This window comes from Petrotoga sp. SL27 (genome assembly GCF_002924605.1).
In the GTDB taxonomy this organism is placed as follows: Bacteria; Thermotogota; Thermotogae; order Petrotogales; family Petrotogaceae; genus Petrotoga; species Petrotoga sibirica.
Genome location: NZ_JAIP01000012.1, coordinates 115,343 through 173,013, shown reverse-complemented (window position 1 = coordinate 173,013; position 57,671 = coordinate 115,343). Strand labels below are relative to the sequence as shown.

Annotated in this window: 53 protein-coding genes and 1 tRNA gene (2 of these 54 running past the window's edge); 23 read left to right on the top strand and 31 right to left on the bottom strand. The window is 34.5% G+C overall.

All coding sequences use genetic code 11. The annotated features are described in order from the left end of the window. Positions 1–546, bottom strand: the 5' end (the start) of a protein-coding gene (locus AD60_RS05250) for a sodium-translocating pyrophosphatase (RefSeq protein ID WP_103876607.1). Its footprint begins 1,437 nt before the window's first position; the window shows 546 of its 1,983 coding nt (coding positions 1–546); the start codon lies at positions 544–546; its stop codon lies beyond the left edge, outside the window. A gap of 291 nt (positions 547–837) precedes the next feature. Between AD60_RS05250 and AD60_RS05245 the strand changes: the two genes are divergently transcribed. From AD60_RS05245 to AD60_RS05230, 4 genes are read left to right on the top strand one after another with little or no spacing between them, the layout of a single operon-like run. Next, positions 838–1,239, top strand: coding sequence for a Fur family transcriptional regulator (locus AD60_RS05245; protein WP_103876606.1), 402 nt, complete (start codon positions 838–840; stop codon positions 1,237–1,239). Positions 1,240–1,287: 48 nt separating this feature from the next. Further along, a complete protein-coding gene (locus AD60_RS05240) occupies positions 1,288–2,175 on the top strand; it encodes a metal ABC transporter substrate-binding protein (RefSeq protein WP_103876605.1) in 888 nt (295 codons plus the stop codon). Further along, positions 2,165–2,914, top strand: a complete 750-nt coding sequence (locus AD60_RS05235) for a metal ABC transporter ATP-binding protein (protein WP_103876604.1) — start codon at positions 2,165–2,167, stop codon at positions 2,912–2,914. The genes AD60_RS05240 and AD60_RS05235 overlap by 11 nt, the downstream gene beginning before the upstream one ends. Next, positions 2,907–3,725 carry a metal ABC transporter permease gene (locus AD60_RS05230; RefSeq protein WP_103876603.1) on the top strand — a complete coding sequence of 273 codons (819 nt, stop codon included), beginning with the start codon at positions 2,907–2,909 and terminating at the stop codon, positions 3,723–3,725. The genes AD60_RS05235 and AD60_RS05230 overlap by 8 nt, the downstream gene beginning before the upstream one ends. A gap of 106 nt (positions 3,726–3,831) precedes the next feature. On the opposite strand, the gene AD60_RS05225 is transcribed toward AD60_RS05230, so the two are convergent. The 3 genes from AD60_RS05225 to AD60_RS05215 form a co-directional block, all read right to left on the bottom strand. After that, the gene (locus tag AD60_RS05225) at positions 3,832–4,935 is read right to left on the bottom strand and encodes a DUF5655 domain-containing protein (RefSeq protein WP_103876602.1); all 1,104 of its coding nucleotides are present in this window, start codon (positions 4,933–4,935) and stop codon (positions 3,832–3,834) included. Between the two features lie 93 nt (positions 4,936–5,028). Further along, positions 5,029–6,651 (bottom strand): cobalamin-dependent protein, encoded by a 1,623-nt coding sequence (locus tag AD60_RS05220; RefSeq protein WP_103876601.1) that lies wholly within the window; start codon positions 6,649–6,651, stop codon positions 5,029–5,031. Then, positions 6,648–7,733 carry an NAD/NADP-dependent octopine/nopaline dehydrogenase family protein gene (locus AD60_RS05215; RefSeq protein WP_103876600.1) on the bottom strand — a complete coding sequence of 362 codons (1,086 nt, stop codon included), beginning with the start codon at positions 7,731–7,733 and terminating at the stop codon, positions 6,648–6,650. Before AD60_RS05215 ends, AD60_RS05220 begins: the two co-directional genes overlap by 4 nt. Positions 7,734–8,037: 304 nt before the next feature. Here AD60_RS05215 and AD60_RS05210 point away from each other — a divergent pair, with 304 nt between their 5' ends. Further along, the gene (locus AD60_RS05210; protein ID WP_103876599.1) at positions 8,038–8,778 is read left to right on the top strand and encodes a sulfite exporter TauE/SafE family protein; all 741 of its coding nucleotides are present in this window, start codon (positions 8,038–8,040) and stop codon (positions 8,776–8,778) included. Positions 8,779–8,780: 2 nt separating this feature from the next. Here the strand turns inward: AD60_RS05210 and AD60_RS05205 are convergent, their stop codons facing one another. Continuing rightward, a complete protein-coding gene (locus AD60_RS05205; protein ID WP_103876598.1) occupies positions 8,781–10,118 on the bottom strand; it encodes an alkaline phosphatase family protein in 1,338 nt (445 codons plus the stop codon). A gap of 130 nt (positions 10,119–10,248) precedes the next feature. Here AD60_RS05205 and AD60_RS05200 point away from each other — a divergent pair, with 130 nt between their 5' ends. Next, positions 10,249–10,497, top strand: coding sequence for a DUF5320 domain-containing protein (locus AD60_RS05200; RefSeq protein ID WP_041534070.1), 249 nt, complete (start codon positions 10,249–10,251; stop codon positions 10,495–10,497). Positions 10,498–10,522: 25 nt separating this feature from the next. On the opposite strand, the gene AD60_RS05195 is transcribed toward AD60_RS05200, so the two are convergent. Genes AD60_RS05195 through AD60_RS05185 form a run of 3 tightly spaced genes read right to left on the bottom strand, consistent with a single transcriptional unit; the run spans position 10,523 to position 13,868 of the window. Next, a complete protein-coding gene (locus AD60_RS05195; protein ID WP_103927446.1) occupies positions 10,523–11,293 on the bottom strand; it encodes a fumarylacetoacetate hydrolase family protein in 771 nt (256 codons plus the stop codon). 44 nt (positions 11,294–11,337) lie between these two features. Further along, complete coding sequence (locus AD60_RS05190) at positions 11,338–11,979, bottom strand: anaerobic ribonucleoside-triphosphate reductase activating protein (RefSeq protein ID WP_012208804.1); 642 nt, start codon at positions 11,977–11,979, stop codon at positions 11,338–11,340. Next, on the bottom strand, positions 11,976–13,868 hold the full coding sequence (locus AD60_RS05185) for a ribonucleoside triphosphate reductase (protein WP_012208803.1): 1,893 nt from the start codon (positions 13,866–13,868) through the stop codon (positions 11,976–11,978). Before AD60_RS05185 ends, AD60_RS05190 begins: the two co-directional genes overlap by 4 nt. Before the next feature lie 253 nt (positions 13,869–14,121). Here AD60_RS05185 and AD60_RS05180 point away from each other — a divergent pair, with 253 nt between their 5' ends. The 4 genes from AD60_RS05180 (at position 14,122) to murB (ending at position 18,297) form a co-directional block, all read left to right on the top strand. Continuing rightward, positions 14,122–15,699 (top strand): bifunctional aspartate carbamoyltransferase catalytic subunit/aspartate carbamoyltransferase regulatory subunit, encoded by a 1,578-nt coding sequence (locus AD60_RS05180; protein ID WP_012208802.1) that lies wholly within the window; start codon positions 14,122–14,124, stop codon positions 15,697–15,699. 96 nt (positions 15,700–15,795) lie between these two features. Beyond that, on the top strand, positions 15,796–16,392 hold the full coding sequence (locus tag AD60_RS05175; RefSeq protein WP_012208801.1) for an HAD family phosphatase: 597 nt from the start codon (positions 15,796–15,798) through the stop codon (positions 16,390–16,392). Positions 16,393–16,412: 20 nt separating this feature from the next. Next, on the top strand, positions 16,413–17,360 hold the full coding sequence (locus AD60_RS05170) for a sulfotransferase (protein WP_158248381.1): 948 nt from the start codon (positions 16,413–16,415) through the stop codon (positions 17,358–17,360). Between the two features lie 16 nt (positions 17,361–17,376). Then, complete coding sequence (murB, locus tag AD60_RS05165) at positions 17,377–18,297, top strand: UDP-N-acetylmuramate dehydrogenase (RefSeq protein WP_103927444.1); 921 nt, start codon at positions 17,377–17,379, stop codon at positions 18,295–18,297. A 1-nt stretch (position 18,298) separates the two neighbouring features. Here murB and rnr read toward each other — a convergent pair whose 3' ends face one another. The 11 genes from rnr to AD60_RS05110 form a co-directional block, all read right to left on the bottom strand. Further along, the gene (gene rnr, locus AD60_RS05160) at positions 18,299–20,512 is read right to left on the bottom strand and encodes a ribonuclease R (RefSeq protein WP_103927443.1); all 2,214 of its coding nucleotides are present in this window, start codon (positions 20,510–20,512) and stop codon (positions 18,299–18,301) included. Between the two features lie 97 nt (positions 20,513–20,609). After that, positions 20,610–21,980 (bottom strand): replicative DNA helicase, encoded by a 1,371-nt coding sequence (gene dnaB, locus AD60_RS05155; protein ID WP_103927442.1) that lies wholly within the window; start codon positions 21,978–21,980, stop codon positions 20,610–20,612. A gap of 13 nt (positions 21,981–21,993) precedes the next feature. Further along, a complete protein-coding gene (locus tag AD60_RS05150) occupies positions 21,994–22,203 on the bottom strand; it encodes a hypothetical protein (protein WP_103927441.1) in 210 nt (69 codons plus the stop codon). Continuing rightward, the gene (locus tag AD60_RS05145; RefSeq protein ID WP_103927440.1) at positions 22,203–23,267 is read right to left on the bottom strand and encodes an alanine/ornithine racemase family PLP-dependent enzyme; all 1,065 of its coding nucleotides are present in this window, start codon (positions 23,265–23,267) and stop codon (positions 22,203–22,205) included. Before AD60_RS05145 ends, AD60_RS05150 begins: the two co-directional genes overlap by 1 nt. Before the next feature lie 61 nt (positions 23,268–23,328). Continuing rightward, complete coding sequence (locus tag AD60_RS05140; RefSeq protein WP_103927439.1) at positions 23,329–23,568, bottom strand: hypothetical protein; 240 nt, start codon at positions 23,566–23,568, stop codon at positions 23,329–23,331. 15 nt (positions 23,569–23,583) lie between these two features. Continuing rightward, positions 23,584–23,940, bottom strand: coding sequence for an RnfABCDGE type electron transport complex subunit B (locus AD60_RS05135; protein WP_103927438.1), 357 nt, complete (start codon positions 23,938–23,940; stop codon positions 23,584–23,586). A gap of 58 nt (positions 23,941–23,998) precedes the next feature. Further along, positions 23,999–24,439 carry a GatB/YqeY domain-containing protein gene (locus tag AD60_RS05130; RefSeq protein WP_103927437.1) on the bottom strand — a complete coding sequence of 147 codons (441 nt, stop codon included), beginning with the start codon at positions 24,437–24,439 and terminating at the stop codon, positions 23,999–24,001. Further along, a complete protein-coding gene (locus AD60_RS05125; protein WP_103927436.1) occupies positions 24,440–24,817 on the bottom strand; it encodes a hypothetical protein in 378 nt (125 codons plus the stop codon). It abuts the gene before it with no gap. Beyond that, positions 24,814–26,823 (bottom strand): ferrous iron transport protein B, encoded by a 2,010-nt coding sequence (gene feoB, locus AD60_RS05120; RefSeq protein WP_103927435.1) that lies wholly within the window; start codon positions 26,821–26,823, stop codon positions 24,814–24,816. Before feoB ends, AD60_RS05125 begins: the two co-directional genes overlap by 4 nt. Positions 26,824–26,859: 36 nt before the next feature. Further along, entirely contained in the window at positions 26,860–27,093 is a 234-nt protein-coding gene (locus AD60_RS05115) for a hypothetical protein (protein ID WP_103927434.1), read from the bottom strand. 3 nt (positions 27,094–27,096) lie between these two features. Further along, on the bottom strand, positions 27,097–27,555 hold the full coding sequence (locus tag AD60_RS05110; protein ID WP_103927433.1) for a FeoA family protein: 459 nt from the start codon (positions 27,553–27,555) through the stop codon (positions 27,097–27,099). Positions 27,556–27,794: 239 nt separating this feature from the next. On the opposite strand from AD60_RS05110, the gene AD60_RS05105 reads away from it, so the two are divergent. The 3 genes from AD60_RS05105 to AD60_RS05095 all read left to right on the top strand — a co-directional run bounded on the left by AD60_RS05105 (position 27,795) and on the right by AD60_RS05095 (position 30,257). After that, positions 27,795–27,870, top strand: a tRNA-Pro gene (locus AD60_RS05105). Between the two features lie 166 nt (positions 27,871–28,036). Beyond that, positions 28,037–29,167 (top strand): beta-aspartyl-peptidase, encoded by a 1,131-nt coding sequence (iadA, locus tag AD60_RS05100; RefSeq protein WP_103927432.1) that lies wholly within the window; start codon positions 28,037–28,039, stop codon positions 29,165–29,167. A gap of 22 nt (positions 29,168–29,189) precedes the next feature. Next, on the top strand, positions 29,190–30,257 hold the full coding sequence (locus AD60_RS05095; protein WP_103927431.1) for a mandelate racemase/muconate lactonizing enzyme family protein: 1,068 nt from the start codon (positions 29,190–29,192) through the stop codon (positions 30,255–30,257). Positions 30,258–30,292: 35 nt separating this feature from the next. Here AD60_RS05095 and AD60_RS05090 read toward each other — a convergent pair whose 3' ends face one another. From AD60_RS05090 to AD60_RS05040, 11 genes are all read right to left on the bottom strand, one after another. Beyond that, positions 30,293–31,375 carry a Gfo/Idh/MocA family protein gene (locus tag AD60_RS05090; protein WP_103876580.1) on the bottom strand — a complete coding sequence of 361 codons (1,083 nt, stop codon included), beginning with the start codon at positions 31,373–31,375 and terminating at the stop codon, positions 30,293–30,295. Between the two features lie 26 nt (positions 31,376–31,401). Continuing rightward, positions 31,402–32,709 carry a nucleotide sugar dehydrogenase gene (locus AD60_RS05085; RefSeq protein WP_103876579.1) on the bottom strand — a complete coding sequence of 436 codons (1,308 nt, stop codon included), beginning with the start codon at positions 32,707–32,709 and terminating at the stop codon, positions 31,402–31,404. A 50-nt stretch (positions 32,710–32,759) separates the two neighbouring features. Continuing rightward, a complete protein-coding gene (locus AD60_RS05080) occupies positions 32,760–33,926 on the bottom strand; it encodes a DegT/DnrJ/EryC1/StrS aminotransferase family protein (RefSeq protein WP_103876578.1) in 1,167 nt (388 codons plus the stop codon). A 2-nt stretch (positions 33,927–33,928) separates the two neighbouring features. Then, positions 33,929–34,576 (bottom strand): winged helix-turn-helix transcriptional regulator, encoded by a 648-nt coding sequence (locus AD60_RS05075; RefSeq protein ID WP_103876577.1) that lies wholly within the window; start codon positions 34,574–34,576, stop codon positions 33,929–33,931. Positions 34,577–34,770: 194 nt separating this feature from the next. Then, positions 34,771–35,385 carry an NAD(P)H:quinone oxidoreductase gene (wrbA, locus tag AD60_RS05070; RefSeq protein ID WP_103876576.1) on the bottom strand — a complete coding sequence of 205 codons (615 nt, stop codon included), beginning with the start codon at positions 35,383–35,385 and terminating at the stop codon, positions 34,771–34,773. 100 nt (positions 35,386–35,485) lie between these two features. Beyond that, the gene (locus AD60_RS05065) at positions 35,486–36,319 is read right to left on the bottom strand and encodes a carbohydrate ABC transporter permease (RefSeq protein ID WP_103876575.1); all 834 of its coding nucleotides are present in this window, start codon (positions 36,317–36,319) and stop codon (positions 35,486–35,488) included. A gap of 26 nt (positions 36,320–36,345) precedes the next feature. Further along, complete coding sequence (locus AD60_RS05060) at positions 36,346–37,221, bottom strand: carbohydrate ABC transporter permease (RefSeq protein ID WP_103876574.1); 876 nt, start codon at positions 37,219–37,221, stop codon at positions 36,346–36,348. Between the two features lie 76 nt (positions 37,222–37,297). Continuing rightward, the gene (locus AD60_RS05055; RefSeq protein WP_103876573.1) at positions 37,298–38,500 is read right to left on the bottom strand and encodes a sugar ABC transporter substrate-binding protein; all 1,203 of its coding nucleotides are present in this window, start codon (positions 38,498–38,500) and stop codon (positions 37,298–37,300) included. Positions 38,501–38,647: 147 nt separating this feature from the next. After that, on the bottom strand, positions 38,648–41,677 hold the full coding sequence (locus AD60_RS05050; protein WP_103876572.1) for a glucoamylase family protein: 3,030 nt from the start codon (positions 41,675–41,677) through the stop codon (positions 38,648–38,650). Between the two features lie 250 nt (positions 41,678–41,927). After that, positions 41,928–44,288 carry a GH36-type glycosyl hydrolase domain-containing protein gene (locus AD60_RS05045; protein WP_103927430.1) on the bottom strand — a complete coding sequence of 787 codons (2,361 nt, stop codon included), beginning with the start codon at positions 44,286–44,288 and terminating at the stop codon, positions 41,928–41,930. Between the two features lie 147 nt (positions 44,289–44,435). Next, entirely contained in the window at positions 44,436–45,461 is a 1,026-nt protein-coding gene (locus AD60_RS05040; RefSeq protein WP_103927429.1) for a LacI family DNA-binding transcriptional regulator, read from the bottom strand. Between the two features lie 331 nt (positions 45,462–45,792). Here AD60_RS05040 and AD60_RS05035 point away from each other — a divergent pair, with 331 nt between their 5' ends. The 3 genes from AD60_RS05035 to AD60_RS05025 are packed head-to-tail and all read left to right on the top strand — an operon-like array spanning position 45,793 to position 48,257. After that, a complete protein-coding gene (locus AD60_RS05035) occupies positions 45,793–46,614 on the top strand; it encodes a fumarate hydratase (protein ID WP_103927428.1) in 822 nt (273 codons plus the stop codon). Next, on the top strand, positions 46,601–47,098 hold the full coding sequence (locus AD60_RS05030) for a FumA C-terminus/TtdB family hydratase beta subunit (protein WP_103927427.1): 498 nt from the start codon (positions 46,601–46,603) through the stop codon (positions 47,096–47,098). Before AD60_RS05035 ends, AD60_RS05030 begins: the two co-directional genes overlap by 14 nt. 19 nt (positions 47,099–47,117) lie before the next feature. Then, the gene (locus tag AD60_RS05025; protein WP_103927426.1) at positions 47,118–48,257 is read left to right on the top strand and encodes an NADP-dependent malic enzyme; all 1,140 of its coding nucleotides are present in this window, start codon (positions 47,118–47,120) and stop codon (positions 48,255–48,257) included. Positions 48,258–48,289: 32 nt separating this feature from the next. Here AD60_RS05025 and AD60_RS05020 read toward each other — a convergent pair whose 3' ends face one another. Further along, the gene (locus AD60_RS05020; protein WP_103927425.1) at positions 48,290–49,882 is read right to left on the bottom strand and encodes a DEAD/DEAH box helicase; all 1,593 of its coding nucleotides are present in this window, start codon (positions 49,880–49,882) and stop codon (positions 48,290–48,292) included. 370 nt (positions 49,883–50,252) lie between these two features. Between AD60_RS05020 and AD60_RS05015 the strand changes: the two genes are divergently transcribed. From AD60_RS05015 to AD60_RS04985, 7 genes are all read left to right on the top strand, one after another. Then, positions 50,253–51,512 (top strand): sugar ABC transporter substrate-binding protein, encoded by a 1,260-nt coding sequence (locus AD60_RS05015; protein WP_103927424.1) that lies wholly within the window; start codon positions 50,253–50,255, stop codon positions 51,510–51,512. Between the two features lie 98 nt (positions 51,513–51,610). Next, positions 51,611–52,525: a carbohydrate ABC transporter permease gene (locus AD60_RS05010; RefSeq protein ID WP_199177852.1), complete on the top strand. Its 915-nt coding sequence runs from the start codon at positions 51,611–51,613 to the stop codon at positions 52,523–52,525. Then, positions 52,525–53,376, top strand: coding sequence for a carbohydrate ABC transporter permease (locus AD60_RS05005; RefSeq protein WP_103927423.1), 852 nt, complete (start codon positions 52,525–52,527; stop codon positions 53,374–53,376). The genes AD60_RS05010 and AD60_RS05005 overlap by 1 nt, the downstream gene beginning before the upstream one ends. Before the next feature lie 12 nt (positions 53,377–53,388). Next, the gene (locus tag AD60_RS05000; RefSeq protein WP_103927422.1) at positions 53,389–54,369 is read left to right on the top strand and encodes a glycoside hydrolase family 68 protein; all 981 of its coding nucleotides are present in this window, start codon (positions 53,389–53,391) and stop codon (positions 54,367–54,369) included. Further along, positions 54,366–55,091, top strand: a complete 726-nt coding sequence (locus tag AD60_RS04995; RefSeq protein WP_103927421.1) for a DeoR/GlpR family DNA-binding transcription regulator — start codon at positions 54,366–54,368, stop codon at positions 55,089–55,091. Before AD60_RS05000 ends, AD60_RS04995 begins: the two co-directional genes overlap by 4 nt. A gap of 130 nt (positions 55,092–55,221) precedes the next feature. Further along, positions 55,222–55,674 carry a hypothetical protein gene (locus AD60_RS04990; RefSeq protein ID WP_103927420.1) on the top strand — a complete coding sequence of 151 codons (453 nt, stop codon included), beginning with the start codon at positions 55,222–55,224 and terminating at the stop codon, positions 55,672–55,674. Between the two features lie 5 nt (positions 55,675–55,679). Next, positions 55,680–57,671: the 5' portion of a PD-(D/E)XK nuclease family protein gene (locus AD60_RS04985; RefSeq protein ID WP_103927419.1), read on the top strand. The gene runs 1,254 nt beyond the window's last position; the window shows 1,992 of its 3,246 coding nt (coding positions 1–1,992); the start codon lies at positions 55,680–55,682; the stop codon falls past the right edge of the window.

Here is a 57,671-nt window from a genome sequence, read left to right as displayed (position 1 = left end):
CACGTCAGCGGCTTTGGTGAAAATTCCTCCTCCCACTCTTGCAAAAAGCGCTACAAAAGATGCACCCATAGCATAGCCACTCATTAATTCAGTATTTCCTTTGCCAAGGAAGAATATACCTCCCAATCCCATTAATCCTAAAGAGGTAACAATCATTCCCATAACCGCGCCACCATTAAAAGATACAGTCAAAGCATCTTTTAAGGTGCTAATCGCTGCATTGGTTGTCCTGGCATTGGCTCTGGTGGCTATTGACATCCCTAGAAAACCTGATAAAACCGAAAATGCCGATCCTAAAAGAAAAGACAAAGCCATTTTATAAGAGCTTACAAGCCACAAAAAAGCAGCGAATAAAAATATAACAACAAAAAGGATTCTATATTCAGAAAATAAAAAAGATCGAGCACCAACTTGAATTATTTTTGAAAGTTTTTGCATTTTTTCATTTCCAGGAGATTTTTCTAAAATATTGAACACCAAAAAAACGGTAAAGATCAATCCGATAAACCCAGATATAACCGATATGATTTGAGAAATAGCACCCATACTTTTCCTCCTTCTGAGATCTGGCCTATTGCATAGAGAAGCTCTAAAACTATAGATAATGCTACTTCACTCTCCTCCACGATAAGAAACAGAGGGGGTTCACCGTAGGTAGTCATAGAACTTAAGTGAAAGACCATGTTTAGTTTTTTAGATTATACCATAAAAAAACTTGACATTTTAAAGTTTTTACTATATAATATTTGTGCAAATTAATTGCAAAAACAAATCGTTTGCATTTATGCTTTTAACAGTTTAACATCATTCATGTTTATCCCAAGAGGTGAACTTTATATGAGAAACACAAAAGCTCGCAGAGACATTTTAGGTATTTTAGAAGAGTATGATTATCCACTCAACGCCGAACAAATTTATGAAAAGCTCAACGAAGATTACGATAAATCCACGATTTACAGAAACTTGAAAAATTATGAATCAAATGGAGACATTAAATCCATCGTTTTTTCAGACAAAATCAAATATTTTTTTAAGGGAAAAGGGCATTTTCATTTCATATACTGTACAGAATGTAAGAAGTTTGAAAGGTTTGATCTATGTTATTCTGAGCAGATGAGTAAGTATATAAAAGAAAGATTAGGCTTCAAAGTTTTGACTCATACGCTTTATTTTGAAGGAATATGTAAAGAATGTCAGAAGATTACCGAAGACGGTCAATATGGTCATCTCAATCAGTAAAAATCGTTCAAAGTATTACTAAATATAAAAAAGTAGGTGAGAGAAGGCATGAAGAAAACAATCTTAACAACCATTGTCTTATTAGTTTCATTTTTAGTATTCGCTATAAACGTTTCAACGTCGATACTACCCTATTACTATGTAAGTAAAGAAATAATTCAAGAAAAAGGTCAAGTGAACCTTGTCGTTCCTCCAGGAAAGAGCCCACACACATACTCGCCAACACCAAAAGAACTAGTGCCTTTGTACGAATCTGATGTTTTAATTACAAATGGTTTAGCTTTAGAAATTTTTATCTCTAATCTAACCAAGAATCTGGAAAAGCAGGGCGTGAAAATAATTCAAGTGTCGGATTACATCCCAGTTGAAGAACTTATAAGTATGAACGGGACTGACGAAGATCATGACCATGGAGAGTTTGCATACAACCCGCACATTTGGTTAGATCCATATATTATGTATACCTACATCATTCCAGGCTTGGCAGAGGTTTTTGGAGAATTAGATCCTGCGAATAAAGATTACTACGCCCAAAACGCTGAAAGATATATAAACAGATTGATTTTGCTTGATAACTACCTTGTTGAAAAAGCGAAGGTCATCGATGGTTCAATATTTACGCGTCATAACGCCTACGATTATTTCGCAAGAAGGTACGATATAAACATTGCTGGTGTAATTCAACTCTCTCCTGGGGTCGAACCAACTCCAAAGCAGTTAGTTGAATTAACTAATGTTGCTAAAGAGAAAAACGTAAAAGCTATTTTCAATGAACCTCAGCTCAGCGACAAGGCTGTGAGTGTCGTAGCTGAAAACTTGAATTTAAGTATAGGGGTTTTGGACCCTTTAGGAAGTGTAGAAGGTGTTTTCGATTTAGAATCTCTATACGTATACAACTTATTTGAAATCATCCGGGTGGTGAATTATGGCTACTGACCCATTAATATCCGTTAAAGATTTGAATTATTCAGCTGAAAATAACAATATACTGATCAATATATCTTTTGATATATACAGAGGAGACTTTGTAGGGATAATAGGACCTAACGGAGCTGGTAAATCAACCTTAATAAAAACTCTAATCAGAGAAATCGAAGATTATACAGGAGAAATAAAGATAAACGGGAAAATTGGGTATGTTCCACAATCGGAAGAAAAAGAAAGAGATTTCCCTATCAAGGTATATGAAGTTGCTTTAATGGGTTTATACAGTGAAGTTGGTCCGTTTAAGAGGTTTAAAGAAGAACATTATGAAAAAGTTAGAGAAACTCTCAAACTTCTACAAATTGACCATTTATACAACAGGCTAGTAGGGAAATTATCTGGAGGAGAGTATAGAAGGTTGATGATGGCAAGGGCTTTAGTTTCCGATCCTGATATATTAATACTGGACGAACCTGAAGCCAATATCGATAAAGAAGGACAAAATATATTGTATAGAACTCTTAGAGATCTCAAGCATGATAGAAACATGAGTATAATTTTAATAAGTCACGATTTGAACATGATTTTCAAAGAAACAAACAAAATTATGTGTATGAACAAAACATTGCACTGTCATAAAAACACTGCTGATCTTGATATCAATGATTTGCGAACTTTGTACTCTAAAGACTTTGAATTGTTTATCCACGTCAATGAAAAGATGAAGGTGGTTAGCAATAAAGATGATTGACATTCTAAGTTATCCTTTTATGAGATACGCCTTAATTGGTGCTATTCTTTCAGGTTTTGGTAGTGCGTTGCTATCAAATTTCATAGTCCTAAAAAAGATGGAGTTTATTGGAAATGGAGCCGCCCATGTGGCGTTTGGTGCCATAGCTTTCGCACTTTTCTTTGGATTGAATATGAATTTATTGTCTATAATAGTCGCCATCATATTTGCAATAGCTATAAACCAACTGGGTAAAAAAGAAGGGGTACAAGAAAATAGTGTGATAGGAATGCTCTTATCGCTTTCTATGGCTATAGGGGTAATTTTACTTTCATTCAAAAAAGGATACGTCCCTGAAATAGACAGTTTTCTATTTGGGGACGTATTAATGATAACTCAACAAGATTTGATTTTATTGGGAATTTTTGACTTATTTATTCTTTCTATGGTTATTTTCTTAAACAAGGAACTTAAATATTACTCATTCAATCAAAGATTAAGTAAAATATTTGGAGTACCTACAAACATAATAAATTTAGTATTTTTAATGATCACGTCCGTTACAATAGTTGTTTCCGTTAAAATAATAGGGATCATACTGATAACTTCTCTACTTATAACCCCTGGTGTTATAGCAAAGCTTTATGCAAAAAGTATAAACCAAATGCTGATAATATCTGTAATAGTCGGTGTTTTTTCATCTGTTCTGGGTATTTTTTTATCTTATTACTTAAACGTTCCATCAGGCCCAATGATAGTCCTGACACTGTTTCTAATATTTCTGATTGCATATCTTTTAAGAAAAACAGTTCTAAAGTCTTTTGCTCAGTAAACAGTTTTTAATTTTTTACTTTAAGTCACATCTTGCACTATAAAGAAAATATTCTGCCCTTTATCATAATATTTTTTCATTGGACAGACTAAATACCTTTTACAAGTCATTTTGATTTGTTCCTTTCAAATGATTTTTGTATTAGGCTTTTGGCATTTTGAAATCTTTGAAGACTATCGATTGTTAACTCAAAATCTCCAACTCCCAAGTGCCCAATATTTGATACATCACGAACATATTCAGCTGGACTCTCTAAATCCGAATAATTCAACTTTAACAAAACACGAAGTCCACTTTTATGAATACGAACACAACAAAAAATGTTATTACCATGTTTGTATTTTATATAGTGTTTAAGGGTTTCTCTTTGAACTATTTTTGGATCAAGTTCTCTACAAAATTTATCAAGTGTCTTAAATAATTCTACGACTTCTTGCGGTTTTCCATTTAAGTGATGCTCTTCATTATACTCTTTTACTTTAGATTCTGATGAAGGAACTGGCTTTTTAGTATATCTATAAGTTGAAGGTATTTCTGTTTCCGATGGTTGGGACCAAAGCGTCTTGAGGGCTTTCTTGATTTGAGCTGGTTTGATGGAGTCGTCCTCCAGGGTTGAGCGTATAACCTTAATTAATGTGTTTGGAGGATCCATAAAGAGTTTATCTAAAGCTTTTCTTATCTTTCCTGTTGTAAAGATTTGTTCACCAATCTCATCAAGCACACCTTTAGCCATTGAATCACGTGAGAAACGTGCAAATTGTTCTGCAACTTGTTGAATCGACATTCCTTCTGTTTCTTTTGGATCAAGAGAAATTTCAAAAAGTAGTTTTTCCGGGGCCTCTGTCTTTTCGGTACTATGGTAAACCTTATAGTTAATACCATTGGTAAGGATACACCATTCCACACCCGCATTGGCAGCGTAACCAACTACCTGAGTAATAGCTTTGACATCTGTAAGTGGATCATTTAAGGCTTTCGCTTCAATGAATAAGACAAGCCTGCGGTTTATTTTGGCAGCATAGTCAACAGACTTTCCATCAATAGTGGAATACTCAAGTTCCACTTCATCCGGATCTCTTATATCCCACCCGAGAGCTTCGAGTAATTGATCTATAAATATTGTTCGCGTTGGATATTCTTTAAGACCATGCTTTCGGTACCTATTCAGTTTCATACGAAGATCTTCAATACATTTAACTAAAGTATCCATTTTTGTCAGCTCCTAATGTTCCTGCTAATTTTTTTACACTCCTCTCTTAGATAAACTTGGATAGGAGATTAGCGTGAAGATATAAAGTACCATTTACTGTCTTCCAAAGAGTCTTTCAGCTTCTCTCAGCACTTCACCGTTCTCTTTCACAGCTTCGTAAGCTCCGTTAATTACAGCCGATTTTATTTCCCCTTTGGCAGCAGAGTTGCCTTGTAACCCAACTGCATCTAAAATTCCTTCTTTTACCGCTAAATAGAGAGTTTCTGGGTCAGCCAAAGGATCCTCTTTTTGAGGGGAGATACTTTTAATTTTTTCTATTATGACCATAGCTTCTTCTTTCAATAAATTTACCCTTTCTTTGATCTCAGGATCGCTGGCAAAATCAGGTAAGCCTCGAGATGCCAAAGAGTTCGCCCTTTTTACCATTTTTACACTTTCTATTATTTCTTTTGAAGTTGCCCTTTTCATCGCCTCACAGTACGCTACTACGTGGATTATATGTGGTTGCAAGTAAGATGAATAAAACATAGAAGAAACAAGTTGTCCCATAGCGCTGTTGGGGTCGGCTGGAAAAGAAAGAAGTCCAGTTCTTACCATCCTGTAAGGTGTAAAGGTTTCATCTTTTAGCGTTTCCACCAGTTCTAATTTGGCTAAAGACTTAGCTATATCCATCTTTGGAGATAACTTTGGGGGAGTGTTCATCATATATTGTTGAACATACCATCTTACCCCAAGTTTTTTAGCTACATAAGCAGCTAAATAAGTAGTTGCGACTGCTAAAATGTCGTGGGCGTATCTTAGTTCCCATTGGTGAGCGTCGTTAATTTCTACCGGGATACCGTTCTCTGCGTTCCACTTTATTCCTTCCATATTTTCTTTTATCGCATCTAATAAGTTCCTTTCAGACCTTCTATCAATTTCAGAATACCAAAATATGGGTATCGCTGCCCATGCGTTGTTGACAGTTCTTTTTAGAACTTGCGAAAATTCGACCATGTGGTTGGTTCCAGAGTAACATCTTACTAAAGGATAATTGCCTCTTCTACTTGCCTCATACATGGCAACAAAGTCTTTTTCATTTCTAATGGGTGCTCCTCCTGCTCCGTCCTGGTTGGGGTCCATCTTTTCTTGCTCGAAAAAGTATTGTTGGCAGTTTTGATCGGGTGCCAAAGAGATGATATCCAAAAGTTCGGATTCTGCAAGTTTTTTTATCTCCTCAATGGTTTCTTCCATTGTTTGAAGTCCAATATGGTGCCTAATTAGCGGATATGGGGATTTAAATTCAATCCTTTCGGCTAAGGTAGAGGGGAAATTTTCCTCTTGTTTATATTTTATTTGACCTCTTAAAAATAAAACGACATCTTCTTCTTCCTCTGAACCATCAAAGATTTTTTTAAAGAAGTTGTATTTTCTTGCAACCTGTGAGGTTTCAATCGTTCCTCCGAAGATAAAATCAATCTTTTCATAATTTTTTAATTTTTTTGCCTTTTCTATAAATTCTTTTATAAGATTTTCGAAGGCGTCAGCTCCCAAACGGTAACTTATTGAAACAATATCTGGGGATTCTTCCTCTACCTTTTTAATAATTTTCTCAATTGGGACAGCTCCACCTAAGTAAATAACCTCATACCCTTCATTTCGAGCTAATTCCAAAAAGTTTAATATTCCTGCTGTATGTACGTCACTTCCCATAGAAGCACCAAGAATCCTTTTCATGATTCTCCCTCCTCAACAAGTCTTATTATGTCTTCTATGCTCATTCCTTCTAAACCTAAATCTTTTACGGTTCTACCTTCTTTCCAGAAATTTTTTTCCATCATTATATTAGCAAGATTTATGATAGAATCAATTACAGGTGTTTTCACACCATATTCTTCTCCAAAAGATGAGATGGGTACAAGACTCATTGGAAGATCTTCCAGAATATACCTATTATCCAACGTTGGGGGTGCATATATGCCTCTATAACCAACATTGTTTCTAATAGCTTCGTATAAAGAGTTTCCTCTTACATCGTATGCATAGTTTAGCCAATCCTTTGCTGTCATAGGTTCCGCATTAAAAAGCTCCATAACCTTACATCTTTCTTCATCTATATTTTCCAAAACTTTTGCTACAGAAGGGGAGATCCCTTCGAAGTAGAATTCAAACTTTCCTGCCATTGTTTCAACCCTTGCTGCATTCAGTATTAATGTTGCCGGGTGAAAAACAACGCCAATATTGTTAAAACTTGTGTAAATTACATTCTTAACTATTTCAAACTCTGGTATTGCATTACACAGTACTTCTTCTAATTCTTCATTTCTGGTGGCGGGTAGTGCAGAAACAGGAACGGCATTTTTTATTCTAAACACTTTAGCTACTCCAGGATTGGACATTCTTGAGGCAAAAATGAAAGTTTGAGCTTCGGCTAGTATAACGTCTTTTTTCACGTTCTCTTCTTTCAATACATTTTTGAATTCTAGTGCACCACCTGTTCTACCAGGATTTAAAACTATTATTTGGCCATCTTCTAAATATGGGGCCATCCTCTTTGCTATCTCTTTATGCGCAAAGGCCGGAACAACTACCATAATTAACTTTCTTCCTTTTATTGCTTCTTCCATATTTGTTGTGGCAAAAGATATATGATACTCACCAACTACTTGACCTTCTATTTTTATTGAATGTGAATCTATGATGGGAGATATTCTTCTTTTTGATCTATTAAAGAGAGATACATCGAACCCTTTCATGGCTAAATATCCCGCTAATGCCTGACCTCCATTACCCGCTCCAACCACCGCTATCTTAACCATATGACCACCTCCATATTATATTTTTCCGTGTGGATATGTAATATAAAAAAAATAAATTAATTATTGCAAATATTACCTTTTCATTATATATTTTACATCATTTTTAGAAAATTATTTATATCGTCTTTAAAAATTCTAAAACTTGCTTAGCGCCTCCTTTGTCCCATCCCCACCCAGAAGATCAATTTAGGCTTCGCAAGAATTTTAGTGAGTCAAAAGAAAATCAAAAGTTTACTTGACTCCACACTCTAATTGGAGTATAATACTCAAGAAGGAGTATTAAGGAAGGGATGGAGGGATAGAGTTGGAGACTTTATGGTTTTTTATAATAGTGGGATTTCTTGCCCAAGTTTTAGATGGGGCTTTGGGAATGGCTTATGGTACTATTTCAAATGCTTTATTGTTATCTGTTGGCGTACCCCCTGCTATCTCAAGTGCTTCAGTTCATTTTGCAGAGATTTTCACAACATTTTTATCAGGATTTTCTCATCTGAAACTTGGTAACGTTGATAAGAACCTCTTCAAGAAACTTTTAATACCTGGTGTAATAGGAGGAGTTTTAGGGGCTTATATCTTAACAAATATTGACGGTAACAAAATCAAACCGTTCATTGGTATCTATTTATTGATTATGGGGATAAGAATATTGTACAAAGTTACCAGCATGCATAAACACTCAGAGGAGAAAATTACGAGAAGGAGGCATTACTCTGTCTTAGGTCTTTTAGGAGGTTTTTTTGATGCCATTGGAGGTGGTGGATGGGGACCTATCGTCACAACAACGTTAGTTTCTGATGGAAAGAATCCAAGAAAGACTATAGGTTCAGTAAACGCTGCTGAGTTTTTTGTCACTATTTCTGAAGTTATGGCATTCATAGCCTTGCTGTCACAATTCAATTGGAGCGTTATTATTGGATTAATCATTGGGGGAAGTTTAGCGGCTCCTATTGCTGCTTTGATAACCAAGAAAATTCCTGCTAAAGTGTTGATGATTTCTCTTGGTTGTATTATTACTTTTCTAAGCATTAGAATGATCGTATTTTAATTTCAATCAGACAGATAATTATAAAGTATCGAATTAAAAAAATCGGTAATTTTGTTGATTTTTAGAATTTTGTTGCTGCTTATAAAAATCCCGGATCTGTCGTGATTAGCATCGTCGGGGCCGATGTCGTTGTCGTGTGTATAAATGCTTTTATTACCAAGGCTACCTTGACATCTCCAAGATAGATCATCAAAGTAAATAATCAAATCTGGAGGAATATTTTTTACTTTATTATAAATTTTTTCAGCTTCGTAGACCTTGGTATTCATCTCATTACCATCTTCATTCTTGATATCTTTCAGCTCTTTTATCAGTTTAGTTTTGAAATCATCTAATTCATTTTTTCCAATCACCCCCAAAGGCTCCCTGCCTTTTATGTTAAAAAATAGCTTGCCATGGTAGCCACCATTTCCCCACACCTTGGTTTTACTCCAATCTATCTTTTTTTCTCTTATCAATTTATTTATAGAAACGGGATTTTTTGGATACTCCTTTAAAACCAAATACCCTTTCTTAATGAGCCAATCGTTAATGGCTATGCCACCGTACATGGGTTTTATGCCGTGATCGGATACTATTATAACGTCGAAATCGCCTTGAATACCATTCAAAAATTCTCCTATCTTGTTGTCTAAATGAATATAATAATCTCTAATAGCTGAATTAAATTTGCTATTTACATGTTTTGGATGATTTTTATCGTGCAAAGCCCAAAATCCATGGTGAATTCTGTCTATTCCCATTTCAACCATTACAAATAAATCCCACGGTTTGTTTTTTGCTAAATAATTCGCAATTTTAAAATGATTATTCGTCATATCGTAGATATCTTTTAACAATCTTTCTTTATCTTCGGTTCTAAAATCATTTACATCAAAAATAAAATGTCCTGTAGTGGCTGCCAATTCATTTTTTAAATGTTTTGGATAAGTATAAGTAGATTCAAAAGAAGGTGTTAAAAATCCAGTAATCATATGTCCTTTCAAGGGAGAAGGAGGGTAAGTCAAAGGTACGCCAATCACGATGTTTTGTTTGCCCTTTTCGGTGAAAATATCCCATAATTTTTTATATTTCACGCTTTTTGAAGAAACCAATGAGAAAGAGTGGTAATCATAAGTGCGTCTATTTGTGAAACCATATATTCCAAGTTCACCAGGATCTTTACCTGTGAACATGCTCATCCAGGCGGGGACGGTTATTGGAGGGATAGTAGACTCTAATTCATTATACACTCCATTTTTCATAATTTTTCTTAAATTAGGTAAATCATCAAAAAACTCATCAAAGACCAAATTTGGTGAAGCACAGTCTAATCCGATTATTACGATTTTTTTGCTCATTAAGACACTCCTTTAAAAGAAGCTATAGACAAATAATAACACTAAGATCTTTCAAAAAGAAAAAACGTTGTTTAATCAAAAACTACATGATATAATACATTTAAAAGAATACATTTGGAGCGTGGTTTTTATGTCTGATAAGGTGACCTTAAAAATACCAAAACCATTGTATGATAAACTTAAATCTATAATAGAAAATACTGGTTATTCAAGTGTTACAGAGTTTGTTGTGTTTGTGCTTAGAGATTTGGTATCTTCTGAGGAGATCCAGCAAACCAAAAAGAATAACAAATCAACTAACCAAATTGAAACATTGACTGAAGAGGAAATAAAGGCGATTAAAAAACGATTGAAGAATTTGGGATATTTAGATGAGTGATATCAACTATTCACTGCATCTATAATCAGAGCCTAGATGCATAGTTTCTAACATAATTTTCTAGTATACCTATTTTTTCTATTTTAACTGCCACTTTATCTCCAACATTCATCGGTCCCACACCTGAAGGTGTGCCTGTAGCAATTACATCGCCCGGATTTAGGGTCATTATTTTTGATATGAAACTTACGAGTTTTTCCACAGAAAAGATCAATTGGTTAGTATTTGAGTTTTGCTTGATTTGGTCATTGAGTAAAAGTTGGATATTTAGGTTACTTGGATCAATATCTGTTACAATTGTGGGACCAAAGGGCGCAAAAGTATCAAAGGATTTTGCTCGTGTCCATTGTCCATCTTTCTTCTGTAAATCCCTGGCGGTAACATCGTTAAAGCAAGTATATCCTAAGATATGTTCTTTTACTTGGTCTTCTTCTATGTCTTTGATTTTGTCTTTAATTACAACTGCCAGTTCTGCCTCATAATCTACTTGATTGCTCATTTTTGGGTATATAATACTTTCTTTTGGCCCAATCACAGCCGTTGACGGCTTTATGAAGAGAACCGGTTCTTCTGGAATTCTATCCTTCATTTCTGCCGCATGATCTCGATAGTTTAAGCCAACGCAAACGATCTTGCTAGGATTACAAGGAGCCTTTAACGTAACCTCAGTGAACGGATAGATATTATCGGTAACTGTGAATTCGTCAAAGATATCGCCGTTAATAACTTTTATAATGTTTTCTTCCAAAACGCCGTAACTTATTTTTCCATCTTTTTGAAATCTGACGAGTTTCATAATTTTACCTCCGTTTTTGTTTTTGATAACCGCCTTGAGAAATTCTAAAACCTTGTATATAGCGCCCCTTCACCAGATACTTCGTTGTGTTCTTTTATATATTTTTCAAGGGTTTTAATGTCTCTGTATTCATTATACATCCAATCTGAGTATTTTAAATCATCCGGAATAATTGATTTCATTTCTTCTAAATCGTCTTTTGTTGTCATGGGTGGGTATAGTGTGGTTCTTAAAATCAGATCACCTTTGAAATCTTTTAGTAGATTTAAGCTTTCTTTTAGTATAACACAATTTCCACCGATAGTTTTATACTTTTGGCAGCTGGTTTTTATGTCTATCGCTATCATATCTACAATATCTATAACCGTATTTAAAACTTTTGGATTGTGACCATTGGTATCAAGCTTTACTAAAAATCCCATATCTTTTATTTTAATGATAAAATCTCTTAAATCTTTTTGTAAAGTTGGTTCCCCTCCAGTGATGACAACCCCTTCTACAACTCCGACTCTTGATTTCAAATAAGAAAATATATTTTCTTCGTCAACCAATTTGCCTGTGAAAAAAACTAATTCAGGATTATGGCAATAGGGGCATCTTAGATTACAATAGGGACAAAATAGCACGGCAGCTATTTTGTCCGGGTAATCAATAAAGCTTACTTTTTGCATAGATGCGATTTTCATACTCTGTACTCAAGCCTTTCTTTGAATTCTTGTTGCTTTCCTTTATTCCAACTTTTCACAGGCCTGTAATATCCAACAACCCTTGAATAAACTTCGGTAGGTTTGCCACAAATGGGACATTCAAAATGTTCTCCTGCAATGTAACCATGGGTTTCGCAAATGGAAAAAGTTGGCGTTATAGTCATATATGGAACTGGGTATTGACTAAAAGCTTTTTTAATAAAAGTTTTTAGAGTACTTGCTTGGGGTTTTTCCTGCAAAAAGATATGTACTACTGTACCGGATGTGTATAAAGTTTGTAATGGTGCTTGATGCTCAAGTACTTCAAACGGGTCTTCAGTGATTCCAACTGGTAAAAATGTCGAATTTGTGTAGTACGGTTCATCGTCACCTGAAGTTATTATGTCAGGATAAAGTTGTTTGTCTTTTTTAGCTAACCGATAAGATGCTCCTTCTGCAGGTGTTGCTTCTAGGTTGTATAAATTTCCAGTTTCTTCTTGATAATCTTTCAAAACTGATCTCATATAATTCAAAACTTCTATTGCAAATTCTCTTCCTTCGTTGGTTTCAATACCTCTCCCCATGAAATTTAAAAGTGACTCATGCATTCCTATTATTCCTATGGTTGAAAAATGGTTGTTGAAATGGCCCAAATAAACTTTTGTATAGGGCATAAGATTTTTGGAAAGATTTTCTTCTATCACGTATCTTTTTATTTCTAAAGAAGTTTTAGCCAAATCCATCATTGATTTTAAGTTTTCAAAATATTCTTCTTTAGTTTTAGATATATATCCTATTCGAGGAAGATTGATTGTTACTACACCTATGGAACCTGTTTTGTCTGCTGAGCCAAAAAGGCCCCCACCTCTATTTTTTAATTCCCTTAGATCGAGTTGTAACCTGCAGCACATACTTCTTACATCGCCCGGGTTCAATGAACTTGAGATGAAGTTTTGGAAGTAGGGTAACCCATATTTGGCTGTAGCTTCCATCAATAAATCGACATTTTCACCTTCCCAATCGAACTCTTTGGTAATATTGTAAGTTGGGATGGGGAAAGAAAAAATTCTGCCATTTGCATCTCCTTCAAGCATAGTTTCTAAGAAGGCTTTGTTCACCATATTCATCTCTTTTTGATAATCTCCATATACTCCAATTTCCTTTCCGCCAACAATTGCAGGTTCGTTTTTTAGATCATCAGGAACTGTCCAATCAAGTGTAAAGTTTATAAAAGGTGGTTGCGATCCCCATCTAGAAGGTACGTTCATTGCGAAGACCATTTGTTGAATGAACTGTTTCACCTCATCATAACTTAATTTATCCGCTCTTACAAAGGGTGCGAGCAAAGTGTCTACAGAGTTAAAAGCCTGGGCACCTGCAAATTCCATTTGCATAACACCCAAAAAATTCACCATTTGTCCAGTTAAGGCGGAAAGGTGTTTGGCAGGCTTGGCATTGATTTTCCCTTCTACACCCCCAAAACCTTTCTTTATTAGATCCATAAGTGACCATCCGGCACAGTAAGCGACTATACCATGGGATAAGTCATGAATATGTAAAGCACCTGATGAATGAGCCTGTGATATTTCTGAAGGGTATATTTCGTTTAACACATAATTTGCTAAAGCGCTCCCAGCTAAGTGTAAGTACAAACCCGGATAAGAATAAGTAGTGTTTGAATTTTCGTTGGTTCGCCAGTCTTTCATTTCGATATATTCATTTATCGTTTTCCTTACATCAAAACTCATTTTTTCTGCATTTGAATAATTCTCTACACTGCGTTTTTTTTGTTCTTTAATTAAATTTTCTTTCCTTAATTCTCCTTCTTGGCGTTTATTTATAGTTACTGGTTTCAACAACAAACTGTCTTTGATAGAATCTAAATCCATATTTTTCAACCCCCTTATAGTTAAATGTCAAAATGTTTTACAAAAGACTCAATTTATTGTGTTATATTTTATATCATACCACTGTATATTGTATTTGTCAATGTTGTTTATCTTACAAAAAAATGGTATAATACAAAAAGTAATTTTACTTAGACTCATAAGAAATTTGGGGGGGCCACAGGGCGAAGGGGTACTAAAAGAGGCTTTAGAATTTTAGAGAGAGTAGAAGAGAAATTACTTGGGAGGGATTCTTATGAAAAATGATTTTTTAGGGAGAAGTTTAACGGTTATGAATGATTTAACGGTTGAAGAGCAGTTATTTCTTTACAACCAAACAAAAAGGCTAAAAGCAAAATGGGCAAATAAAGAAGATCTTACTGAGTTTCAAATAAAAAATCAAACAGGTATTTATATAGTATTCCTCGAATCAAGTACCAGAACCAAAGAATCCTTCATTAATGCTTCTAAATTCCACAAAAACGCTAAAATCAACATCTTCGAATCAGAACACTCCTCGTTTAATAAAAATGAAAGTTATATAGATACCTTCAATATGTTAACGGGCTATTCGGATTATTCTATATTCATTATCAGATCAAAACTGGAAGGTACTTGCAAGTTATTAGACGAAAAGGTATCAGAATTTGCTTCAAGGCATAACCTACCACATCCTTCTTTTATAAATGCCGGAGATGGTAAGCACGAGCATCCTACTCAAGAGATTTTAGATGAATTCACATTTTTAGAACAGATGGATTTCAACAACGAGTACATTCATATAGCCCTTATTGGGGATCTCCTTCATGGAAGAACGGTCCATTCCAAAGTGGAAGGTTTAAAAATATTTAAAAATGTTGAGGTTGATTTGATAGCGCCAGAAGAATTACAGATGCCAAAACACTATATAAGCAAAATGAAGCTAAAAGGGTACAACGTTAGAATCTTCTCTTCAATAGAAGAGTACCTAAAACAGAGTAAAAAAGCGAACATTTGGTATTTCACAAGGCTTCAATTAGAACGAATGGGTGAAGATATTCTAGAAAAAGAACATATTTTGAGAAAAAGTGTGACTTTTACAAAAGAATTTCTCCCCCTTATTTCCGAAAACGTAAAATTTTATCACCCCCTCCCTCGTCATAAAACTTACCCCACTATTCCAACCTTTTTAGACCCCTTACCGCTTAACGGCTGGGAAAAACAGGCAATAAACGGATATTGGACAAGGATAATCTTACTTTCTATGTTAGGTGGAGCTTTAACCGCCCCCTTTGATACCTCAAGAAAAAATCTTGAAATTAATGAAGAGGATTTCATCATACCCGCTCCGATAAAGGATGGTAAAAAAGGGTTGTTGAGTGAAGGAAAAAGAGGGATCAAGCCAATTGAAAATGGGACGGTAATAGATCACATAGCCAAAGGGCAAAAGTCGGAAAAGATATATGAGACTATCATGAAGATAAGGAAGATTTTGAAGTTTTATAATATTGATAGTGCAGACGGAATATTTAGATCAGCCGATGGTAGATTAAAGGGTTATATTAGTTTGCCCGACGTTCATCTATCAAAGAAAGAAATAAAAAAGCTTTCAGCTATATCTCCAAACACAACTGTGAATATTATTGAAGGTGGAAGAGTAAAAGAAAAATACAGAATTTCTTTACCGCCTATTATATACGGTTTCGAAGAGTTAAGGTGTAAAAATGAAAACTGTATAACCAACCCTCAAAACAACGAAAACGTACAGGTCTCTTTCATTAGAAATGAGGAGAATGAGTTAATATGTGAATATTGTGAAACCCCTCATACCTTTGAAGAAATATGGCGCTTTTAATAGTAAAAAATCTTTTTTTATCTTTGTTTTTAATCTTTTAATATTTTTGTGATAAAATTTAGTCGAAGGGTAAAGACTAAAGAAGGGGGATTTTTTTTGAGAAATATCGTTTTTGATTTGGGAAATGTCCTTTTTAAATTCGATCCTGATGAGATTTTAGATGGTCTTTTCAAAGATCCGCTTATAAAAAGGAAGTTAAAAGAGGCTGTTTTTAAAACAAGCATATGGAAAGAATTGGATAGGGGAACCTTGTCTTTTGAGGAAGCCAAAAAGATTTTCATCGAGAAAAATCCTGATTTAAAAGAAGAAATAGATATATTGCTCAAAGACTGGAAGAATTATCTTCATCCCATAACTGAAAACATAGAAATTCTACCTGAATTGAAAGAAAACAACAAACTTTTCATCTTATCTAATTTTCATAAAGAGGCCTTCAATTATATAAGAGGGAAATACTCTTTTTTCGATATCTTTGATGGAATGATTATTTCCTACAAAGAGAAGCTATTGAAACCTGAAAAGGAAATTTATCAACTTTTGCTTAATAGGTATAATTTGAAACCAGAAGAAACTTTTTTTGTGGATGATATTGTTGAGAACATAATGGCTGCCGAAGAAGTTGGAATTAAAGGTATATTATATACGGATCCTGAATCCTTGAGAGAATTGTTAAAAAGAATAGGTGCCTTATAATTGTGAAAGGAGGCAATGAAGTGGATAATGTTTTTGATAAACATTGTGTATTTATCACTTCAACCGGAAGAACAGGCACGAGATTTCTTGCAAAAAGTTTATCAAAAATGGTTGAAGATTGTTATGCGGTCCATGAACCTGCAAATGTGTTCATTAAAGATCTTAAAAAATGGGGAAACGATATAAAAAGGTTCGGCTTTTATCAAATGACCGTAGGGCAGTTTTTGCCTTCCAAATCCATGTGCAAGTTGAGCACTTACAGGAGGAAGGGCAAAATAACCGACGAAAAAACTAAAGAGTATATAAAAGGCTTAAGAAAACAGATTTTGGAAGAGACAAAGGAAAGCTTGTACGTCGAATCAAGTAACCATCTTCACGGAGTTATAGACCTATTGGGAGATGTTTTTCCTAATAGTAAAATCGTTTTTATTATAAGGGATCCAAGAACATGGATCCGTTCAGCCATAAGTTCCCCCGTTTATTTGCTATATAGTAAAGTTGATTTTTCATTTTTAGGAATGAGTATGAGAGCCTTCCATTTCAAAGACGATCCCTACTCGATGAAATGGAATAGCATGAGCAAATTTGAAAAGTTTGCCTGGTATTATAATAAACTGAATACGTTGGTATTAGAATCTATGAAAAATAAAAATAATTTCAAATTATATCGATACGAAGACCTATTCCTCGGTGAGAAAAAAGAAGAGAATTTTATTGATCTATTAGAATTTTCCACGAAGTTTGATGATGGATTCAGCAGAAATTATGCTTTTGAACCTTCTTTTCTTAAGAAGAAAATAAACTCTGCATCGGATAAGTATAAGATACCTCATTGGAAAAATTGGAATAAAAAAAGGGCACGTATACTTCAAAAACATTGTGGGGATTTAATGGATAAGTTCGGTTATGGAAAGGAACCAGAGTGGTTAGAAAAATTGAATTCGGATTATAAAGAAGAGTTCGCCTAATTTATAGGAGTATTCAATGATTTCAGAAGATCTTAAACTTAGTTTATACGCAGATGGATGTGAAGTTAGACAAAATGAATTTCTCAAATATTATACAAGTTTTAGAATAGGAGGACCTGTTCCTTATATCTTATTCCCAAAAACTTTAAGTTCTTTTGTGAATGCTTTATCAGAATTAGTCAGAAGAGAAATCCCCTTCAAAATTATAGGTCAAGGAACCAACCTGATCGTAAGTGACGAACCCTTAAAATTTGTTGTACTTTCCACAAAATACATAAATAAAATGAATTTTGAAGAAAAAAATAATATGGATTTGATTGTAGAAGCGCAGAGCGGAGTTTCTTTATCTGCTCTTTCTTTTTTGCTTTCGGAAGATGGATACTCTGGACTTGAATTTGCGTGCGGCATTCCAGGAAGTGTAGGCGGAGGTGTTTACATGAACGCCGGGGCTTACGGGGGTGAAATGAAGGATGTTGTTTTGGAAACAACGGTATACGATTTAAGGGATGGAAAAGTAAAGACTTTAAATAAAGGTGATTTAGAGTTTGGTTATAGAACCAGCATTCTCCAGGAAGGTTCTTTCATTCTGTTATCCACTAAATTCTTACTAAAAAAAGATGAGCTTAAAAGGATCAAAAGTAAATTGATAGATTTTTCAACCCGCAGATGGGAGAAACAGCCTATCGATTTACCATCTGCGGGAAGCATATTCAAACGACCGAAACCAGATTTTTTTGTGGGAACTACGATAGAAAATTTAGGATTGAAAGGCTTTTCGATAGGCGAAGCTCAAATATCAACAAAACATGCAGGTTTTATAATCAACAAAGGTAACGCTACTTTCAAGGATGTGATTTCATTAATTGAGTATGTGAAACGTATTGTAAAAGACAAATACAATGTTGATCTACAGGTTGAACCAGAGATTTGGAAGTGAATTACGATTTTTTCCTTTTTTTCTTATTTTTTTTGTTAACTTTTATTTTGGCATGGGGATGTTCCCTTTTCAATTTTTCAAAATCATCTTCCGTATATGGGATAAAATCTACTTCAGTTCCGATTTTATCCGCTCTTACCACTTTGGCTTGTAACTTGTCTCCGATTCTATAAACTTTGCCGGTTCTTTCGCCTTTCAACGTATTGTCACGTTCTTCGTAGATATAATAATCATCGCTCAACTCTGATATATGTATCAATCCATTTATCATCTTTTGGGGTATTTCTACAAATAAGCCAAACCTTGTTACGCCTGTTATGTACACCCAAAAGACTTCTCCTATATGTCTTGAAATGTATTCAACTTTTTTCATATCTATTAGATCCCACTCGGCTTGGTCTGCTACCCTTTCCATTTCAGAAGAATTTTTAGCTATTTCAGGAAGCATTTCAGAATACCTCTTAATTTCTTTCTTTGAAAGGGTTCCTTTATGTTTGATGAATTCTTTCAACAATCTATGAACCACTAAGTCAGGATATCTTCTTATTGGTGATGTGAAATGTGTATAGGATGATGAAGCGAGGCCAAAATGCCCTACGTTCTCCTCTGAGTACAACGCCCTCTTCATAGATCTAACGAGCATCATTTGTATATTTTTACTTAAAGGATGATCCTTTGTTTTTTCCAAGATTTCTTGTAGAACCTTCGGATGAATATTTTGAGGAAACTTTATATTTATTCCCAATATATCCAGATAATTTCGCAGCTGAAGCAATACATCAGGGTCGGGATTTTCATGGATTCTATAGATAAAGGGTAAGCCTTGAACATCAAAGTATGAAGCAACTGTTTCGTTGGCCAAAACCATGAACTCTTCAATCATTTTTTCCGATAGGCCTCTTTCAACAGGGATGATATCCTTTACATAACCCTTTTCATCGAATTCAAAATATACTTCGTTGCTTTCTATATCAATTATGGATCCTCTTTCTTTTCTTTTTGCAGCAAGTATTTCCATCAGTTCTTTCATCATCTCAAGCTCTGGCTTTAAAAAGTCTATCTCTTTTTTTACCTCTTCACTACAGTTGTCAGATAAGAGTTCGTTAACTTTGTTATAGGTCAATCTTTTGGTACTTCTTATCACTCCATTGTATATTTTTGAGTTTACTAAGTTTCCATAAGGGTCAATTTCCATTACTAGGGACATTGTCAATCTGTCTTCACCTTCAACCAAAGAGCATATCCAGTTGGATAACTCAAATGGAAGCATTGGAATGACGGTGTCGATAAGATAAACGCTTGTACCTCGTTTGTATGCCTCTCTATCAAGAGCACTGTTGCTTTTCACATAATGAGATACATCTGCTATATGTACCCCAAGTAAATAATTACCATTATCTAACTTGTTTATACCGACGGCATCATCAAAATCTTTTGCTGTATCACCATCGATGGTAAATATGGTTTCTTTTCTAAAATCTTTTCTTCCCTTAATTTCATTTTCAGAAAGTTTTTTTGGAAGTTCTTTGGCTTCTTGTAACACTTTTGAAGGGAAATAACCTGGTTCAGGTAAATCATGTTTGAAGATCACTATAGGTAAATCTATGGAAGGGTCATCTTTATCCCCAAGGACGTTGACTATCTCGACCTCTGGCTTTTTCGTGGGAGATTGATATTTTGTTATCTGGGCTTTCACTATTTGACCATTCTTAGCTTTTCCTATACTTTCTGGGGCTACGTAAAAATCGGTGTTTATTTTTCCATCAATGGGTATAACGAATCCAAAGATCCCTTTTCTTACGAACTCACCTACTACATATTTTAACCCTCTTTTTAATATTCTAACTACCCTACCTTCTTTTAAATCCCGCCATTTGCCAATTGTTTCGACTAAAACTAAATCTTTATGTAAACTGATTCCAGAATTTTCAACCTTTACAGCAATTTCGCTTCCATCTGGGCATTGTACAAATGCCATATTTCCACTCTTTGTGAATTCAATAGTTCCAATAGCCATGTTTTCATCTAATTTTCTGTATCTGTTTTGTGAATCTTTAATTATTTTACCCTCACTTAGGAGTTTGTTTAAGGTTCTTCTAATGTTAGCCTTTTCTGATTTTTGAAATGCATTTAGATTTTCATATAGTTCTTTTTGTATCGTAGGATTTTTGTCTATTATTTCTAATATTTGTTTTTCTAAGTTGTCTTCATTCATATTTTACCCCCTTTCAATGTAATTATACTTTTTAAAAAAGCTAAAACTTGTTTCAATGCCCCTGTAACCATTTTAAATCAGAATCTTATTTTTAAACTTACTGATATCCTCTATCAGAGGTGTAAAAAGTTGCAAGTTTAGGATTGAAAGTTAGTTTTATTGTTCCAACGGGCCCGTTTCTTTGCTTACCTAGAATAAGTTCTGCTTCATGTTCATCATTTAAAGTATCTTTTCCGGGCTCATCTTTTTTTCTTTTGTAATATGAATCTCTATACAAGAACATAACGAGGTCGGCATCCTGCTCAATTGCTCCTGATTCTCTGAGATCACTTAAACGAGGCCTTTTATCTTCTCTTTGCTCAACCGCACGGGAAAGTTGAGACAAAGCAACGACTGTGATATTTAACTCTCTAGCGAGCAATTTCAGGGATCTTGATATTTCTGTGATTTCTTGTTGCCTACTTTCATAACCTTTAGATCTAGAAGTCATCAATTGTAAGTAATCGATAAAAATTACTTCGATGCCATACTCTCTTTTCATTCTCCGTGCTTTAGCCCTCAACAGTCTGGGGGTCAAATCTGGTTCGTCGTCAAAGATAAGCCTTGATTTCGATAATTCTCCTGCTTTTTGAACTAATTTTTCCCACTCTTCGTCAGAGATTTGTCCAGTTCTAACCTTGTGTAAATCGACTTTGGCTTCAGAACATAAGATTCTGTTAGCTAGCTGTTCTTTCGACATTTCTAAACTAAAGATTGCCACAGCAATATTTGCCTGTAAAGCCATGTTAGTTGCAATATTTGCTGCAAAAGAGGTTTTACCCATTGATGGTCTGGCAGCGATGATAATTAACTCGGATCTATGAAATCCCGAAGTCATGCTGTCTAAAGGTTTGAATCCAGTAGAAACTCCTGTAACGAGATCTCCCTCGCCTTTTTGAGCCCTGTTCTTCAATTCTTCTATCTGTTCAAAAACATCATGCATTACGTTGGATAAAAGATCATATGTTCTGGTTGCGCGGGCTTCGGCTATAGAAAATATTCTCTTTTCTGCATACTCTAAAACTTCTTGGGCATCTCCAATATTTCTTACAGCATCAACTATCTCTGAAGATGCGTTTATTAAAGCTCTTAAAAGGGCTTTCTCTTTTACAATTTGAGTATAATACATCACATTAGCCGTTGTTGGAACAACCTGGGCTAAATATATTATTGTATCTTCTCCACCGATTTTCTGTAAAAGATTGGATTCTCTTAGTTTTTCAATCACCGATACAGTATCAACAGGTTCCCCTTTGTCAAAAAGTTCTTCCATAACTTTAAATATTATTTTATTATTTTCGTAGTAGAAGTCTTCCCATCTTACCTCTTCGATTACGTCAGGAAGTATGGAAGGGTCTAAAAAGATGCTGCCTATGACCGACTCTTCGGCTTCTTTACTATTAGGAGGGGTAAAAGAAGTAAGTTCCATTTGTATCCACCTCTCAAACTAATAAGCTCAAAAAATAAGATAAAACAAAAATTCCAACACTTATCAAAAGGCCTAACAGTCCATTTTTGTCCATTTTTTTTACGTCTTCATCAGAACTTTTACTACCGTTTCTTATCATTTTAGCAGATCTCCATAAAAATACCGTTGAAATTATAAAAAGGATCATTGCAATTACAAAAAGAGTGTTTATAAAAGCAAACATTAAAGTATCACCTTTTCAACATAAGGACTTGTGAAGGCTCTCAAAACGGAGGAATAACCTAGCCTAAATCTTATCTTATCTCCTACTTTATACCTCACTTTAGATTCAGTTAAATCTACGATCGTATGATCACTACTTGCATGGAGTATTTCAATATCGTCATCCAACGGATGCATGCAGGTAGGATCAACATCTTGCTCTCCCACCGCTAAAATGCCTTTCATTCTATTACCTTTATCTTCAAATGTTGGTTTACGACCAAATGCATCATAACCAATGTTGCCAAACGGGACGGAAGGTTTTTCTTTCAATTCCACAATTTCTGCTTCCAAGATTGTCGTATCTTGCCTGGTGCCTGGAACGTTGCGGTTGTTAGTTGCGTCCGTTCCACAGATGATCGCTTCCCCTAATCTAAATTGGTTTATACCCTTTGGTAAACTTCCTTTTTCAATTAAAGGTAAGGCAGCAGTATTTCCACCGGAAATTATTTTCAGACTTCTTCCAGTTTCTCTTTGGAGTTCTTCTTTTATTTTCACAAGCCTTCCCATATTAGTCTTATCGGGGATTACTCCACCAAAACATCCTAAGTTTGTGCCTATTCCAACAATATCTATTCCTTCTATGGTCATTGCATTTGAAATCTCAGAAACAGCTTTTTCAAACCAAACTCCTTCCCTTAGATCCCCAACGTCAATCATGTAGATGACTTTAGATCTCTTATTGAATTTAGAAGAAACGTTCCCCAATCTCTTAGTGATTTCTAAGTCACTTACTAAAGTATAATCAACATAATTTGCGACGTCATCAAGTTCAGAAATCATAGGTATTCGAAGTAACATAAAAGGTCCTTTTATACCAGAATTCCTCATTTTCTTTATGTTTTGAATCCTTGAGTCACCCAGTATTTCAATTCCAGATTCTTTAAGTGCACGAGCTATTGTAGGTTCACCACAAACTACTTTAGTGACACCTACCATTTCAACACCCGAATCGTCACACAATGATTTTAAAAATTTCGCATTTTCTTGAATCCTTTCCAAGTAAACGTAAACCTTTGGATACAAGGAAAATCCTCCTTTATTTAAAATTGCGGGCAATCTTGGCCCGCAATTAAGAAAATTTTACTTAGGTTAAAACATCCAAATTTTGACCTTGATACAATTCACCAACGGTTCTAACTAATTTCATCGAAATTCCAGTTTGTTTGTAAATTACAAAAGATAAAAGTTTTTCCATCTCTTCCTTGGACATCGTGGGACTCTGGTTAGTGTTTTGACTATTCACGCGCGGAAGTTGATCACTTCCATAATCAAAACTCCTTAAATAAAGTGGCTTGTATTGTTGAGAGGATATAGGATCGATCAATTTGATCCCCCCTTTTTAATTTTGTTTTAGTAGTTTTAATATTTTAGAATCGTCTTCCCCACTTTCCTCATATATTTTGTTCAATTCATCAATAGACATCTTAGAAATTTTCTCTAAAAGTTCTGGGACTCCTTGAGCTTTACCAGGAACGCAACCGTCTTTTCCGACCTCTCCCTTGATAAATGCCTTAGCGAAGGCTGCACATCCAGGATAACCACAAGATCCACAATCGTTGTTTGGCAATACCGCTTTAACAATAGCCTCTCTTGGATCTTCCTTTACTTCAAATTTTTTTGCAGCAAAAGCCAAAAAAGTGCCGGAAGCAAACCCTAAAATTCCTAATAATAATACCGAATAAACTATTGTGAGCACTGCAAAAACACCTCCGAAAAATTCTTTCTAATGTTATTATATCACATATTATTGTATGTTAATTTAAAAGTGAGGACAGTATTTCGCTTATTTTCTTTCCATCAGCTCTTCCTTGAACCTTTTGAATTATCAATTTCATTACTTTGCCAAAATCTTTTTTTGATGTTGCATTGACTTCGCTTATAGTTTCTTCTATTATTTTTTTCAATTCTTCGTCAGAAAGTTGTTCAGGAAGATAGCTTTGTAAGATCTCAACTTCTTTTCTTTCTTTTTCAGCAAGATCTATTCTATCTGCTTTTTCGAACTGTTCAATCGAGTCTTCTCTCATTTTTATCTGCTTTTTTATTACTTGGATTATTTCTTCCTCTGTTAACTCTGCTCCTTTTTCAACCTCTTTATTTTTAATCTCAGATATTATAGATCTAACCGCATTTAAAGCAAGGGTATTCTTTTCTTTCATATATTTTTTTAAATCATTATTTAATATATCTTTTAACATTTATCGTTCCTCCTTATTCAATGCTTCATTTCTCTTTTTTCTTAGATATTTTAATTCTAAAAAGAATATCATTATGCTTAGTATACCAAAGATTATAACATAAATATTTAAATTTATTTCGGAAAATTCACCTGCTAACATAGTGAACAACATATCCAAGATTTCATAAGCTAAAAGAAATAGACCGATAAAAGAGGAAACTATTATATGCGCTGATTTATGATACCATATTCTATTGTCGTTAGAAAAACCATAGAGGGATACTAAGAATATAACAAAAAATGAAAAGACGTAGAAAAAGTTTTTCTGTATATTTAGTAACATGAAAATAATCGATAATATTGCTATCAAAGAAAGTGTGAAGTTTTTGTGTTTCATAGGAAAATACCTCCCACAAAAAACACCAAATTAGCTATAAGATAAGCAACGGCAGTAGTATAAATAAAACTAAAGATAACCCATTTCCAGCTATTTGTCTCGGACTTAATCGTAGCTAAAGTTGCAAAACAAGGGACATAAGCTAAAACGAAAAATATAAGTGCTAAAGCAGAGGCTGGGGTTAATGCATTTTGTAAGGCATAGGTTAGAGAGCCTTCTCCAACATTAAAAATTGTAGCATATGAAGACACAACAATTTCTTTTGCGGCAACACCAAAAACCAAACCGGTGTTTATTCTCCAATCCCACCCCAAGTGATTGGTTAAAGGTTCAAACACTCTCCCTATAGAAGCGGCAAAACTACCGTTTATATCTGTTCCAAAATTGGGGAAGAAAGACAAAAACCAAATTACTATGGTGGCTATTAAAATTATGCCTCCAGCTTTTTGTAAAAAGTGCTTTCCTCTGTTCCATGTATAAATGGATAAATTTTTTAAAGTAGGCATTCTGAACCTCGGTAGTTCTATTATGAATGGGATATCCTCTGATTGGGTAATGAATCTTTGTAAAAATTTTGAGGATAGTAATACTAACGCTATACTCGATAAATAGACTAGTAGCATTATAGTTGCTGCGTGTGTTGAAAAGAACGCACTTATTAAAAGTATGTAAACAGGTAGCCTTGCACTGCATGAGGCAAAGGGAAGGCTAAGAATTAAAGCTAATCTTTCTCTTTTATTGGCAATTGTTTTAGTAGAAATAATGGCTGGAACATTGCAACCGAAACCTAAAATAATAGACATAAAAGATCTACCACTTAATCCAAAATTTCTCGCAATTCTATCGACTAAAAAGGCAGCTCTTGGCAAATATCCTGATTCTTCCAAAAATCCTAAGAAGAAAAATAAGATAAAAATTTGTGGAATAAAAATCAAAACCCCACCAACGCCAGCTATAACCCCATCAACTAGTAGTGACTCTAACCAAGGAACAGTTACCAATTCGCTGATAGAATTACCTAGAAAAGTAAAAGCCGAATCCAGTAAATCCGATAATGGTTGAGCGAGGCTGAATGTTAGAGAAAACACTGCAAACAAAGCAAAAACATATATCAATATTCCCAAAACCTTATGAGTAAAAACGTGGTCTAAAATATCTCTCAAAGACCAGTCTATACCCTCTTTTATTATTGAAGAACTAACCAGATAAGAAATGAAATTAAACTTCCAATTTAAATATTTATTTTTAAGTTCTTCTATATCAAAATTTTCTTTTAACTCAGCCAAAAAATCTTTGGGAAGTTCTAAATCTTCATTTCCAAACTCTAAAAAGTATATTGGCAACCAACTACTATCTATGTAATATTGATATTTTGAACTTATTTTAGGATACTTTGAAATTTTGTCTTGAAAAAACTCAATAAAATTCTCTATTTCTTCTGGATACATTATTTTCTTTTTTGTAAGATTTTTTTCTTTTGAAAGTTTATATGCTTCTTCTAAAAGTTCTTCCTTACCTTCACCTGTCTTGGCGGAGGTCAGTATGACAGGGATGTTTAAAGTTTTAGAAATCGGGGATGGGTCGATGATTCTTCCTTTTTCGCGAGCTTCATCCACGGCGTTTATAACCAAAATAGTCTTCACGCCAATTTCTATAAGTTGAAACAATAAAAACATAGAACTTTCCAAGTTCAAGGCATCTGCTACGACAATTACTATCTCTGAAGTATTACTTATTAAGTAATCCTTAGCAACTCTCTCGTCTTCACTTTTAGCTGAAAGAGTGTAAACACCTGGAAGATCGACCAATTTAAAGGTTTTCTCTTTATACTTAAAACTTCCAATTTTCTTCTCTACTGTAACCCCTGGCCAATTGGCAACATATTGTTTTGTGCCCGTTAAAAGGTTGAATAGAGAAGTCTTTCCAACATTAGGATTTCCAATGATTGAAATCTCTGCTTCCTTGTTAACTGTTTCAACGTTATCTTTGAGGATATCCTTGCTCATTTAAGCTCCTCCCATTATTAAATTTGTTTTGAAAAGTTATTTAGTATAATAACAGTTGTTTAATAGGCCTTTTCCACATTTATCTGACAACGGACAACTTTTACATACGGGTTCTATTTTATTTATTCTTTCAACTCCAACATCCATTATCCTTAAAAAAGGGATCAAAATTCTTATTTCACTTTCATTTAAGTGAAATTTCTCTTTTAATTCCAATATATCGACTTCTTTACTCTTTCTTACGTATTTTTCTACAATGGATATATCCATTTTCTATTCCACCTTTTTACAAAATATCTTGGCAGCTCTTCCCCTTCCCAATTCGTATTTTTTCCCATCAACATCTATAATTATCCTATTTCCAAGCTTATTAACTAAATTAATATTAACTCCCTTATATAACCCCATACTTTTCATTTCTTCTACAAAATTCCTTCCGCCTTTAATATCGATAATTTCATATTTTCCAATGTCACTTTCCAAAAGACTAAATATTTTGTAAGGGACATCTACAAAGATTTTAGAAGCTTCGCTCTTTCTTAAAACTACCTTTTTTTCTCCGATTTTAAATACTAAAGGATCCCCGAAAGGAGAAACATGGGCTAATTCTATAAATTTACCTGGAGTAATTCCCATTGCGATAAGACGATTTTTAGTACTTTCTTCATCAATGTTGAGACGCTCTATCTTCCCTTTTTGTCCAACGAACAAGTCGTATAAAGGAATTAGCAAATTATAATCACCTCTTTCGAATATCTCAATTTAATTATAACACTTTTTAAAAGAGTTAGTTGTGCCTAAAATTAACAATAAAATGAACTATTATAACGCAACAGTTAAATTATATACGTCTAGGCTGTTTGTAGTATAGTCACTAATCTTATTAGACAAGTTATTATTTTTCGATTTTTTTATTGGTATTCACTTCGATTAAAAAATATGATAAAATCAATTATAGAATAATTAAAATTCGGGGCGTAGCGCAGTTGGTAGCGCGTTGGTTTCGGGAACCAAAGGTCGCTGGTTCAAGTCCAGTCGTCCCGACCATTATCAAAGTCTTTTTTCTATGAAAGCTCAAAGATCTTTTTCGGATTTTTGAGCTTTTTATTTTTGATTCAAAAATTATTGTTAGAACGCGTTAACTTGACTTTTTAATGTTCTCTGTGGCATGATTTAAATAAAAATTATAATCATAAAAAAGGAGAAGAGCATTTTGCTTACCCTCATAAAAAATGCAACAGTTTACTCGCCTAAAGCTTTAGGGAAAAAAGATATATTAATTGGTGGAGAAAAAATTTTAGAATTAGTGGATTCGATAGAATTAAATTCTAATCTCAAAGTCGAGATTATCGATGCTGAGGATTATTTATTAGTTCCGGGTTTTATAGACTCACACGTTCATATAACAGGGGGAGGTGGAGAAGGGGGATACAGCACAAGGACGCCAGAGATATCCCTTTCTAAGATAATAAGTTCTGGAATTACTACACTAGTAGGTGTTTTGGGAACCGACAACGCGACTCGAAGTATGCAAAACTTAATTGCAAAGGCAAAAGCATTAAAACAAGAAGGGATAAGCTGCTATGCATACACGGGTTCTTATCATCTTCCTATAAAAACTTTTACCGGTAGAATTATAGACGATTTAGTTTTTATTGAAGAAATAATAGGTGTTGGAGAGGTTGCTATTTCAGATCATAGAGGTTCTCAACCAACCTTAGAAGAGCTGATAAGATTGACTTCAGAAGCTCGAGTGGGTGGAATTTTATCAAAAAAGGCGGGCATTGTAAATATTCATGTTGGCAGAGGAGAAAAATTTATTCAGATATTACTAGATGTTGTCGAAAATTCAGAATTACCGATCACACAGTTCCTTCCAACTCATATGAACAAGGGAGAAAAAGCTCTTCAAACATGTAAAAATTTCATAGAACAGGGTGGAAGGGTAGATTTCACAACTAGTTCGTCAAAAAAGAAAGACAAAGAGGATCCGTCAAAGCCATCTAGAGCCTTAAAACTTTTACTTGAGGATGGTGTAGATATCGACAATATATCTTTCTCCTCTGATGGACAGGGGAGCTTACCACAATTCGATGAAAAAGGAAATTATATAGGTCTAACAGTAGCAGACGTAGGTACACTTTTTGAAGAAGTAAAGGATTGTGTGCTTCAGGAAAATATTCCTTTAGAAGAAGCTTTGAAGGTTATTACTATCAATCCTGCAAATTTTCTTAAATTGGAAAACAAAGGCCAAATAAAAGAAAACTTTGATGCAGATATAGTGTTTTTAGATAAAAGTACTCTGGAAATAAAAAAAGTTATGGCAAGGGGTCGAACTATTTAAAAATCCAATGGGAGGTAGAGAGATGAAAATAACAGATTTAAAATTTGAAAAAATCAAAATTAAACTCAAAAAACCTTTTGTTATTTCGAGGGGAGCAACGGAGTATTGTGAATCGGTGCTTGTAAAAATAACTACTGATGAGGGATACTTCGGCTTTGGAGAAGCTACTCCCTCTCGCTCGGTAACGGGGGAAAGCATCGACAGCGTAACAATAGTTCTTAAAACATTCAAAGAAATATTAATAGGGCAGGATCCACTCGCAATAGAAAGAATTCATCATATATTGAACAAAGCAATTGCAGGAAATACAGCGGCAAAGGCAGCGGTTGATATTGCTCTCTACGATATAAAAGGAAAAGTGATGAAAGAACCCCTTTATAAGATACTTGGTGGATTTGAAAACAAAGTACAGACAGATATTACGATAGGGATTGGAGCACCACAAGAAATGGCAAACGAAGCCAAAGAGAGGGTAGATAAAGGGTTTAACATATTAAAAATTAAAACCGGCGTTGAGCTTAAAAACGATATCGAGGCTATCAGGCTTATAAGAAAAAACGTGGGAGATAACGTAAGATTGAAAACAGATGCCAACCAAGGATGGAATATACACAATACGTTAACTGCAATCAAGATGATGGAAAATTACAATATTGAAGCCGTTGAACAGCCGTTAGCCGATTGGGATTTTGATGGATCTTCGCTTTTGAGAAAAAAGACTGATATGAAGATAATTTTAGATGAATCAGTTCATAACGCTCATGATGCAATGCATGCAGTAAAAAAAGATAGTGCTGATATGATCAACATTAAACTAATGAAAAGTGGAGGACTTTACGAAGCTGAAAAGATTAACGCAATTGCAGAATCTGCTGGAATTAATTGTATGGTTGGATGTATGGTGGAAACAAAGGTGGCTCTTACTGCAGGGGCAAGCTTAGTTGCAGCAAAGAGAAATATCACAGATGCTGATTTAGATTCCTTCATGTATTATGAAGAATTCGAAGGAATAAAAGGAGGTTTTGAAGTAGAAGGAGATACAATAATTCTTTCGGACAAACCTGGTTTAGGAATAGAAATCGATATGTGAAAAAGAAGAGGGGTAGATCTCGATTATGACAAGATCTAGACTGAATTTATATCCCTCTTCAATTCTAGAGTTGAAAAATCGATTGGGAATTTGACAGGTCTGTCCAAAAGAGCAGACTTGTAAACTCCTAAAACAGCTTCGACAGCCTTTTTTCCTTCTTCACCGTTAATAAAAGGTTCTCGATCTTCTTCTATAGATTGATAAAAATCTCTATACAGTGGAATGTGCCCACTTCCATAAACGGTATCAGGATCTGGGAGATTTTGAAATGGATGTCCATCTTCTCCTTCAAATCTCCAATATTTTATTTTATTCACCGCTAAACCACCGATCACCACTGTCCCTTTTTCTCCAAATATCGATAGGGTCTCTTCCAAATTTTTTGGATATATATTTGCAGATCCTTCGATTATTCCTACGGAACCGTTTTTAAATTTTATTATGGCCCCCCCAAAATCCTCAGCTTCGATGTAAGGATGGGTGAAGTTCTGAATAGCACCATATATTTCGTTTATTTCAGAGCCCATAATCCACAATAGCAAGTCTATATTGTGAGTACATTGGTTCATCAGCGTGCCTCCATCGTATTCCCAAGTACCTCTCCATTTTGCTTGCCTGTAATATTCTTCGTTTCTATTCCACCTAATGGAAGCTTGACCATGGAGAATCCTTCCAAATGAATTTGTTGTAATTTTTTTTCTTAATTCTTGTATAGGTGGGTTGAAGCGATTTTGAAAACAAACACCTAACTTTAAATTTTTCCTTTTTGCAAACTCTATCATCTCGTTCATATGTTTTGTTGATAGGGCCATTGGTTTTTCCACTAATACATGTTTGTTGTTTTGCAGGGCTTCCATGGTGATTTCATAATGGTTCCCGCTTTCGGTAGCGATTGCCACGGCGTCTATATCCGATCTTTTTAACAATTTTCTGTAGTCCGTGTATATCTCTGGTTTCTTTAACCCAGAACCTTCCACCTTGTTGGCAAAGTGTTCTGCTCTTTCTTCTTTTAAATCGCAAACAGCCACATTTTCAATGATATCAGAATTTTTTATAATCGCTTCTGTATGTTTTTTTTGGGCTATTCTTCCACAACCTATTACAGCCAATTTAAGCATAAGAACATCACCTACATTTTAAATTTTCATAATAGAGAAACTTTTTCTGGATACTTCTCTCTAAGTCCTTTTGTGACATTTTTTGTATCAAAAACTATATTGGCATTTTCCAAAACGAAATTGTAATCCACCTTTTTGTGCCCCGTAGTAATTAAGACAGCATCTGATTCCTCTAACAATTCTTTTGTTAAAGCTACGGTTTTATATTCAATTCCTTTATGAGAAAAATTTTTAATATAGGGGTCATGAATCTTTACTTGTGCTCCCTTCTTTTCCAAAAGCTCCAAAACTTTCAAAGCAGGAGACTCTCTTAAATCGTCGATGTCGTTTTTATAACTTACTCCTAACATCAATATTTTGGAACCGTTCAAACACTTTTTATTTTCGTTTAAAATGTCCATTAGTCTTTCAATTACGTACTCAGGCATATAATCGTTTATTTCCCCAGCCAATTCTATTATCCTTGTGTGATAGTCAAACTCTCTAGCTTTATACGTTAAATAAAAAGGATCTATCGGAATACAATGACCGCCCACACCTGGTCCAGGATAAAAAGGCATGAAACCAAAAGGCTTTGTTGCAGCTGCGTCTATTACCTGCCAGATGTTTATTCCCATTTTCTTTGCTAAGATAGCCATTTCATTGATGAGGCCAATATTGACTATTCTAAAGGTATTTTCCAAAATTTTTGACATCTCTGCTTCCTTAGGGGATGAAACGGTGAAAACTTCTGCGTTTAATACATTTTCATAGAGAGTTTTTGCATGTAAAGTGCATTTTTCGGTAACTCCACCAACTACTTTTGGTGTATTTTTGGTCTTATAAATCAAATTTCCTGGATCTACTCTTTCTGGGCTAAAAGCTAAATAAAAATCTTTTCCAACCTTAAAACCATATTCTTGTAATAACGGTAGAAGTACTTCTTCCGTAGTTCCTGGATAGGTAGTGCTTTCTAAAACGATCAACATTTCTGGATGGAGTCTTTTTGCTACTTCTTTGGTCGAATCAACAACAAAACTTAAATCAGGTTGTTTGTATTTATTCAAGGGAGTTGGAACACATATCATAACACAATCGCATTCCTTTATTCTGTCATAATCAGTTGTAGCGTTTAAAAGGCCGTCTTCAACCAGCTTTTCTAATTCTGCATTTACAACATCCCCAATATAATTTATTCCTTTGTTGACCTTATCTACTTTTTCTTTTTGAATATCGAATCCTAAAACTTGGTACCCTGCCTTCGCCTTTTCTACCGCAAGTGGTAAACCAACATAACCCAAACCTATTACCCCTATCTTTGCAGTTTTATCTTTTATTTTATCTAATAATGCCATTTTTTAGTCCTCCTCTTTCTAGAATAACACTATTTTTAGAAACTCTAAAACTATTTTGAAAAAAACTCTTTAATAGATTTAACTACATATTCCTGCTCTTTTTTGGTGAGTTCTGGAAACATTGGTAAGGCTATCGTGGATTTCGATGCCTTTTCAGCTACAGGGAAGTCTCCTTCTTTATAACCCAAGTTCTCAAAGCACTTTTGAAGGTGCAAGCCAAGGGGATAGTATATAGATGTTCCGACGCCTTTATTTTCTAAGAATTTTTTCAATTTATCTCTATCTTCAGGGTTATTCAAAGTAACAACGTATTGGTGATAAACATGGGTTCTGTCATTAAAATAAGCAGGATAGCTTAAATGTTCGTTGAGGTTATGTGATTTGAATAGCTCTTCATAATTTTTTGCTTTTTTTATTCTTTTATCTATGTAGTCATCTAAATTATTTAATTTTATTCTCAATATTGCAGCTTGAACTTCGTCTAATCTTGAATTGTAACCAACTTCATCGTGATAATATTTTTTTGCAGCACCATGAACTCTTAATTTTCTGACCCTATCTGCCAAAACCGCATCGTTTGTAACGACCATTCCACCGTCACCATAACCACCTAAATTTTTTGTTGGGAAGAAGGAAAAAATCCCCAAATCTCCGATACTGCCACTAAATTTTCTTTCACCATTCTTATAATGCCATACAGACCCAATAGACTGGGCGGCATCTTCTATAATTTTTACGTTGTAATTCTCTCTTATTTTTTCCAATCTTTCTAAATCAACGGTCTTTCCAAAAAGGTGTACGGGAATAATCGCTCTAATTTTTTCTTTTTTTGGATGATTTTCAAGCAAATCTTCGACTTTATCTAAATCAAGATTGTAGTATTTATCTTCTACATCCACAAATATAGGGGTAGCACCATTCAGTACAATTGCACTTGCGGTTGCAAAAAAAGTATATGGTGTGGTGATGACATAATCCCCTTCTTTTATACCCAGAGCTTGAACCGATATTCTTAGGGCATCGGAACCATTGGCAACACCGATAGCATACTTTACATTTATATACTTCGCAATTTCCTCTTCTAAGGCTTTTACATTACTTCCCATAACCACGTTTCCAGAAGTGAAAACAGCATCCAACTTCTTTAGAACATCTTTTCTCAATTTTTCGTATTGTCTTGTTAAATCAAAAAGAGGAACCTTCATCTTATCTTTCATTTTCATCTGCCCTCCAGAGAAATATTACCTTCATCATCTATCTTAAAAATATACAATTTTTCCAAATTTTTTTCGGTTGCCTTTTCCAATATTTTTTCTGATTTTCTAAACGAAGCTATTATGAGGGCATCGTAGATTAACTCTTTGGCTTTTTCCGGAGGGTAAATATCTATTCCTTGAAGTCTATCCCCCTGTTTTAAAGAAGAATCGTCCAAAAATCCAATTATATTAATATTTTCATCCTTCAAAACCTTCAATACAATCCCTCCAACAACCCCTGCACCATACAAAAGAATGTCCTTTAAATTATCTTTTTTAAGAGTTTGAAAAACTTTTTTGAATGAGTCTTTGGTTTCTGTGTACAGCTCAGAAACCTCGTCGACGAAACTGAGGGTTAAAAATTGCAACCTCTTTTTTCCTGTTTCTGTGAGCTCATAACTCATATTACGTTTGTTTTCACCGCTTTTTATGATATTTCCATTCTCTTCAAAATCTTTTAAATACTTGTTTATCATCGATGGGACAACCCCTACTTTTTTCGCCATCGTTTCTTGAGAAATATCGTTTTCTTGAGAAACTAACTTTAAGATCATCATTTCTCGGAAGTTTGGAGAGGGATTAAAAAATGTGTATTTTTGAATATTGAGCATTAGGAACATCACCTCTAGGCATTTCATTCATACACTAAGTGAATAATCATAATTAATTATAACAGTTATTTTTTTAAAAGTCAATTGAACTTTTAAATTCAAAAAAATAAAGACGCACAGATCGTGCGTCTTTAAAAATTTTCAAAAGTTTCTTAAAGTAGATATTTTAATTAAATAGTTTATACTCTGAAATATCATCCAAAAAGCTTTTTTGCTATTTCAGCTACTCTTCTTCCTTGACTTTTGGCAATATTGAGCTCTATTTCATTTGGTCTATTTTCATCGCCCTGAACAATAATTGCCGAGGCGCCATACGGTGAACCTCCATGAACATTTGATGCATCGCTCAGATCTGGCTCAGTAAAAGGAATTCCAACAATAATCAACCCATGGTGTAATAACGTTGTGTGAAAATTCAAAATAGTAGATTCTTGACCTCCATGTTGACTGCTAGTAGAAGTAAAGACACTACCTATTTTTCCAACCAAACTTCTCTTGGCCCAAAGGGGGCCTGTCGTATCAAGAAATTGCCTCATTTGCGCCGCCATCATGCCAAATCTCGTTGGAGTACCAAAAATTATAGCATCAGCTTCAACAAGGGAATCCAAATTTGCTATTGGAATATCTAAAAATTGTTCTTGTGCCTTTTTAGCCCCAGATTGGATTAGAATATCTTCAGGAACGGTTTCAGGAACTCTGTAGATTTTAACATCCGTTCCTTTTACTTCTTTTGCGCCTTCTGCTTCGGCTTTAGCCATTTGATAGATATGGCCATACATACTGTAGAATATAACGTTGACTTTTGCCATCTAATGTCCTCCTTTTATTTGGGATAAATTTAGTCCCTTTTATTATACAGGTAATTTATTAACAAGATTTGAATAATATTATAAATCTGGCCATTTCACTTTAGCCTTTCATTCCTGTAAATGTGATTCCTTTTATGAAATATCGTTGAGTGAATAAAAATACAATTATAAGAGGTAAAATTACGATAACCGAACCTGCCATTTGCATCGCTATATTTTCAGTATATTGTCCTCCTAAAACAGATACAGCAACCGGAAGTGTGTACATGCTTTCATCGGTCGCTATAATCAATGGCCACAAAAAATTGTTCCAGGAACCTGTAAAAGTGAAGATGGTTATTGCTGCCATAGCGGGTCTAGCCAAAGGCAAAATTATTCTAAAAAATATCCATCCTTCGTGTGCTCCATCCATCTTAGCTGCTTCTATTAGTTCATCGGGTACACCCATAATGTATTGTCTCATAAAGAATATGTTGAAGGCATTTGCAATAGCAGGCAATATTAACCCCCAATAGGTGTTCAATAGATTCAATCGGGACAGCAATAAAAATACTGGAATCATTGTTATTTGACCAGGCACCATAATCGTTCCTAAGATGAACAAAAACAAAAGGTTTTTATTTTTAAAATGGAATTTGGCGAATCCATAACCTGCCATGGTGGCTACTAAAACCGATAAAAACGTAGTAGAAAGAGAAACAATAACGGAATTCAAAAAAGGCCTTCCAAAGTTCATATTTTGAAATAAATCTATATAATTGTTAAAAGTAGGATTCCTAGGGATCCATCTTGGAGGAAATATAAAAATTTCTCCTGGTCCCTTAAAAGAAGTTGAAAGCATCCATACAAAAGGTATAACCGAAATTAACAACCAAATAATCAATAATCCATGTACCGCTACTTGCTCTATGGGAGAAACTTTTCTTGATCTCACAATAATCACTCCTTACTGATTCTCTCTTATACTTCTGATCTTCTTGCACTCATTTGTATGTATGTTAAAGCAAATATCATTAAAAATAACATAAAAGCGATCGAAGAGGCATACCCTAATTTGAAGAACCTGAAACCTTGTCGATACAGGTAGAGAACTATAGATAAAGTAGAATTCAAAGGTCCGCCTGCGGTTAACATGTATGGTTCTTCAAATAATTGCAAATAACCTATTACAGTCATAACTGTAACGAAAAATATTGTTGGCCTCAACGATGGGATAGTAACATGTAAAAATTGTTGAAATTTTGAAGCTCCGTCCAACTCGGCAGCTTCGTATAAATAATCTGGTATATTTTGTAAACCAGCCGTGAAGAGAATGACGTTGTAACCAACTGCTTTCCAAACTACAAGCATTATTACCGATGGCATTGCCCAAAGGGGGTCACCCAACCAATTAGGTCCTTGTATTCCAAACAAACCCAGAAACCAATTTATTAATCCGTAATCAGGATTGAGCATCCAAGCCCATACGATAGCAATTGCGACTGTGTTTGTAATGGAAGGTAGATAAAAGCTTACTTTAAAAAAGTTTTTAAAATACGTGGCTTCCCTGTTTATAAGGGCAGCAAAACTTAAAGCCAAAACTACCGTTAATGGCATTGCAACAACTAATGCATATAGCGTATTTAGTAGCGCCCTCCAAAAAAGAGGTTCTTGCATTAAATTTACATAATTTTCAAAACCAATAAAACTAGCTCTTCCCCAATCATATATAGCATAAACATCGAAATCGGTGAAGCTTATCACCAGAGAAACTACTATGGGTATTAACATGAAGATCAACAATAATATTATTGAAGGTCCTATGAAACCAATAATCGATCTTAAAGGGGTCTTCAATTTTATCTCTCCTCATAATCAAAAAAATTTTGATCAAAAGCCCCTCTTTTTTGTAACAAGAGGGGCATAAAACAAATTATTTCAAAATCTTTTCAATATCTTTTTTCAAATCTTTAGCAGCTTGTTCTGGCGTTTTTCTGCCATAAATCGCTTCTTGAACTCTGCTATCAATCGAAACTGAGATCTCTTGAAATTCGGGTATGTTTATAGGAGCTTTTGCATCATTCAACTGTTCACCAAAGGTTGCTATCATCGGATCTGATTGCAATAAAGGATCTTCCCATGCTTTGGGAACTGAAGGTAGTGCGTTCACAATTTGGTACCACTTTACTTGAATATCCGGTCTAGACAAGAACTCGATGAACTTCCAAGCAGCTTCCTTGTTTTTGGAATCTCTGAAAATAACTAAATCACTGCCACCCATAAAGGATGTTCTGCTTTTTTTCTCGGGCATTAACGCAACATCCCAATTACCAGCTATTTGAGGTATTTGTGCCCTTATCATACTAACCATCCATGGACCGGAAAAAAAGATTGGTGTATCTCCAGAGGCGAAATCTTGGAATAGGTTCCCTCCGCCAGCAATTGGAGTCAATCCTTCAGTGAAGAATCTTGTGTAATACCCAAAAGCTTCGACGAATTCTGGTTGGTCTACTATCACATTTCCGGCGCTGTCTAAAATGTCTCCACCATTTTGCCAAACAAATGGTAACAGTACTTGATAATTATCCTGAGGTTGGTAAAGTGTAATGCCATATCTACTACCATTTTCAACTAACTTCTTTACAGCATCGTATAACTCATCCCAATTTTGAGGAGCATGATCGTAACCTACTTGTGCTAATAAATCTGTTCTGTAATACATAGCTCTAGTATCCACATACCAAGGAATACCTAACTGTTTTCCATCAACTATCCCTGTTTCTAATGCACCTTTGAAGAAATTTTCTGGTTTTACAACTTCAGATCGTTCAATATACGGTGCTAAATCTTCAAATGCCCCCATGCTTCCAAACGGAGACATCCAAGTTGTCCCCATCTGTGCAATATCCGGGACTTGTCTGCCAGCGATTCCAGTTAAAATTTTATCGTAGGCATTTGCCCAGGGTATGGCTTGAATATCGACCTCATATTCAGGGTATTCTTCCATGAAAAGCTTGACTAATTGATCCAAACTTTTTGCCTCTTCACCCATAGCCCATACTGTGATCTTTGTTGCTCCGAAATTTAATGAAACCAAAAACATCACAACACTCAAAACGACCAAAGCTTTTCTCATGTCTCCACACCTCCTAATAGCAATTTTTTACAGTATTTAGAAGTTTAAAACTTCTATTAAATTCCTACCCCCCTGAAAACCTTTTAAAATAGGAATTTTTTTTTGATAATCCTTTTATTTTTTAGTATTCTGATTCAGAAAAGAAACTTATTTTAATTCTAAAGTTCCCCAATTTTGTGGATTTGCCCAAATATCTGGCAGAGGATTCCAAGAAATTATATTCTCTCTCACATATTCTCCTATAGCAGCATCTCCTTTGTTAGAATTGTGGATTGTGTGACTAAATCCAAGTTTTAAACCAGGTTGTGGGTTTGTTATACCTAAATATTCAAATGGGATCATGACTTCCACAACATATCCAGAATCTGTTCTTTTAGAAGCTACTTTCATTTTAGGTGCGGTGTTTGATATCGGGCCTGGTTTTGCGTCTTCGTGTCGTACAGCTTGGACGTTTCCTTCTGTATCAAATGGAAGAATAGCTAATTTGAAAATTCCGGTATCAGAACCAGCAACTGCTGGGTTTATATAAAATTCAATTGAATCTGTCCTGTAATAACCACCGACATCGTTGGGAGCTATGTTACTAACGACAACTTCATCGTATACATCTGCTGCTAAATACAAGTTTTGATCGTCCCATGCAACTTGAAAATAACTATGTAGAACCTGAGACCTTTTATCTACAGGTTTGATTCCACCAGCTGGTACGTTCATATCTTCCGTTACTTCATATTTTGGAATGTTTTTCCATTCTTCTAAATTTCCATCGATGTTTATATTATTTGAAATTTTTGGTGCTTCTGCTAACTTTTCTTCATCACTAGTTAACAATCGTTTGTATTCTTCAACATACCAAGGAGTAACTGAATATTCAGCTACTTGTTCAATGAATCCTATTTCATCTAAGGCCTTTTGAACATTTTTATTCTTCATGAAAAGTTCCCAAATTAAACCGGTCTTATAATTTTCGATCATTAAAATAATATCTCCTTGATCGATTCCTATGTATTGATCAGAGAACCATACTTCATCTACGTTGAATGCACTATAAAATCCATACTCGCCCCATACTAACGGTCCATATTTACTCAACATTCCTCTGATAGCGTTCATTGATATATCAGGAGTGAATGGTATAGATGATATAGATGCATAGGGTGCAACCGTTCCATCGTTGTTCCCATCAACAGCTCCGTAAGCTTTGTATCCTGTAGGTCCATCAGAAGCACTTAAACCCCAGATGTCCATGGCGTAAGTTTCGTATTTAAAACGATTCTGTACAGCATATAACCAGTTATATCTTGTTGCGGCGGCTGCGTTGTTGAAATAATTGGCGTATTTGTCTTCTTTGTCTCTAAAATCTATCCAAATATTAGGATACTGATATACGAACAGTGTTTCTTGAGGTAGATAAATATATGTATCGTTTTTTACGGGTCTAAAAATTTTGTCCCATGAATCTGCAGGGATTGGATAGGTTGGTGAGCCAATAGCTAACACATAGGCGAGTAAGCCTTCATTGAAAGAATCCCATCTAGCACCTAAAAAACCTGCCTCTGGTTTCCAACCCATGGACAAAGTGTCCCCACCATCAAGCATCCATTGCCAATTCACGTTTTCATACAATTTATTTGCTAGTTCATCTACTTCCGTATTTTCAAAATAGGCTCCGGCTGTCAATGCGCCGGCAACGAGTATTGCGGTATCGATAGAAGATACCTCGCTGTTCCACTCTCTTTTGCCAGTATTCATGTTCACAAAATGGTAGTAAAAACCATTGATTCCTTCGACTTTGCCTTCTACAAAGGTTTTTAACGTTGTTAACGTTCTTTTGTAACCTTGATCATAAGTTATCCATCCCCGTTCAATACCTACTGGAATAGCTGAAAGTGCCATTCCAACAGCGGCTATACTTGAAGCTGAATCTGGCGTACTTCTATCTTTTACCAAACCATTTTCAGGGTTTACTTCTTTCCAAAGGTACATGAAGGTTCTTTTTTGTATTTCATCTAATAAGCTTTCATCGTCAAGTTCTAAAAGGTTTTTCACTTCTTCTTTAAGGTTTGTAGGAACAGCAGTTAACAATTCATCAACTGTGGGTTTGGATTTTGATGATTTTTCTACAAAAATGCCATCTACATAGAATGGTTCCGTTAAAGGTACTTTTTCATTGTTTTGATTGAAACCAGCGAAAGCTAAATAAATCATGTACTTATTTCCTTCTTTTAATTTGTTCATATCTCCAGCTATTTCAAATTCTATCTTGTTCCATCCATCAGTCACTCTATTTTGAGAGAATACGCCCCCAATCCATTGCCAATCAGTTGTTAAATCTGCCATACCTAAGAAATACATCGTTGGTTTTATTTTATTTTCTTTTGGTATATAAACGTTCATTGTTACTTTATTGGTATCTGACCAAGAGATAATTTTTTCACCAGAAAGTTCAATTGCTATCTTTGTTTCTATTGCTTCACCGTTGGGAATAATCTTCATAGCGTATAACCCTTCAGCTGCACGGTCTGTAGCTAATTCAAAAACAGCCCCTGTATTATCGTTACCAAAAGTATTTATCTCCTCAACCGTGTCCATATTCCAAATATATACTGTTTCTGTTAGCTGCTCTTGAGAGTTTAAAGCAACTAAGTTGTCAACGTAAAAGGGATCTTTTAAAGGAATTTTTGTCGATCCTTCAGAATGCATGAAGGAAAAGTAAAGCATATATTTGTTTTCAATCGAAATATCTTGCATCTTTTGGGATAATCTATACTTTATTAGATTCCAACCATCTTTTGGTGCTGTTTCAGAGAATATCCCATCAACCCATTCCCAGCCTTCAGTAACATCAGCCATACCAAGAAAAAAATTGTTAGGTTTTAAAGAACTATTTGGATTTGTGTAAAGGGATAGTTGCAATGTATCATTACCCAACCATTTACTCAATCTTTCTCCTGATAATTCAAAGGCTAACTTCGTCTCTTCAGATGATCCTGAAGGTACTACGATCGTAGAAAATTTACCGTTGTATACATATCTACCACTCAGTTCAAAGGTTGCTCCAGTGTTATCATTGTTCAAACCTACAGTAGATTCGAAATCATGTATTACGACTTGAGAAAAAGCTGATAAAAATAACATCACAACCGCTAATACTAAAAAATACCTTTTTTTACTCATCCTAAATTCCTCCTTTTATAGAATTTTGATTTCTTTCTTTTTAGACTCTAAAACTTGCTTTAAACCATACTTCTAGAATCTAAAAATTTTTAAAATACCTCCATCATTCTAAGTTACATACAATCTGCTTTAGCTCCTCTTCGCCCAGCAGCCCGCCCGGATGGGTGTGGGAGGGCTCCGCCCTGTAACCCTTTTAAAAACAAAATCTCATTTTTTTGAAAATTAATTGTTTCTAAAATTTTTATACTTTTTAAAAAAGTACTTCAACGTTCAAAATACTTTCTTCAAATAATTCCGGATTAATAATGTTTCCATCGATTTCTACACCATTAATTAAAATCTTTCTCTCATCACTTTTTTTGTAAGTTATGTTTAACTGTTTTCCCCTGAATATTCTCTTTACTTTTACTTCTTTCCAATCTTCTGGGAACATGGGTTCTATTCTTAATCCTTCCCATTCAGGTTTTAGCCCAAAAATTCCCTCAACTCCAACTATGAAATACCAAGCTGCCGATCCTGTGTACCAAGTCCACCCTCCTCTTCCAAAATAAGGAGAATCTGGCCCATCAACATTACCAGGGGTAACATATGGTTCAGCTAAGTATTTATCTGGTTCCAAACCCCTATAAATAGGCATAAAGCTTTTGTAGATTTTGTATGTTTCAGGATCTTTCATCTTTGAGGCTGCCAATATTGCCCACGTACCTGCATGAGTGTATAATCCACCATTTTCTCTAACTCCAGGGGCGTATCTGCTTAGGTATCCAATTTCTGGATCAGGTTTAAAAAACGCCGGTTGAAAAAGAAGTGGTCCATAATCTTTAAACAGGTACTTTTTTGCTGATCGATAAGCTGTTTCACTTCGTGTTTGTGTTGCGGTATCGTTGATTATTGCCCAAGTTTGTGCGTTTAAAAATATCTTACCTTCGCTATTTTGTTTACTCCCAATCGGTTCTCCGTTGTCTTTGAATGCCCTTACGTACCATTCTCCATCCCAGGCGTATTTGTTGATGTTTTCTTTAAGCTTTTCAGCTTCGTCCATAAACCTTTGCATATTTGCTAAATCTCCCATCTTCTTACAGACGACCGAGAAATCTTTTAAAATACCGTACAAGAAATGTCCAAGCCAAATACTTTCCCCTTTACCCTGGGTGCCAACAGCGTTCATACCATCATTCCAGTCTCCGTCACCTATCAAAGGAAGTCCTCTTGAGCTCATATGATTTAAATTGTAGTGAATTGCTCTAATACAGTGATCGTATAAAGAAGATTCTCCTCCATCTAGGAACTTTATAATTTCTTTTAAAAATTCTAAATCATTGGTTTCTTTTAAAAACCTTAGAACAACAAAAGGTAACCATAATCTGTTATCCGATATATTATTCTTGTAACCGAGTTCAGAAATGGGATGCCACCAATGGTAAACACTTCCATCTTTGAACTGGTGAGCTGCATGAAGTCTTATCTGATTTTTGGTTTGTTCAGGATCCACGTACAAAAATATCTGACTATCTTGAAGTTGATCTCTATAACCGTATGCTCCACCAGTTTGATAATAAGCTGATCGTCCCCATAATCTTCCTGAAATAGCTTGGTACTTCAACCAGTTATTTAGCATGAAATCTACGGCTTTATCTGGAGTTTCAACAGTAAATTTCGAAAGCATTTTATCCCACATATCCTTTACTTTTTCAAATTCTTCTTCAACACTTTCTACTGTCTGATATTTTTTAACAAGTGAACTCACACTTTCATTTGTATTTTGTTTAGAAACCGTTCCAAGAAGATAAATCAGCGTTTTTTCTTCTCCGGGTTTTAAGAGTATTTCATTTTTTAAGCTGGCAATAGGATCTTCCCACTTTCCATAGGTGTTTGATATTTCTCCAGTAATAAGAGCTTTTGGATTAGAAATACTTCCGTACTGTCCTAAAAGTTTTTCCTTTGACCCTTCAAATCCAGCCACTTTCTCATTAACTGAATGAAAAGCCGTATATTCCCAGTTTCTGTTCCAATTTTGACCTTTTTCATTTGGTATCTCCCACATTCTTTTTTCAGCCGTCATACAGTTTAAACCATTTAAAAAATCTGTTTCTATAAAAGTTTTATGAAACTCCCTGTGCCAGTCAGGAGCGGCCCCCAAATTCCATTCTAAATAGGTGTAAATAGACAATTTACGTTCTTTTTCAGAAGTATTTTTTATAGTTAACTTCCATATTTCAACTGGGTCATCTTTAGATACAAACATAGTTAAATTCGTTTTTATATCGAAGTATTTGGTTTCAAATATGGAATAGCCTTGACCATGTCTTAATTTATACTCTTGAGGTTCTTTACTAGTTGGCTTCCAGCTTGGAGACCAAAAATCCCCAGTCATCTCATCTTTTATGTATATATATTTGCCCCATTCATCCTTTATTAGATCTTGTTCCCACCGTGTAATTCTATTTAAACTAGCATGCGTTCTCCAGCTATAACCTGAGCCACTCTGAGAAATAATCATTCCATAATCTCCATTAGAAATAACATTTATCCAAGGTTTGGGAGTTTTGGGTGTGGTTATAACGAATTCTTTCCCATCCTCTGTGAAATATCCGTATTTTGTCTCGAACATATCTTCCCTCCTGATTTTTAAAATTACCTTTTTAGAAATAATAAAACTTGTTTCAGCACCCCTTTGACCACTCTCATTTTATTTCTAAAGTGTCTATTAAAAACTTTATTCATATTTACTTAATCGGTTAAGTTATCTATAAAAAATTTAAATTCTTATGCAAGAATGTCTTTCGATTAATTTTGTTTTTAACATATATCTTTTTTCTTCAACTGTTTCTCCATTGATCAAAGCTGTAATAATATCTACAGCCTTTTTACCCATTTCATAGATAGGTTGTGAAACAGTTGTTAAAGGCGGTTCTATTATAGAACTGGCCTCGATATTATCAAAGCCTACAATAGAGACATCTGTTGGAATTTTGTACCCACTTTCTTTTAAAGCCCTTATTGCTCCCATTGCCATTTGATCGTTTGAAGAAAAAATTGCGGTGATTTTTTCTCCTTTTTCTAGTAACCTTTTTGTAGCGGTATATCCTTCTTCTTTTGTAAAATTGCCGTTTTCAACTAATTCAGGGTTGAATTTGATTCCATAAGTTTTTAATGCCTTTAAATATCCCTTGAATCTTGCCTTTGAATCCCGGGCAACTTCCGGACCAGCTAAAAACGCTATTCTCTTATGACCAAGTTTTATCAAATATTCTGTTGCCTCATACGCTCCATTTTCGTTATCAACCATTACGGAATAAATTTCTTCATCTTTTGGTGGATAGTCGATAAAGACAAAAGGAATCTCTCTTTCTTTCAAAGATTCTATGAATTTATCAGTAATAAAATAGGCCATTATAATTAACCCGTCAACTATACTCTTATTCAACAGTCTAACTACTTGTTGTTCTCTTTCTGGTCGGGCATGTGTGGTAAATAGAGTGAGAAGATAATCTTTTTTATTTAAAGTTTTTTCTACTCCTCTAATTATATTGGCATAAAACATATCAGAAATATCTGGGATAACTAAACCTACAAAATGTGTCTTTTCACCTGCTAATCCTCTTGCTGCGGAATTAGGAAAATAATTAGTTTCTTCAATTATACTTTTTATTTTATTTCTAACTGGTTCACTTACACCAGGTTTATCGTTGATCACATATGACACGGTAGCTTTAGAGACTTGGGCGATCTGTGCTATATCTTCAATAGTTATTCGAGAATTTTTATTCTTCTTTGGTGGCATTGTTGTTCCTCCAATATTTGAGTATAAGAGTACTTAACCGTTTAACTATTCATATTATACCTCTTAAATTCTAAAAATAAAAATCCGATTAAAGTGAATTATAAACAGTTAAAGTCGATTAGAGGCGATTAGAACTTAAAAACTTAAAAATTCTTAATTTTTCATTTTTTTATGCTAAAATTTCAAAAAGGGGAAAAAAATAGACGATAAGATAGAAGATTAGAAATTAAAAAATTTTAAAAACAAACGGTTTGGTGGAGAGACGAAGGGATACTAAAGTAAGTTTTAGTGTTGCTGAAGAAGGTAGGCAGGTGTAAAAAAGGAGATTGACATGATACATAAACGTGAAATATTAGAAAAGTTGTCAAACCATTTAGTACAAGTCAATGAAACGATAAACCCAGAAGTAAAGGCTTACATAGACGGATACAATGGCCCATTTTCGCAAGCACTTAAAGAAAATTATAAAATTGCAGAAGCTGAAAAATTACCCCTCTGTCAAGATACAGGTATTGTTGAATTCTTTGTTTTTTTAGGAAACGAAGTTAGACTTGAAGAACCGATATTTTCAACTTTAAATGAGGTGGCTGAAAAGGTATACACAGAAAATCCATTCAGATATTCACTGGTGAGTGATCCTCTTTTTGAAAGAAAAAACACCAAAAACAATACCCCCGCTGTTGTACACATATTTCAAATTTCTGGAAATACCTTAGAGATCAAATTTTTAGTGAAAGGTGGAGGTAGTGAGAATCTCTCAACCTTGTTCATGTTAAAACCATCAATCAATGTCCAAGAGTTAAAAGATGTAATAATCGGGCATGTGAAAGAAAACGGGGCAAAAGGTTGTCCGCCTTTACATGTTGGAATAGGAATAGGTGGAACTTCTGATAAAGCGATGGTTTTATCTAAATTAGCATTAACTAAAAGTTTCAAAGAAAGAAATCAAAATCCTATTTATGCAGACTTTGAAGAAGGGCTTTTAAAAGATTTAAATACTTTAAAAATAGGTTTTCAAGGATTAAAAGAGGGGGTTTCGGTGTTTTCTGTACATATAGAATATGCTCCCACCCATATTGCAACACTTCCAGTTGGGGTTTCCTTAGATTGTTACCTTTGTAGAAAAGGTGTGATAAAATTTGAAGATAGATGAAATTGAAAAATTAAAGGTTAGGGAACTCTTACAATACACAGGTGAATTGATAGTTATGAGGGATGCTGCCCATCAAAGACTTTTAGAATTACTCTCAAAAAATTCGCAGCTTCCAGTAGATTTAAGCGAAAAAATTGTATTTTATGCAGGACCTGCAAATCCTCCAAAGAACGCTAAGATAGGCGCTATAGGTCCGACAACGAGTGAAAGAATGGATAAGTATCTTGAAATGATCTTTAAATTAGGGGTGTTAGCAACGGTTGGAAAGGGGAAAAGAAGTGATTTAGCAGTAAAGCTATGTGTAAAATACAAGCGAGTTTATTTTATAACTCCAAGTGGTGCAGCAGCGTATCTTTCTAAGTGTGTGAAGGATATAACAGTTTTAGCCTTCCCAGAATTAGGGCCAGAAGCTATTTACAACATAAACGTGGAGGATTTTCCTTTAATGGTAGCAATAGATACAAACGGTGATCAGATATTCTAACTTTTAAGGGGTGTTAACCTTGGACGCAAAAGAATTACACAAAATACTCAGAGGAAAGATTAGAACAATTTCAAATGTTGACAATTTGAACGAAGAATCGTTATCCCTACTATACACTCCTGGTGTAGCAGATGTTGCAGAAGAATGTTCTAAAGATCCAGAAAATACATTTTTATACACAAGACGTTGGAACACCGTTGGTATCGTTTCAGACGGAAGCGCTGTATTGGGCCTCGGTAACATAGGTCCATATGGTGCGCTTCCCGTTATGGAAGGTAAAGCATTGTTGTTTAATCTATTTGGTCAGCTTGATGCCTTTCCAATTTGCCTAAATACACAAGACCCAGAAGAAATTGTTTCTATTGTGAAGAACTTAGAGCCTTCGTTTGGAGGTATAAACTTAGAAGATATCTCTGCTCCCAGATGTTTTCAAATATTAGAAGAATTGAATAAAACAATGAATATTCCAGTTTTTCACGATGACCAGCAGGGGACTGCTGTCGTAGTGACGGCTGGCTTGTTGAATGCATTGAAATTAACGGGGAAAAAAGCAAAAAATATTAAAGTTGTTATTAACGGTATAGGGGCAGCGGGGTACAATATAGCCAAGTTTTTGATGGATTTTGGGGTTATAAATCTTGTTTTGGTTGACAAGAATGGGGTGTTGAATAAAAATGTTCCAGAAAGTTGCTTACATGAATATCACAAAGAATTAGCACAGGTAACAAATCCAGAAAATATAAGTGGGGATCTCTCAGATGCTCTTTTTGATGCAGATGTGTTTATAGGCGTATCCAGGGGCAATATTTTGAATGAAGAAATGGTAAAAAAGATGAATAAAAATCCTATAATATTTGCTCTTGCCAACCCTTTACCGGAAATAGATCCAATATTAGCAAAAAGCTTCGGGGCAAGTATAGTGGCAACTGGTAGATCAGATTATCCTAACCAAATCAACAATCTCATAGCCTTTCCAGGAATAATGAAAGGAGCGATAGAGAAAAGGTCAAAAATAACTAAAAAAATGCTCCATTCTGCAATACTTGCAATTTCAAATTCATGTATTCCTACACCTAATAGGATTTTACCCGAAGCTTATGATAAAAGATTACATTTGAACGTATACGAAGCGGTTAAAAATGCTTCAGAATCGAACTAGTTGTTTCCATAATCCATTTGTGACTTCACTTTCTAATTTCTTTTGGACTTAGCTTGTACTACGAGTGGTCTTTTTCTTTTTGATTTTTGCTTAAAGATCTCTATTATTGCTTCAGCTTGTTCGGAAGGAACCGTCACAAAAGAAAATTTATCCATTACCTGTATATCTTTTATTTTTTTAATGGTTACACCAGTTTCCCTTTTTATGAATTCAGCAAGCTTTTTCGGTGTCATTTTACTTGAACTACCTAATGCAACAAATAACCGTTGGTCCTTGCTTTTTGAGGAACTTTTAACTTCCTTTATTTTGCTATAATTTTCTTCTTTCAAGATTCCACCATAAAAATACTTTAAAATAGAAGAAATTATTTGACTGGGCTCTTGGTCGGTTTCCTCTAAGATTTTTTCCGCCAAGATTTCATAAATGGGATCTATATCTTTGGAAAGATTAGATTTGATCTCATCTTTTATTTTTTCAACTTTTGCGTTAACAATATCTTTGGCTTGTGGTATTTTAGCTTCTTCTATTAAGGCTTTTGAGGAATGCTTAATGAACATAAATTTTCTATACTCGCTCTGTGTGACAAAAGTAATAGCTGTACCTTCATTTCCAGCCCTCGCAGTTCTTCCTATACGATGTATATAATTTTCTGGATTTTGTGGAAGAGAATAATTGATAACGTATTTAAGATTGTCTATATCTATACCTCTGGCTGCAACATCTGTGGCTATTAAAGTTTTTATCCGTTTGCTCTTAAATCTATCCATTATTCTTTCCCTTTGATTTTGAGAGACATCTCCATTTAGTGCTTCTGCTTCGTAACCTTTTTTGATTAATTCGTTTGCGATCTCTTCTGATTGAACTTTTGTTTTAGTAAATACAAGACCGTAAAAATCACTGTCTATATCTATAAGCCTACTCAAAAGTTCTATTTTATCAAACTCAGAAATCATGTAATAAATTTGTTTAGCCTTCTTTACAGTTATATCCTCTTTGTTTTCTTGAACTGTAGTTACGGTTTTAAAATTTCCCATATGCTTTCTCGCAAGGGTAATAATTCTTTGAGGCATCGTAGCTGAGAACATCAAAATTTGCTTTTCTTTATTAGTTTTTGAGAGAATCATCTCCACATCTTCTATAAAACCCATATCTAACATTTCATCGGCTTCATCAATGACGGAATACTTAATTTTACTAATATCTAAAGTACCTCTATTCAAATGATCAATTATTCTTCCAGGGGTACCTACTACTAAGTCTACTTTTCTTTTGAGGGCTCTGATTTGATTTCCAATTGAGACCCCTCCATACACGGGAAGGAGGTTCAATCTTTTGTTTCCTTTCAATGAGTCGATTTCATTGCAAACCTGCAAGGCTAACTCTCTCGTGGGGGTTAATACTAAAGCTTGAACGTCGTTTGCTTTTTCGTCTAATCTTTCAATTAGAGGTATGCCAAATGCTGCAGTTTTTCCTGTACCAGTTTGAGCCTGACCGATTACATTATTCTTACCAGATAAAAGAAAGGGGATAACCTTTTCTTGGATAGGAGTTGGTTCTTCGTACCCTTTTCTATCAATCGCGTTGAGTATGTTATCAGAAAGGCCCATGTGTTGAAATTTTGTCATGTTTTTACTCCTTTTTTATTTTTTGGGCCAAAATAACCTTTTACATTATACCATAAGTTTCGTGAACAAATGGTATTTGTTTAAGAATTTAAATAACAATTACCTTAAAAATCTTTATTGTCACAACAAAGTGAAGAATTTAGGTATTATTATCGGCAATCAGTTAAAATTATTCCAATTTATTTTTAAAATACTAAGAAAATGAGGATTATTTGTCTTTAATTGACAATAATCGTCTATAATTACCCATAACCATAGCTGTTGAAAGTTGACAATTTTTGTTATTTGTTGTAGAATTTTGTAGAATATTGTTGTTTTTTAATTCTGGATCTATAAGTAAGAACAATTTTCATAAGGGGAGGTCATTAGAATGAAAAAAGTGGTAAGTATTTTGTTTGTTTTATTGGTCGTTTTAGGCATATCTGTTTTTAGTCAAGTTGAAATTACTATGTGGTTTCACTCTGGAAGAGGCGAAGAGAGAGAAGTTATAGAAGATCAGGTAAAACGATTTAATGCCATGCAAAACGAAGTTAAAGTTGTTGCTATTCAATTGCCCGAAGGTAGTTACAACGATCAAGTGAACGCTGCTGCGTTGGCTGGAGATTTACCGGATGTGTTAGATCTGGATGGACCATTTGTTTCAAATTATGCATGGGCTGGTTATTTGAGACCTTTAGATGAATTCATGTCCTCAGAGTTGAAACAAGATTTCTTACCCTCTATTATTGCCCAGGGGACTTACAATGGAAAAATATACGCGTTGGGAACCTTTGACTCAGGTTTAGCCTTGTGGGGTAATAAAGCCTTGCTGGAAAAAGCCAATGTAAGAATCCCAAAAAACGTAGAAGATGCCTGGACATTTATCGAATTTATGGATATACTAAGGAGATTGAAAGAATTACCAGAAGTTACTTATCCCTTAGATCTTAAAGCAAACGATAGAGGCGAATGGTACACCTACGGATTGTCGCCATTTTTCCAAGGATTTGGAGCTGATTTAATAGACAGAGAAACCTACATGAGTGCAGAAGGAGTATTAAATGGTCCTGAAGCTGTTGCGGCTGCATCTTGGTTACAGGCTCTGTTTGAACAAGGATTTGTCAATTCAAATCCTCCAGGATATAATGTAGAATTTTTGAATGGTGAAATCCCGTTGGAATGGGCTGGACATTGGGAATATCCACAAGGTAAAGCAGCGTTGGGAGATGATCTTGTTTTAATTCCAGCTCCAAAATTTTTCAAACATGTTAGTGGTATGGGATCTTGGGCATGGGCAATAACAACCAACTCTCAAAATCCTGAAGCCGCATGGAAATTCTTGGAATTCCTCTTGCAGCCAGAAGAAATTGTTAAAATGTCCAATGCTAATGGAGCTGTCCCCTCTAGATATTCAGCAATTGAGCTTTCTGAACTATACAAAGAGGGAGGACCACTCAACATTTATGCTCAACAATTAAATACAATAGCCGTTCCTCGACCAGTTACTCCTGCTTACCCAGCTATTACTTTAGCGTTCCAAGATATGATAGGAGATTTGATAAGAGGTGCAGATGTCCAAGAAATTCTGGACAGAGCAGTTAGGGTGATAGATCAGGATATCGAAGCTAACCAAGGTTACCCCATATATTAATTGTTACAAATTCCATGAACAGGGTGAGAAAACTCACCCTGTTTTTAAAATTGTTGGGAAACTTTTCAATTGAGAAGCGGATAAAGAGGTGAATAAAGTTGAATAAAGTAGAGAAAAGTATTAAAAAGGGTTATAAACAAAGGGGGTTTAAACAGGCTTTACCTTTTTTATTACCTGCAAGTATTTTACTGATCGTATTTTTAATAGTTCCTTTCTTTTTTGCTTTTTATTTATCCTTTACGAATACTCGTTTAATTTCTCCTATTCCACCAAAATTTGTTGGAGTTAGCAATTATGTTAGAATGTTAGGCGATGATCTCTTTGGGAAAGCCCTTTTAAATAATTTTTATTTTGTAGCCGTAGTTGTCCCTCTTCAAACCATTTTTGCCTTATTTTTAGCGATACTCGTAAACCAAAAAATAAAGGGTAGTACAACGTTTAGGACTATATACTTTTTACCTACCGTAACCACGATGGTAGTTGTTGCAGTAATATGGACATTTTTGTATCATCCAGAGGGAACGATAAACGCTATCCTTTCTTTCATTACATTTGGAAACTGGGAGCCTATAGATTTTCTTAACACCGAAAGAATCGCTTTTCCGGCAATAATGTTCTTATCTATTTGGCAAGGCGTAGGTTTTCAAATGCTGATATTCCTTGCAGGATTGCAAGAAATTCCCGAGTCATTGTATGAAGCAGCCACAATAGATGGAGCAAACAAATGGAAACAATTTATATATATAACTCTTCCCCAACTAAAAAATACGAGTATCTTCGTAATTATATCTACCACGATACTCGCTTTCAAATTATTCGATCAAGTATACATTATGACAAGCGGTGGTCCAAATTACTCCACATATACTGTAATGTTACATATATATAATCAAGGATTTAGGATGCAAAACGTTGGTTATGCATCTTCTTTAACGGTTGTATTTTTTCTCATTATTTTAGGGGTTTCCTTAATTCAAAGAATTCTACTGAGAGAAGAAAGAGAGGTGTTTTGATGAGGCAAAGAAGTAGAAAAAGAGTGATAATTATAAATAGAACTATTAGTTATATTTTAATGATAATCCTGGCCATCTTTTTTTTATTTCCGCTTTTGTACATGATCTCGGTGTCTCTTAATCCAAGTGAGATAGACATAGTCAATCAAATGTCATCAATAAAAGGTTTCATTCCCACTACAATTAGTATAGAAAATTTCAAAGATGTTTTTGATAGGATGCCTTTTCAAAGATTCTTATTCAATTCTGTGTTGATCGTTGGTACAACTATAATTGCAGGTTTAATTGTGAACAGCATGATGGCATATGGGCTTGCCAGGTTCTCTTTCAAAGGTAGAAAAATGCTAGTTTCAATAATTGTAGCTTTAATTATCATTCCCTTTGAAGCAATTGCCATTCCGCTATTGCTCATAACCAATAAAATGGGGTGGTTGGATAGTTATCAAGTTCAAATAATTCCATTTATTGCTAATCCATTTTATATATTTCTTCTCTATCAATTTTTCATAAATTTTCCCAAGGATTTGGAAGAAGCAGCTCTAATAGATGGAGCCGGATGGTTTAAAATTTATTGGAAAATCGTTTTACCTCTTTCTAGACCTGTTTTGGCAAGTGTGGCAATTCTTCATTTTCTTATGCAATGGGGTTCCTTTTTATGGCCATTGATGGTTACCAGGGGATACACATATAGGCCTTTAACGGTTGCAATGCAAACGTTCTTTGGACAGGCTCCAATCTACTGGGGAGATATCATGGCTTTTGCTACGATGATGACTATTCCAGTTATAATATTATTTATATTCCTACAAAACCAGTTTGTAAAAAGCGTTGCTACCACAGGAATAAAGTAGGAGGTATGTTTTATGATGCAAAATTCATCATGCTTTAAATTGAAAAACAAATACATTTGGGATCTCTGGTTTCTCAAGGACAAAGAAGGTAGTTGGTTCAAATATTTTTTAGAATCACCTAGAACAAAAGACCCTGAAGAAAGACATTTTCATTCTTCAATAGGCTTAGCCAAAAGCCAAGATTTAATTAATTGGAAATATGAAGGTATTATATTATCTGCAAACAAAAACAAATGGGACGATACCTCTATTTGGACAGGAAGTACATTTTATTACAACAACGAATACTATCTCTTTTACACTTCAAGAAATAGTAAAAAACCTAACGAGCAACTCATTGGTTTAATAACTTCAAAATCCCCGGATTTCAAGAACTATAAAAGAATTTCAGACAACGAACCACTTTTAAGAATAGATCCAAATCTTTATGAAACTAATTCTTACGATGGTTTGACACATTTCAGAGACCCCTATGTTTTTCAAGAAGGTTCTGATTTTTACATGGTTTTCTGTAGTAGAAGAAAGGATGGTGAGATCAAAGCAAGAGGAACTGTAGGAATAGCTACCTCTAAAAACTTGATAGATTGGAAAATTCTCGAACCGTTATCTATACCTAAATGGTTTGACAATACCGAATGCCCATATATTATTAAAAAAGGTGGCATATATTATTTGCATTTTTGTTCTAATTCATTTTCGGATAACTTCAAGGAACTAACAAAATCCGATCCTATTCCTGGAGATTATTTCTTAGTAAGCGAAAATTTAAAAGGGCCATACACAAAGACCGCAAATGGACCGGCATTGTTTAAACCGCAAATCGAAAAAATCGCCTACAATACGCAAATAGTTTCACAAAAAAACGATAATTTTATCTTTTTTTGGCAAAAAAGTGAATCAGACTTGTGTCCCATATTTTCACACAGAGGACCTTACAAAATATGGTACAATAATTATGAAATATCTATCGAGAAAGAGGAGTTTATTAAATGAAAACAAATAGTACTAAACTAATTCCAGAAGAAAGGCGAAGAAGAATACTTCAATTGCTTGAAAAAGAGGGAAGCATAACGGTTTTTGATCTCTCCCAAATATTAAAAGTTTCCTTTTCTACAGTTCGAAATGATTTAAATTATTTGGAAAAGGAGGGACTTATAAAAAGGACGCATGGTGGAGCGATTGCTAAAGAAAGGTTTAATCCCTTATTTCAAAAAGAAATTGCAGGACATGCAAGAGAAAAGTTAGAAATTGCAAAGTATGCGGTTCAATTTGTAGAAAACGATGACACAATATTCATCGATGCAGGAAGCACTACCCTTGCTTTTACTGAAGAATTAATCAACTCTAACAAAAAATGCCACATAGTTACGAACTCTTTATACATTATAAACACCCTTTCTAATTCCACTGAAATAAACGTACACGTTTTAGGCGGAGAATTTATCCGCAGTAATATGAACTTTATTGATTTAGAGCAAAACTTCGAAAAATATAAGTTTAAAAAAGCCTTTATGGGAATTAACGGATTCAACGAGGATGGCTTCTATGTCCATGAATTGAGTGAAGCAAATTTTAAAAAGAAAATTATAAAATCATCAAAAATTGCATATATCCTAGCAGATCATTCCAAATACAATAAAATCTGTGCTAACTTGGTTGAAAAATGGAAACAAAATTATATTTTAGTTACAGATGATAGAAAAATAGAAATATAAGGGAGTTAATCTTCCGTTTAACCATTCTTTTTCACGGACATTTTATTTGATCAAATGTGGAAAATTGAGATAATAAATATGGTATAATTAACTGAAAACAAAGTTGCCACATCAAAGAGGTGAAAGACAATTGAAAGAAGGATTTTTAGAAATCTTACTTCCCTTTGCAATAATTCTTTTGCTTTTTGGTTTTTCTTCACAAAAAGCCTCGACAACAGCTCAGCCATCTCCTACACCAGCCCCAGAAATACCTTCATTTTCAGAAGAAGATGAAAATTTGTACGAAGTCACTTTTATAATCACTTCCGTTCCAGAAGATACACCAGAAGATGCTTCAATTTATATGATGGGGAACTTCAACAATTGGTTGGTGGGAGATGAAAATTATAGGTTTGATAAAATGGAAGACGGAACCTACCAATTAACTCTAAGAATGCCTCCAAATACTGAAATAGAATACAAATATAACCTTGGCAACTATGATTATATAGAAAAGGATTTCTTTGGGAACGAAAGAGAAAATAGGACTTACAAATTTGAATATAACTTCGATGAAGTGAGAAACGAAATAGAAAGCTGGTAGAAAAAATGAGGAAGGTCTATTTATTTGACTTAAATCCAGAACATTTTAAAAACGTTGGAGATCTTATACTTCCTTTTTACAATGAAGACCCTCTGAACTTTTTGTTTCTAGGGCCTTCTGGTTTTTATGTGAAGCAAGTGGCAGAATACATTGCCTCGCAAACCAAAAAAACTATAAATCGTGATGCCTTCAGGGTTATAAACCAATATGTAACTGAGACGCTAAAAACATACCAGCCACAATCTGTAATACTGGATAGAGATTTTTTGAAGGTATACATCGAAAACGAGATAATGGACTTAATAGAAGAAGAGAAAAAAGACGAAGAATTTTCTGAATATCTAAACGTTATATCCAAATCTCAAAAATCAGTGGAGTACATCTTAGATATTTTCGAAAAAAAATGGGAAATTTCAAGGGTTGAAGATGAAAAAATCGTTGAATCCGCTGAAGAATACAAGTTGTTAGATGATTCTATAGATAACAATTCTAATTTGTACAAGCTTTACACAAGATTAGAAAGAAAACTCGAAGATATTTTAGAAACGAAGTTCGATATGTCTATTAAATATCAGAGAAATTACGATCCCGTTAGTGTGTACAAATGGTTTTATGAGATTTTACCTAGCAGGTTGAAAGAAGAGGGAAAAAAATATATAGGGAAAAGGGTCGTTATTTCGGGTTTTTTTGATATTTCTCCAGCCGTTAACAAAACACTTAAAGCTTTCTTTGATCTCTTTGAAGAGGTCCATTTTATTACTTGGGTCAACATAGAAGACAGAAGTTTTGATTCAATAACTAATATACACAACTTTTTAAAAAATGAAGGGTTTGAGTTCCAATCGAAAAGGAAAGGTTTAAAACGGATTTTTGAAAATACTAATATTGAAATCTTTCCCATGAACAACGATGTTTCTGAAATAGAAATCCTTACAAAAGAAATAAAAAGAAGATTGATAAGTGAAAATCTTTCGCCTGATGATTTGGGGATCGTTGTTCCCAATAATTCAACTGCAAAATTATTGGCGGATTATTTGGAAGATGCCAAGGTACCTTACAGGTTCAAAAACGACGTTCCTCTAAACGAAAGCCAAATAGTTTTGATTCTTCTTCAACCGATTAAAACGTTGGTGAGAGGTTGTGAGGTTGAAGATATTTTGGCGATGATTGAAAGTGGTTACGGAGGAGTAACTGAGCTGACAATGGAGCAGATAGAAAATTATCTAAAGCGATTGAACTTATTCTATGACATACAAAAATCCTCACTCAAAAACCGAAAAGAAAAATGGCTGAATACTATTGAGAAAGAAATAGAAAAAAGAAATTCTCAACTTAAAGGCACAGAAGAAATAGAAAGGATAAGCGAAGAACTCAAAGACTTAAGGAAATTAAAAAAATGTCTGGGAAACATATTTTCTCTTTTAGAAGATATCCAAAAAAGCAAAGATCGAAAAAGGTACTTCAGTGTTTCTGATTACAGAGAGTTGGTGAAAGAATGGATAAATACTTACCTATCTCATTTCAACATACTAAAAACATACGAGGATGTACTCCCTATTGAGAGTCAATTAAATGCATTAAAAGCCTTTGAAGCACTGGTGTTCAATGTTGAAGAGAATTTGGAAAAAATTCTAAAATCAGATAAAAATTTAGGAATCGAAAAGTTCTACAAAATACTTTCTTCTCTTATTCAGATTGAAACGTACAGAGAATCCGAAAGGTACGATAATACAGTAGAAATAATGAGCCTTGAAGACTCAAGATTTGTAAAGAAAAAATACAAATATTTTGTAGGCTTCACTGAAGAAAACTATCCTTCAATAAAGGTCAATCCTTTCATCACATCTATGAGTAACGAGGGGACCTCAATAGCCAAACACTCAGAAAAAATCAGTAGAAGAAACTTGTTTATCTCAATGATCTTCGCAGAAAATATTGTATTTACATATCCAAACGCTAAACTAAGTGGTGAACCAATACTACCCTCTCCATACGAA

Excerpts from the sequence above, each read along its gene's own strand:
- AD60_RS05245 (WP_103876606.1), top strand. The coding sequence starts at position 838 with ATGAGAAACACAAAAGCTCGCAGAGACATTTTAGGTATTTTAGAAGAG.
- AD60_RS05240 (WP_103876605.1), top strand. The coding sequence starts at position 1,288 with ATGAAGAAAACAATCTTAACAACCATTGTCTTATTAGTTTCATTTTTA.
- AD60_RS05235 (WP_103876604.1), top strand. The coding sequence starts at position 2,165 with ATGGCTACTGACCCATTAATATCCGTTAAAGATTTGAATTATTCAGCT.
- AD60_RS05230 (WP_103876603.1), top strand. The coding sequence starts at position 2,907 with ATGATTGACATTCTAAGTTATCCTTTTATGAGATACGCCTTAATTGGT.
- AD60_RS05225 (WP_103876602.1), bottom strand. The coding sequence starts at position 4,935 with ATGGATACTTTAGTTAAATGTATTGAAGATCTTCGTATGAAACTGAAT.
- AD60_RS05220 (WP_103876601.1), bottom strand. The coding sequence starts at position 6,651 with ATGAAAAGGATTCTTGGTGCTTCTATGGGAAGTGACGTACATACAGCA.
- AD60_RS05215 (WP_103876600.1), bottom strand. The coding sequence starts at position 7,733 with ATGGTTAAGATAGCGGTGGTTGGAGCGGGTAATGGAGGTCAGGCATTA.
- AD60_RS05205 (WP_103876598.1), bottom strand. The coding sequence starts at position 10,118 with ATGAGCAAAAAAATCGTAATAATCGGATTAGACTGTGCTTCACCAAAT.
- AD60_RS05200 (WP_041534070.1), top strand. The coding sequence starts at position 10,249 with ATGTCTGATAAGGTGACCTTAAAAATACCAAAACCATTGTATGATAAA.
- AD60_RS05195 (WP_103927446.1), bottom strand. The coding sequence starts at position 11,293 with ATGAAACTCGTCAGATTTCAAAAAGATGGAAAAATAAGTTACGGCGTT.
- AD60_RS05190 (WP_012208804.1), bottom strand. The coding sequence starts at position 11,979 with ATGAAAATCGCATCTATGCAAAAAGTAAGCTTTATTGATTACCCGGAC.
- AD60_RS05185 (WP_012208803.1), bottom strand. The coding sequence starts at position 13,868 with ATGGATTTAGATTCTATCAAAGACAGTTTGTTGTTGAAACCAGTAACT.
- AD60_RS05180 (WP_012208802.1), top strand. The coding sequence starts at position 14,122 with ATGAAAAATGATTTTTTAGGGAGAAGTTTAACGGTTATGAATGATTTA.
- murB (WP_103927444.1), top strand. The coding sequence starts at position 17,377 with ATGATTTCAGAAGATCTTAAACTTAGTTTATACGCAGATGGATGTGAA.
- rnr (WP_103927443.1), bottom strand. The coding sequence starts at position 20,512 with ATGAATGAAGACAACTTAGAAAAACAAATATTAGAAATAATAGACAAA.
- dnaB (WP_103927442.1), bottom strand. The coding sequence starts at position 21,980 with ATGGAACTTACTTCTTTTACCCCTCCTAATAGTAAAGAAGCCGAAGAG.
- AD60_RS05150 (WP_103927441.1), bottom strand. The coding sequence starts at position 22,203 with ATGTTTGCTTTTATAAACACTCTTTTTGTAATTGCAATGATCCTTTTT.
- AD60_RS05130 (WP_103927437.1), bottom strand. The coding sequence starts at position 24,439 with ATGTTAAAAGATATATTAAATAATGATTTAAAAAAATATATGAAAGAA.
- AD60_RS05125 (WP_103927436.1), bottom strand. The coding sequence starts at position 24,817 with ATGAAACACAAAAACTTCACACTTTCTTTGATAGCAATATTATCGATT.
- feoB (WP_103927435.1), bottom strand. The coding sequence starts at position 26,823 with ATGAGCAAGGATATCCTCAAAGATAACGTTGAAACAGTTAACAAGGAA.
- AD60_RS05115 (WP_103927434.1), bottom strand. The coding sequence starts at position 27,093 with ATGGATATATCCATTGTAGAAAAATACGTAAGAAAGAGTAAAGAAGTC.
- AD60_RS05095 (WP_103927431.1), top strand. The coding sequence starts at position 29,190 with ATGAAAATAACAGATTTAAAATTTGAAAAAATCAAAATTAAACTCAAA.
- AD60_RS05090 (WP_103876580.1), bottom strand. The coding sequence starts at position 31,375 with ATGCTTAAATTGGCTGTAATAGGTTGTGGAAGAATAGCCCAAAAAAAA.
- AD60_RS05085 (WP_103876579.1), bottom strand. The coding sequence starts at position 32,709 with ATGGCATTATTAGATAAAATAAAAGATAAAACTGCAAAGATAGGGGTA.
- AD60_RS05080 (WP_103876578.1), bottom strand. The coding sequence starts at position 33,926 with ATGAAAGATAAGATGAAGGTTCCTCTTTTTGATTTAACAAGACAATAC.
- AD60_RS05075 (WP_103876577.1), bottom strand. The coding sequence starts at position 34,576 with ATGCTCAATATTCAAAAATACACATTTTTTAATCCCTCTCCAAACTTC.
- wrbA (WP_103876576.1), bottom strand. The coding sequence starts at position 35,385 with ATGGCAAAAGTCAACGTTATATTCTACAGTATGTATGGCCATATCTAT.
- AD60_RS05055 (WP_103876573.1), bottom strand. The coding sequence starts at position 38,500 with ATGAGAAAAGCTTTGGTCGTTTTGAGTGTTGTGATGTTTTTGGTTTCA.
- AD60_RS05050 (WP_103876572.1), bottom strand. The coding sequence starts at position 41,677 with ATGAGTAAAAAAAGGTATTTTTTAGTATTAGCGGTTGTGATGTTATTT.
- AD60_RS05045 (WP_103927430.1), bottom strand. The coding sequence starts at position 44,288 with ATGTTCGAGACAAAATACGGATATTTCACAGAGGATGGGAAAGAATTC.
- AD60_RS05040 (WP_103927429.1), bottom strand. The coding sequence starts at position 45,461 with ATGCCACCAAAGAAGAATAAAAATTCTCGAATAACTATTGAAGATATA.
- AD60_RS05035 (WP_103927428.1), top strand. The coding sequence starts at position 45,793 with ATGATACATAAACGTGAAATATTAGAAAAGTTGTCAAACCATTTAGTA.
- AD60_RS05020 (WP_103927425.1), bottom strand. The coding sequence starts at position 49,882 with ATGACAAAATTTCAACACATGGGCCTTTCTGATAACATACTCAACGCG.
- AD60_RS05015 (WP_103927424.1), top strand. The coding sequence starts at position 50,253 with ATGAAAAAAGTGGTAAGTATTTTGTTTGTTTTATTGGTCGTTTTAGGC.
- AD60_RS05005 (WP_103927423.1), top strand. The coding sequence starts at position 52,525 with ATGAGGCAAAGAAGTAGAAAAAGAGTGATAATTATAAATAGAACTATT.
- AD60_RS05000 (WP_103927422.1), top strand. The coding sequence starts at position 53,389 with ATGATGCAAAATTCATCATGCTTTAAATTGAAAAACAAATACATTTGG.
- AD60_RS04995 (WP_103927421.1), top strand. The coding sequence starts at position 54,366 with ATGAAAACAAATAGTACTAAACTAATTCCAGAAGAAAGGCGAAGAAGA.